The sequence below is a fragment of the Paenibacillus sp. FSL R7-0189 genome, from assembly GCF_037969925.1.
Classification (GTDB): domain Bacteria; phylum Bacillota; class Bacilli; order Paenibacillales; family Paenibacillaceae; genus Paenibacillus_AQ; species Paenibacillus_AQ odorifer.
Genome location: NZ_CP150223.1, coordinates 6,919,286 through 6,976,956, shown reverse-complemented (window position 1 = coordinate 6,976,956; position 57,671 = coordinate 6,919,286). Strand labels below are relative to the sequence as shown.

General features: G+C 44.5%; 52 protein-coding genes, 1 other RNA gene and 1 riboswitch (2 of these 54 running past the window's edge). Of the genes, 36 read left to right on the top strand and 17 right to left on the bottom strand.

From position 1 onward, the window contains the following. Positions 1–788: the 3' portion of a 6-phosphofructokinase gene (gene pfkA, locus MKY63_RS30840; protein WP_036689277.1), read on the top strand. Its footprint begins 184 nt before the window's first position; 788 of the gene's 972 nt are visible here — the last part of the coding sequence; its start codon lies off the left edge, out of view; the stop codon is at positions 786–788. Positions 789–859: 71 nt separating this feature from the next. Here pfkA and MKY63_RS30835 read toward each other — a convergent pair whose 3' ends face one another. The 4 genes from MKY63_RS30835 to MKY63_RS30820 form a co-directional block, all read right to left on the bottom strand. Further along, entirely contained in the window at positions 860–2,233 is a 1,374-nt protein-coding gene (locus MKY63_RS30835; RefSeq protein ID WP_036689279.1) for an MATE family efflux transporter, read from the bottom strand. A 135-nt stretch (positions 2,234–2,368) separates the two neighbouring features. Beyond that, a complete protein-coding gene (locus MKY63_RS30830) occupies positions 2,369–3,580 on the bottom strand; it encodes a putative glycoside hydrolase (RefSeq protein ID WP_076098402.1) in 1,212 nt (403 codons plus the stop codon). Between the two features lie 231 nt (positions 3,581–3,811). Next, positions 3,812–4,000: a hypothetical protein gene (locus MKY63_RS30825; protein ID WP_036689649.1), complete on the bottom strand. Its 189-nt coding sequence runs from the start codon at positions 3,998–4,000 to the stop codon at positions 3,812–3,814. 180 nt (positions 4,001–4,180) lie between these two features. Further along, positions 4,181–5,014 (bottom strand): YitT family protein, encoded by an 834-nt coding sequence (locus MKY63_RS30820; RefSeq protein ID WP_036689285.1) that lies wholly within the window; start codon positions 5,012–5,014, stop codon positions 4,181–4,183. A gap of 335 nt (positions 5,015–5,349) precedes the next feature. Between MKY63_RS30820 and MKY63_RS30815 the strand changes: the two genes are divergently transcribed. Continuing rightward, positions 5,350–7,002, top strand: a complete 1,653-nt coding sequence (locus MKY63_RS30815; RefSeq protein WP_339810997.1) for a DEAD/DEAH box helicase — start codon at positions 5,350–5,352, stop codon at positions 7,000–7,002. 127 nt (positions 7,003–7,129) lie between these two features. Here MKY63_RS30815 and MKY63_RS30810 read toward each other — a convergent pair whose 3' ends face one another. Further along, the gene (locus MKY63_RS30810; protein WP_036689290.1) at positions 7,130–7,228 is read right to left on the bottom strand and encodes a hypothetical protein; all 99 of its coding nucleotides are present in this window, start codon (positions 7,226–7,228) and stop codon (positions 7,130–7,132) included. Positions 7,229–7,414: 186 nt separating this feature from the next. On the opposite strand from MKY63_RS30810, the gene MKY63_RS30805 reads away from it, so the two are divergent. The 3 genes from MKY63_RS30805 to MKY63_RS30795 all read left to right on the top strand — a co-directional run bounded on the left by MKY63_RS30805 (position 7,415) and on the right by MKY63_RS30795 (position 9,095). Next, positions 7,415–8,251: a DUF624 domain-containing protein gene (locus MKY63_RS30805; protein WP_036689293.1), complete on the top strand. Its 837-nt coding sequence runs from the start codon at positions 7,415–7,417 to the stop codon at positions 8,249–8,251. Positions 8,252–8,354: 103 nt separating this feature from the next. Continuing rightward, positions 8,355–8,546, top strand: a non-coding RNA gene (gene ssrS, locus MKY63_RS30800) — 6S RNA. A 159-nt stretch (positions 8,547–8,705) separates the two neighbouring features. Beyond that, positions 8,706–9,095, top strand: a complete 390-nt coding sequence (locus tag MKY63_RS30795) for a DUF1499 domain-containing protein (RefSeq protein WP_036689295.1) — start codon at positions 8,706–8,708, stop codon at positions 9,093–9,095. Positions 9,096–9,284: 189 nt separating this feature from the next. Here MKY63_RS30795 and tpx read toward each other — a convergent pair whose 3' ends face one another. Then, positions 9,285–9,803: a thiol peroxidase gene (gene tpx, locus MKY63_RS30790; protein WP_038569826.1), complete on the bottom strand. Its 519-nt coding sequence runs from the start codon at positions 9,801–9,803 to the stop codon at positions 9,285–9,287. A gap of 117 nt (positions 9,804–9,920) precedes the next feature. Between tpx and MKY63_RS30785 the strand changes: the two genes are divergently transcribed. Continuing rightward, positions 9,921–10,556 (top strand): rhomboid family intramembrane serine protease, encoded by a 636-nt coding sequence (locus MKY63_RS30785; RefSeq protein WP_076223329.1) that lies wholly within the window; start codon positions 9,921–9,923, stop codon positions 10,554–10,556. Between the two features lie 4 nt (positions 10,557–10,560). Then, complete coding sequence (locus MKY63_RS30780; RefSeq protein WP_036689300.1) at positions 10,561–11,475, top strand: LysR family transcriptional regulator; 915 nt, start codon at positions 10,561–10,563, stop codon at positions 11,473–11,475. 36 nt (positions 11,476–11,511) lie between these two features. Here MKY63_RS30780 and MKY63_RS30775 read toward each other — a convergent pair whose 3' ends face one another. Both MKY63_RS30775 and MKY63_RS30770 read right to left on the bottom strand, forming a co-directional pair. Next, positions 11,512–12,183 (bottom strand): zinc metallopeptidase, encoded by a 672-nt coding sequence (locus MKY63_RS30775; protein ID WP_036689302.1) that lies wholly within the window; start codon positions 12,181–12,183, stop codon positions 11,512–11,514. 35 nt (positions 12,184–12,218) lie between these two features. Beyond that, positions 12,219–12,650, bottom strand: coding sequence for a MerR family transcriptional regulator (locus MKY63_RS30770; protein WP_036689305.1), 432 nt, complete (start codon positions 12,648–12,650; stop codon positions 12,219–12,221). A gap of 548 nt (positions 12,651–13,198) precedes the next feature. On the opposite strand from MKY63_RS30770, the gene MKY63_RS30765 reads away from it, so the two are divergent. Genes MKY63_RS30765 through MKY63_RS30755 form a run of 3 tightly spaced genes read left to right on the top strand, consistent with a single transcriptional unit; the run spans position 13,199 to position 16,452 of the window. After that, positions 13,199–14,593, top strand: a complete 1,395-nt coding sequence (locus tag MKY63_RS30765) for an ammonium transporter (RefSeq protein ID WP_036689307.1) — start codon at positions 13,199–13,201, stop codon at positions 14,591–14,593. Between the two features lie 39 nt (positions 14,594–14,632). Then, positions 14,633–15,706, top strand: a complete 1,074-nt coding sequence (locus MKY63_RS30760; RefSeq protein WP_076275061.1) for a DUF294 nucleotidyltransferase-like domain-containing protein — start codon at positions 14,633–14,635, stop codon at positions 15,704–15,706. Further along, positions 15,703–16,452, top strand: a complete 750-nt coding sequence (locus MKY63_RS30755; RefSeq protein ID WP_038569828.1) for an exonuclease domain-containing protein — start codon at positions 15,703–15,705, stop codon at positions 16,450–16,452. The genes MKY63_RS30760 and MKY63_RS30755 overlap by 4 nt, the downstream gene beginning before the upstream one ends. Here MKY63_RS30755 and MKY63_RS30750 read toward each other — a convergent pair. Beyond that, positions 16,434–16,910, bottom strand: coding sequence for a M67 family metallopeptidase (locus MKY63_RS30750; RefSeq protein WP_076275006.1), 477 nt, complete (start codon positions 16,908–16,910; stop codon positions 16,434–16,436). The genes MKY63_RS30755 and MKY63_RS30750 overlap by 19 nt on opposite strands. Before the next feature lie 160 nt (positions 16,911–17,070). On the opposite strand from MKY63_RS30750, the gene MKY63_RS30745 reads away from it, so the two are divergent. Then, entirely contained in the window at positions 17,071–17,634 is a 564-nt protein-coding gene (locus MKY63_RS30745) for a TlpA disulfide reductase family protein (RefSeq protein ID WP_076100887.1), read from the top strand. A 679-nt stretch (positions 17,635–18,313) separates the two neighbouring features. On the opposite strand, the gene cimA is transcribed toward MKY63_RS30745, so the two are convergent. Continuing rightward, a complete protein-coding gene (gene cimA, locus MKY63_RS30740) occupies positions 18,314–19,933 on the bottom strand; it encodes a citramalate synthase (RefSeq protein WP_339810987.1) in 1,620 nt (539 codons plus the stop codon). Between the two features lie 156 nt (positions 19,934–20,089). Here cimA and MKY63_RS30735 point away from each other — a divergent pair, with 156 nt between their 5' ends. From MKY63_RS30735 to MKY63_RS30725, 3 genes are all read left to right on the top strand, one after another. Next, complete coding sequence (locus MKY63_RS30735) at positions 20,090–21,382, top strand: DNA polymerase IV (RefSeq protein ID WP_036689656.1); 1,293 nt, start codon at positions 20,090–20,092, stop codon at positions 21,380–21,382. Positions 21,383–21,542: 160 nt separating this feature from the next. Continuing rightward, on the top strand, positions 21,543–21,785 hold the full coding sequence (locus MKY63_RS30730; protein ID WP_036689316.1) for a ferredoxin: 243 nt from the start codon (positions 21,543–21,545) through the stop codon (positions 21,783–21,785). Positions 21,786–21,919: 134 nt separating this feature from the next. After that, positions 21,920–23,353: a L,D-transpeptidase gene (locus tag MKY63_RS30725; RefSeq protein ID WP_339810984.1), complete on the top strand. Its 1,434-nt coding sequence runs from the start codon at positions 21,920–21,922 to the stop codon at positions 23,351–23,353. Here MKY63_RS30725 and MKY63_RS30720 read toward each other — a convergent pair. After that, a complete protein-coding gene (locus MKY63_RS30720; protein ID WP_167348489.1) occupies positions 23,350–23,487 on the bottom strand; it encodes a hypothetical protein in 138 nt (45 codons plus the stop codon). The genes MKY63_RS30725 and MKY63_RS30720 overlap by 4 nt on opposite strands. Before the next feature lie 209 nt (positions 23,488–23,696). On the opposite strand from MKY63_RS30720, the gene MKY63_RS30715 reads away from it, so the two are divergent. The 6 genes from MKY63_RS30715 (at position 23,697) to MKY63_RS30690 (ending at position 29,531) form a co-directional block, all read left to right on the top strand. Continuing rightward, a complete protein-coding gene (locus MKY63_RS30715; RefSeq protein ID WP_036689322.1) occupies positions 23,697–24,791 on the top strand; it encodes a quinone-dependent dihydroorotate dehydrogenase in 1,095 nt (364 codons plus the stop codon). Between the two features lie 34 nt (positions 24,792–24,825). Beyond that, a complete protein-coding gene (locus MKY63_RS30710; RefSeq protein WP_036689325.1) occupies positions 24,826–25,638 on the top strand; it encodes a GTP pyrophosphokinase family protein in 813 nt (270 codons plus the stop codon). Then, positions 25,628–26,080, top strand: a complete 453-nt coding sequence (locus MKY63_RS30705) for a DUF309 domain-containing protein (RefSeq protein WP_076143298.1) — start codon at positions 25,628–25,630, stop codon at positions 26,078–26,080. The genes MKY63_RS30710 and MKY63_RS30705 overlap by 11 nt, the downstream gene beginning before the upstream one ends. 101 nt (positions 26,081–26,181) lie before the next feature. Next, positions 26,182–27,702, top strand: a complete 1,521-nt coding sequence (locus MKY63_RS30700; protein ID WP_076143297.1) for an RsmB/NOP family class I SAM-dependent RNA methyltransferase — start codon at positions 26,182–26,184, stop codon at positions 27,700–27,702. A gap of 2 nt (positions 27,703–27,704) precedes the next feature. Continuing rightward, positions 27,705–28,466: a pseudouridine synthase gene (locus MKY63_RS30695; protein ID WP_076143295.1), complete on the top strand. Its 762-nt coding sequence runs from the start codon at positions 27,705–27,707 to the stop codon at positions 28,464–28,466. 264 nt (positions 28,467–28,730) lie between these two features. Then, complete coding sequence (locus MKY63_RS30690) at positions 28,731–29,531, top strand: Cof-type HAD-IIB family hydrolase (RefSeq protein WP_076143293.1); 801 nt, start codon at positions 28,731–28,733, stop codon at positions 29,529–29,531. 89 nt (positions 29,532–29,620) lie between these two features. On the opposite strand, the gene MKY63_RS30685 is transcribed toward MKY63_RS30690, so the two are convergent. Beyond that, entirely contained in the window at positions 29,621–31,057 is a 1,437-nt protein-coding gene (locus tag MKY63_RS30685) for a DHA2 family efflux MFS transporter permease subunit (protein WP_339813660.1), read from the bottom strand. A gap of 319 nt (positions 31,058–31,376) precedes the next feature. Between MKY63_RS30685 and MKY63_RS30680 the strand changes: the two genes are divergently transcribed. Beyond that, the gene (locus MKY63_RS30680) at positions 31,377–32,831 is read left to right on the top strand and encodes a methyl-accepting chemotaxis protein (RefSeq protein ID WP_339810976.1); all 1,455 of its coding nucleotides are present in this window, start codon (positions 31,377–31,379) and stop codon (positions 32,829–32,831) included. 347 nt (positions 32,832–33,178) lie between these two features. Here MKY63_RS30680 and MKY63_RS30675 read toward each other — a convergent pair whose 3' ends face one another. The 4 genes from MKY63_RS30675 to MKY63_RS30660 form a co-directional block, all read right to left on the bottom strand. After that, complete coding sequence (locus MKY63_RS30675) at positions 33,179–33,529, bottom strand: hypothetical protein (protein ID WP_256717608.1); 351 nt, start codon at positions 33,527–33,529, stop codon at positions 33,179–33,181. 375 nt (positions 33,530–33,904) lie between these two features. After that, positions 33,905–34,438: a hypothetical protein gene (locus MKY63_RS30670; protein WP_038569845.1), complete on the bottom strand. Its 534-nt coding sequence runs from the start codon at positions 34,436–34,438 to the stop codon at positions 33,905–33,907. A 252-nt stretch (positions 34,439–34,690) separates the two neighbouring features. After that, positions 34,691–35,758, bottom strand: coding sequence for a HAMP domain-containing sensor histidine kinase (locus tag MKY63_RS30665; protein ID WP_038569848.1), 1,068 nt, complete (start codon positions 35,756–35,758; stop codon positions 34,691–34,693). Beyond that, entirely contained in the window at positions 35,755–36,426 is a 672-nt protein-coding gene (locus tag MKY63_RS30660; RefSeq protein WP_038569850.1) for a response regulator transcription factor, read from the bottom strand. Before MKY63_RS30660 ends, MKY63_RS30665 begins: the two co-directional genes overlap by 4 nt. Before the next feature lie 313 nt (positions 36,427–36,739). Beyond that, positions 36,740–36,831: riboswitch (cyclic di-GMP riboswitch) on the top strand. 117 nt (positions 36,832–36,948) lie between these two features. Here MKY63_RS30660 and MKY63_RS30655 point away from each other — a divergent pair. Together MKY63_RS30655 and MKY63_RS30650 are read left to right on the top strand one after the other, a co-directional pair. Continuing rightward, positions 36,949–37,806, top strand: coding sequence for a DUF6612 family protein (locus MKY63_RS30655; RefSeq protein ID WP_339810973.1), 858 nt, complete (start codon positions 36,949–36,951; stop codon positions 37,804–37,806). A 109-nt stretch (positions 37,807–37,915) separates the two neighbouring features. After that, a complete protein-coding gene (locus MKY63_RS30650) occupies positions 37,916–39,079 on the top strand; it encodes an NADH-dependent flavin oxidoreductase (protein ID WP_254924647.1) in 1,164 nt (387 codons plus the stop codon). Between the two features lie 77 nt (positions 39,080–39,156). Here MKY63_RS30650 and MKY63_RS30645 read toward each other — a convergent pair whose 3' ends face one another. After that, on the bottom strand, positions 39,157–40,173 hold the full coding sequence (locus MKY63_RS30645; RefSeq protein WP_051491609.1) for a CapA family protein: 1,017 nt from the start codon (positions 40,171–40,173) through the stop codon (positions 39,157–39,159). A 262-nt stretch (positions 40,174–40,435) separates the two neighbouring features. On the opposite strand from MKY63_RS30645, the gene MKY63_RS30640 reads away from it, so the two are divergent. The 13 genes from MKY63_RS30640 to MKY63_RS30580 form a co-directional block, all read left to right on the top strand. Next, positions 40,436–41,674, top strand: a complete 1,239-nt coding sequence (locus MKY63_RS30640) for an FprA family A-type flavoprotein (protein WP_339810971.1) — start codon at positions 40,436–40,438, stop codon at positions 41,672–41,674. Between the two features lie 15 nt (positions 41,675–41,689). After that, a complete protein-coding gene (locus tag MKY63_RS30635) occupies positions 41,690–42,904 on the top strand; it encodes an FAD-dependent oxidoreductase (RefSeq protein WP_339810969.1) in 1,215 nt (404 codons plus the stop codon). 28 nt (positions 42,905–42,932) lie between these two features. Beyond that, positions 42,933–43,115 carry a rubredoxin gene (gene rd, locus MKY63_RS30630; RefSeq protein WP_076130123.1) on the top strand — a complete coding sequence of 61 codons (183 nt, stop codon included), beginning with the start codon at positions 42,933–42,935 and terminating at the stop codon, positions 43,113–43,115. 47 nt (positions 43,116–43,162) lie between these two features. Continuing rightward, positions 43,163–43,873 (top strand): Crp/Fnr family transcriptional regulator, encoded by a 711-nt coding sequence (locus MKY63_RS30625; protein WP_339810966.1) that lies wholly within the window; start codon positions 43,163–43,165, stop codon positions 43,871–43,873. Positions 43,874–44,040: 167 nt separating this feature from the next. Then, complete coding sequence (locus tag MKY63_RS30620; protein ID WP_339810963.1) at positions 44,041–45,450, top strand: extracellular solute-binding protein; 1,410 nt, start codon at positions 44,041–44,043, stop codon at positions 45,448–45,450. Positions 45,451–45,671: 221 nt separating this feature from the next. Further along, positions 45,672–46,736 carry a GDSL-type esterase/lipase family protein gene (locus MKY63_RS30615; protein WP_339810961.1) on the top strand — a complete coding sequence of 355 codons (1,065 nt, stop codon included), beginning with the start codon at positions 45,672–45,674 and terminating at the stop codon, positions 46,734–46,736. Positions 46,737–46,752: 16 nt separating this feature from the next. Then, on the top strand, positions 46,753–48,306 hold the full coding sequence (locus MKY63_RS30610) for an extracellular solute-binding protein (protein ID WP_339810959.1): 1,554 nt from the start codon (positions 46,753–46,755) through the stop codon (positions 48,304–48,306). A gap of 74 nt (positions 48,307–48,380) precedes the next feature. After that, a complete protein-coding gene (locus MKY63_RS30605) occupies positions 48,381–52,634 on the top strand; it encodes an alpha/beta hydrolase fold domain-containing protein (protein WP_339810956.1) in 4,254 nt (1,417 codons plus the stop codon). A 103-nt stretch (positions 52,635–52,737) separates the two neighbouring features. Further along, entirely contained in the window at positions 52,738–52,944 is a 207-nt protein-coding gene (locus MKY63_RS30600; RefSeq protein ID WP_076143285.1) for a tautomerase family protein, read from the top strand. Next, entirely contained in the window at positions 52,934–53,890 is a 957-nt protein-coding gene (locus tag MKY63_RS30595; protein ID WP_036689353.1) for an ABC transporter permease subunit, read from the top strand. Before MKY63_RS30600 ends, MKY63_RS30595 begins: the two co-directional genes overlap by 11 nt. Before the next feature lie 21 nt (positions 53,891–53,911). After that, positions 53,912–54,796 (top strand): carbohydrate ABC transporter permease, encoded by an 885-nt coding sequence (locus MKY63_RS30590; RefSeq protein ID WP_094902792.1) that lies wholly within the window; start codon positions 53,912–53,914, stop codon positions 54,794–54,796. 64 nt (positions 54,797–54,860) lie between these two features. Next, a complete protein-coding gene (locus MKY63_RS30585; protein ID WP_038569866.1) occupies positions 54,861–55,892 on the top strand; it encodes a response regulator in 1,032 nt (343 codons plus the stop codon). Beyond that, positions 55,892–57,671, top strand: partial view of a histidine kinase gene (locus MKY63_RS30580; protein ID WP_339810951.1) — the 5' portion only. It continues 17 nt past the right edge of the window; only the first 1,780 of its 1,797 coding nucleotides appear in the window; the start codon lies at positions 55,892–55,894; the stop codon falls past the right edge of the window. Before MKY63_RS30585 ends, MKY63_RS30580 begins: the two co-directional genes overlap by 1 nt.

Here is a 57,671-nt window from a genome sequence, read left to right as displayed (position 1 = left end):
ATATTATTCAACGTGGCGGTACTGTTCTGCAGTCTGCAAGATGTCTGGAGTTCACGAAACCGGAAGGACAACAAAAAGGCGCGGATATCCTTAATGAACTGGGTATCGATGGTCTAGTAGTTATCGGTGGAGATGGTTCCTATAAAGGAGCTAACAAATTAAGTAAACTCGGTATCAAGACTATGGCTTTGCCAGGTACGATTGATAACGATATCTCCTTCACAGACTACACTATCGGGTTTGATACAGCGGTTGGCGTTGTTGTAGACGCTATTAACAAGTTGCGTGACACTATGTCCTCCCATGAACGTTCTTCGATTGTAGAGGTTATGGGACGCCACTGTGGCGATATCGCGCTGCATGCTGGACTGGCTTCCGGAGCAGAAACAATTCTTGTGCCGGAAATGCCGTATGATTTGAATGAAGTTGCTGACCGGATGCGCGATAATTTTATCAGAGGTAAACGCCACAGTATCGTAATTGTTGCCGAAGGCGTTGGCAAAGGTGAAGATGTGGCTCAAGCTCTGAAAGACCGTCATGCTTCTCTGGATGCACGTGTTACTGTACTCGGACATATCCAACGTGGTGGAACACCAACTCCTGGAGACCGGAATTTGGCTAGCCGTCTTGGCGATTTTGCCGTACGTAAGCTAATCGAAGGTGAATCCGACAAGGCTTGTGGTATCATCAAAGGTGAATTAACCCTTACGGATATTGATCTCGTTGTAAATACGAAAAAGGGCTTTGACCTGGAGCTGTATGAGCTGGCTTCCCGTCTTTCCCAATAATTAGCGACCCTATATATAAAAAGGAACAGCTGCGAGATTCGCACTGTTCCTTTTTTGTGTAATATGGATCGTTAACTCTGTGGTTGTTCCTGTGTGTATTGTGCGGCATAACGCCGTTGAACTTTGATAAGCCGAGACAATAGCAGGGTCGCACCGATGGCAAGACCGGTGATAAGACCAATCCAGTAGCCGAATGCTCCTAGATCTGTGTAAGTTGCAAGTACATAACCTGTAGGTAAGCCAATTACCCAATAGGCAATAAAACAAATGATAAAGGCTGGGTTAACATCCTTATATCCGCGAAGCGCACCTTGAGTAGGTGTAGCAATCGCATCTGAGATTTGAAAAAAGATTGCATAGATCAGGAAATGCTGAATTAACGAGATGACATCGGGTTCATCTGAATATAGACCAGCTACATGATTTCCGGCAAATAAGAGTAATAAAGCTGTGGCCAGCGAAAGGATTGCCGCCAGTCCGATACCCATTATGGCATATTGGCGTGCATCCTTTTGTCTGCCAGACCCGGTCTCGAAGCCGACGAGGATGGTAAGGCTGATGCAAATACTGAGCGGAATCATATAGAGTGTTGTTGCAAAATTGATTGCTGCCTGATGCGCGGCAATTGTTACGGTATCAAATCGGCTCATTAACAAGGTTACAGCGGAAAAGACAGCTGTTTCGAAAAAAATTGAGAAACCGATGGGTACTCCGATTTTGAGCAAATCTTTAATGCTGTTTAACGATATAAAATAGAACTTACGGAATAATCTGAGATTTACAAAGGCCTGAGAACGATATATGAACAGTAGAGCAACGGCAAATATAACCCAATAGGTAATAGCTGAAGCGACCCCAGCACCAACGCCCCCGAGACGAGGGAATCCGAAGTTCCCGAAGATGAGCAAATAGTTCAAACCTACATTTACAGGCAAAGCTATTAGTGTAATACACATGGATACGCGTGTTTGCCCTAAAGCGTCTATACAGCTACGAAGTACCGTATATCCAAACAGGGGGATAATTCCGAACGAAATAGCACTGAGAAAGCGGAAAGCAACATCTCTTACACCAGACTCCAAGTTCATAAAATTAAGAATAGGTGACAAGGCAAAGCTGCCAATTAGCAAGACGATGATCGAAACAATCAGTGACAGCCAAATACCTTGTGTGACTTGAAAGGCAACATCCTTATCCTTTTTGCTCCCGATGAGCTGTGAAACAATAGGTGTGATCCCCATAAGAATACCGCTGAGACCGGTTTGGATTGGAATCCAAAGACTAGTTCCTATCGCAACTCCTGCCAGATCGACGGTTCCGAATTTACCGGACATATTAGTATCAAAGAAGGTGATCGCGGATAAAGCAATTTGTGTAACAAGGATTGGGAATAAAATATGAAAAAATTGTCCTGCCTTTTGTTTTAAAGAGGTGGTCTGTATCATAATTCTGTGCCTCATTCTTTAAGATTTTTCAAGGAATAGGTTAAATAGTTCAATAAGTTTCCGTTAAAAGACCCGGCAGACGCCGGGTCTTTAGCATACATATATCAGATCAGCTATAAATAATAAGGGCTGTATTCATTGTTTTTCGTAATCAACATCGGCAGTATAGCGATTGTTGGCGTTCCAGAGAAGGAACTCATCCACGTTCTCATCTTTTAAAGCGCGGATTTGATCTTCCACCTGTTTTTTACCATATTTCACATAATGACCACTTCCGAGCCAGCTTGCTGTAAAGTCTTGAATCCAAGGTCGAATAACGGGTTTATAGCTGCCCAGTGGATCAAGCTTCTTATGTGTATCAACCATGGAACCTTTGATTGTAGCGTAAGGATCTAAGTCGGGCTCTTTCACGCCAAACCATCCCGTTGAATAGTGGCTTGGATAAACCATTGGACTGATAACATCCACATTCTTGGATATTTTAACAAAGTCCTGGCCGATACCCTCAGCAGGGGCAGATGCGGCATATCCAAAAATATCTACGGACACACGGACACCAAGTGGAGCTAGCTCTGCTTTGGCATATTTAACAAAATTAGATACGATTTCTACGCGTGAGTCAGTGGTTTTAGTGTATTTAAGGGTATCAGCACGTTTTTCGAATCCTTCCGGAAAGCGAACATAGTCGAACTGAATTTCTTTGAAGCCGAGCTTAACAGCTTCCTTGGCGATATCCACATTGTATTTCCACACATCTTCATTATAAGGATTAACAAAGCTGTCGCCGCCCTTATTCTTCCATACAGTGCCGTCAGTATTAACAAAAGACATCTGCGGGTTCTTCTTGGCAAGAATAGAATCTTTAAAAACAACAATCCGGGCGATAGGATAAACATCATGTTTCTTCAAACGTTCCATTAACTTATTGATATCTCCAATAAAAGGCTGAGGGTTACCGAGCTTCTGGAGGTCGGCATTATCGGTCTTATACGTGATATAACCCGCATCGTCCTTAATGTCTATTACCATTGAGTTAAGTTCGGTTTGGTCAAGCAATGTAAGCAGCTTTTCCATTCGTTCCCCACCAGCACTGTAGGCGGTAACATAAATGCCTTTTACTTTGGGTGCGTCTGGTTGTGGATCGGTGTGTAACATACTTTCTGAGTTTGTTGCTTCAGGTGAAGCGCTTGGAGCTGGAGTTGCTACATTCGAATTGTTGTTTTGTTGTGCAATGATGGGGGGATTCATGGCGGACTTCAAAGCGATCGCCACTTCAGCGTCATGTTGGTTCTGTTGTACGCCTACGCTTCCCAAGGCCATCATCAGTAGAGCCCAGGTGATGTTCATTCGTTTTTCTCTCCCTTTATGTACTTTCCCCTAAATTATATAGGAACGGTTGCTCCCAAAAAGAACAGTGTTGTAACAATATTAGCTCAGATTGGGAATAAAAAACCGCCTTTGTTGTTTATAAACGAGATGTATGGATTCGAAACGGTATGAAAAAAGTAAATGCCGCCTTAAATCGGCAACAGGGCCGAACCCAAGGCGGCAACTATCAAGACTTCTCTTGCGGCTTGCTCATTGAAGATACGCAGAATTCTGATGTTCACAGATGCTGTAATGGATAATATCCATGGCATCTGCAGGTTCCAGAATACTTAGCCCGTCTCGCAGAACGATTACTGAATTTAATTCGTCCTGTTTGAGAAACGGCATCATATCAGGATACCACCTCATGACGATTGCTGACAGTTTTACCGTTTCCATTTCCACAAAAATCACCCTTTCCTTTTTCGATAGTTCTGAATAGATTCAGTGTTCATCGGAAAACGAAGTGCTTTGGAAAAAAGAGGGGTAAATCTCAATCTTTATGAAATTGTTAGGGTTCTGCGTGTGTATAATATATCATAATTCTGAGGTTGGTGCATTTTCCAATACTAGGAATTTTTATTTCCTCATTTTGTCTTTCCGGAAGGAACCCATAACACCAACTGTTTCAACAATATTTACAAAAGCTTGAGGATCTGTCGTGCGGATGATACGTTGTAGCTCTGCAAGTTCGTAGCGGGTTGTTACCGTCATTAGCATGTCCTTTTCAACGTGAGAATAAGCACCTTCTGTTTTAATCTTTGTGACACCTCGTTGAAGGCCTATTAGATGTTGCAGTAATTCATCTGTACGGTTTGTTACAATATATACGGTTACCTTTAAGTGGCTGATATGAATCATATCCAACACTTTACCTGTTACATATATAGATACCATTGATGAAAGTGCTAAATTCCAGTTCTGGTCAAGATAAGCGGCCGCCAGGATAACAAGTCCATTTAAACTTACTACTACATTGCCGACCGGGAAATCTCGGTATTTAGTGATAATTGAACCCAAGATGTCAAAACCTCCGGAAGAACCTCCTGCACGGAAGGAGATACCACAGCCAATCCCAACGAGAACTCCGCCAAACACAGAGGACAGCAGCATATCTGTAGCCACCAGATGCTCGGGAATCACTGTTAAGAACCAGGTTGTAAACACAACGGACAACATGCTCATAATAATAAATCTCCGGCCTAACTGGAACCAGCCTGCAGCCAGCAGAGGAATATTAAAGAGCAAGTATAGGAGGCTTATGTTTAATGGAGTGAAATAACCCACTAACATGGAAAGCCCAGATACACCACCACTTAGTAAACGGTGTGGAATTAAAAATAGATTAAATCCACTGGCGATCAGTGCTGCCCCTAAAAAAACAACCAAACAATTCAAAATCTGTCTTAACAAGTAAATCCACCCTTATATATATATTTAAAAAATTAAAACATGAAAGCAATGAAAAGAAAGGAACCCACTGGTATTCTCACATGTGTTTGTGATATAATGTATAGGATATTCTTGAGTAGAACGTTACAATGGTATTTTTGCATTGCATCGGATGTAAAGCTACAGTTGCTCAGGTACAACAAGGTACCTGATGATTAGGGAGGCTTTTCGTCCCAAAAGCGCTATATCATGCAGAAAATAGAGCATGATTGGACAGCCTATAAATGTGTTTACCGCTACTTAAGAATACAGACAAGCATGTGGAATGTCCACTGTATAGAAGGAGCATGAATAATTTGAAAACATTCGCAGAATTTGGCTTGGAGCCAAAAGTGCTACAAGCAATCACAGAGTTAGGATTTGAGGAGGCAACACCGATACAGGAACAGTCGATCCCATTAGCATTGACTGGGTCGGATCTGATCGGTCAAGCTCAGACTGGTACAGGTAAGACTGCTGCTTTTGGTATCCCCCTCATTTCGAAGATTAACCGTGAAGACGAAAAAATCTTGGCCCTTATTATGGCACCAACACGTGAGTTGGCCATCCAAGTGTCAGAAGAAATTGGCAAACTAAGCCGTTTCAAAGGTCTTCGCTCGTTGGCGATTTATGGTGGACAGGATATTGGACGTCAAATCCGTGGATTGAAAAAGAAACCACAAATCATTATTGGTACACCTGGTCGTTTGCTCGATCACATCAACCGTAAAACGATCCGTTTGGATGATGTTCAAACCGTTGTATTGGATGAAGCAGATGAAATGCTGGATATGGGCTTTATGGAAGATATTCAGACTATCCTGAAGCTCGTTCCTGCAGAACGTCAAACCATGTTGTTCTCTGCTACAATGCCACCAAACATTCAACGCCTAGCTCAACAATTTCTTAACAACCCGCAACATGTCTCCGTTATTCCGAAACAAATCAGTGCCCCACTGATTGATCAAGCTTATGTGGAAGTGCCTGAGCGTCAAAAGTTTGAAGCTCTTAGTCGTTTGATTGATATGGAATCACCTGAATTAGCTATCGTATTCGGACGTACTAAGCGCCGGGTTGATGAGCTTGCTGAAGCTTTGCAAAAACGCGGATATTCTGCTGATGGATTGCATGGTGACTTGTCACAGAACCAACGTGATGCTGTAATGCGTAAATTCCGTGATGGCAGCATTGACGTGCTGGTAGCTACTGACGTAGCGGCACGTGGTCTGGACGTATCCGGCGTAACTCACGTAATTAACTTTGACTTGCCACAAGATCCTGAAAGCTATGTACACCGTATTGGTCGTACAGGACGCGCAGGTAAAGAAGGTACGGCTTGGTCATTCGTTACTCCACGCGAAATTGATCACCTGCATTTGATCGAACGTGTTACTCGTCACCGGATTACTCGTAAACCTTTGCCAACAATGGCTGAAGCTATTGAAGGTAAACAACGCGTTACTGCTGAGCGTTTGCTTGAAGTGGTAGAAAGCGGAGAGTTGAACGAGTACAAAGGAATTTCTATTCAATTGCTTGAGCAATATGATTCCGTACAATTGTTGTCCGCAGCTATGAAGCTTCTCACTGGCGACAAGAAGGATTCCGCAATTGAATTGACTCCTGAAGATCCAATTCGTGCTAAACGTCGTGGTGGCAAAAACGATATCCGCAGTGGCCGTAAACCTAATGGTGGTTATGGCGGAAACCGTGGTACTTCCGGTGGCAGCGGTAGCGGTGGCGGATACCGTGGTAACCGTGATAATAACGGTGGCGGTAGTCGTGGTGGCTATAGCAGCGGTGGCAGCAACTACGGTAGCGGCAGTGGCGGCTATGGCGGTGGCTATAAAGGCAACCGTGATGGCGCACCAGCTCGTGACGGTGGTGCAAACCGCAGCGCAGAGCGTAAACCATACACTCGTCCAAGCAGCACGAGCACTCGTCCTGCAAAACGTGAAGATTTCGATAATTAATACTTCGTCAAGATACCAAAGAAGACGAGATGCCGCATTGCGGTTCTCGTCTTCTTTTTGCTGAAATATAAGGATGTTTGGTGAATTGTTATGTCCTTAGTAGGGCGCGAATTTGTTTTGTGTGATATTAGTATCCGAATGTACGAGTGATGATAACGAGCAAGATAAACAATACGAGGATCGTGCCTGTAGAAGTCCAACCGCCGAAGCCAACAGGTGTAGACATGAGATAACCTCCTTTAGAATGTGGGGATTTTGGTATTTCTTATGGTTACAATCCTAATATATGGACTATAAAGGCTTTACGTATAGACGATAGTCTATAATTCAGAAAGTTGGGCTATGGAAATGAGGAGGTCAAATGAGGTATAGTTAAGATATGTAGTATGTAAGAGACAGAGGAGGAAGGGAATTGGAGTTTAAAGGAGCAATGGGCGGCTTATACCGCGTGACAGAATGGATTTCACGTATCGCAGGCAGTAATATCTTATGGGCACTATGTTCCGCCCCGTTTTTGTTTTTTGGTGTTTTAAAGATGATTATGTTAGGGACAGGCGCAGGTGGAGCGAACGAGCAAATTACATTGAACTGGGCAATGGGGATTTTAGCGCCCTTTACGGTGTTTCCAGCTTCAGCCGCTTTATTTACCGTAGTGCGTAAATGGGTAATGGGGAATACGGATGTAGGAACTTTTCGTACATTTTTTCAGGGGTATAAAGAGAACTATGTAAAAAGTATGCTCGGAGGAGTTATCTATACATTGATGTTTGTTGTTATGTACGTTGATGTAACAGTTTACATGACACAAATGCCTAACTTCAGAATTGTTGGTATTTTGATGTTGGTGCTGATGATACTTTTGTCGGTATCCATGTTTAACTTCTTTTCCATTGTGGTTCATTACCAAATGGGCTTCAAGCAAGTGATGACCAATTCTATATTGCTGACTATAGCACGCCCAATTCGTGTGTTCTCTACATTGATTGCAGCCGCAGTTCTTGTTTATATCGGTCTTAGATATCCGGCTCTTTATTTCATTTGTATTCCAACGTTGATTGCAATGGCGGCCTTCTTTAACTTCTACGCTACTTATAATAAGCTACAGCTGCAAGTAGAAAAGAAGAAGCTGAAAGAGCAGGAAGAAGCAGAAGCAGCAGCATTGAACAATCGGAATGAATATGACGACGATGACGACGATGATGATGACTACGAGGATGAAATTGATGAAAAGGACACCAAACGCATTTAACAAAAAACTGGATTAGCGTTGGATATTTCCAGGTAATTAATTCCTGTGTAAAAATAAAGCGCATACAGGTTTACTTTTTCGTTAAAACGCAATATAATAATAACAAATCCTGCGATGTACGTTACGGTTACTCGTTGTTTTGAACCAATGATAATGTCTTGGGAGATCTACACGAAGCGCAGCTGAACCGCCCTGTCTATATGACTTGGGGAATTCAAAAACGTTTTCTGCGATCACCCACCTGCTCTAGCAGGTTCAGAAGACACTGTAGCCGGACGGCATAAGCGGGTTTTCTCTTGTTTAAGCCAAGGCGCCCTGTTTCCCGTGAATAATGGGAGCGGGCGCTTTTTTGTATGTCTGGAATAAAGGGAAAGTGAGTTATACCCTTTTGTTCCTGAGACAAGAGTGTTACACTTAGAATAATGAACTTGGGATTTGTAGAGGGGGAAGAATTTTGTCGTTAAAAAGAACCTTGGTTGGCTTATTCCGCAGTCATGATGGAACAAGCGACCGCGCCAAAGATCCGACATTAAAAACGCGTTATTACAATCTAACTAAAGACAAAGCATGGGAAGAAGTTTCATCGACTTTAAAGAAAGTTCCTGGATTTAAGGTGCTTCACGAAGTGGAGTCTGTAGGTGAGATTACTCTTGAGAAGAGAACGGCATTTGGCCGTACGCTGGACATTACGGTATCGGTGCTTAATACGACGCCTGTTCGTTGTGGTGTAGATATGTATTCTGCATCTAGAGGTTCACTTGGTGATCTCGGGGCGAATTACCGTGTGATTCAACGCTTGTATGCATCTTTGGACAAAAAATTAGGAAAATACAAAGCAGACTGATTTTTAGAGGCCCGTCAAACCCTTCTTGCTTAGGGATAGTATGAATGCGTTTACGTAAACGGTGAGCTGCTCAGTGTGTTATCGATAAATCTTTCTATTACAAAAAAAGCGGGAGAAGGATGGACCTTCTGCCGCTTTTTTAACAGAGATTATTAAGTATTGTTGTAATAACCGCTACTGATTGGAGAATTAGAGCAGCTTCTTCACAGCAGCAATAGCATCTTCATAGTTAGGGTGCTCGGTCATTTCACTCAAATATTCAACATATACGATCTTGTCGTTCTTATCCAGAACAAAAATGGAGCGCATATCTAAGCGGAATTCTTTAATCAGCACACCATAGGCTTGTCCGAATGAGGTTGCTTTGTGATCGGATAGAGTAATAACTCGATCGATGCCGGCAGCACCGCACCAACGAGCTTGGGCAAACGGCAGGTCCGTGCTTACAGTGAGAATTACCACATCGTCACCAAGCTCTGCGGCTTCACTGTTGAACCGGCGGGTCTGTGCGTCACATACCCCGGTATCAAGAGAAGGGACAACACTGATCAGCTTGATTTTACCGGCATAATCACTTAGAGACACGTCTTCCAGGAGATTCTTGCTCAGAACAAAATCGGGTGCAGGATCACCAGTTGTTAGCTTAGGTCCTACGAGAGTGATGGGGTTGCCTTTAAAAGTAGCTACGCCTGTTTTTTCTTGCGTCATATCCTTGTTTTCCTCCTCGAATTATAATATTGGATTCTTACTGCCACAATAAATTATAATCTTAATAGCAGGAAGATGTCCAACCGGACAAGATATATATGTAAAGGGATGGGTGTTATGATATTTATTCGGTACGAAAATTGGAAAAGTTATGTCCGGTATTATCCGGTAACCTGTCTGCTCATATTGGCCAATGTGATCATGTTTATCCTTATGGCAGTTAACGGAGGATCAACAAATATTCAAACGCTTGTTGATTTTGGTGCTATAGTTGATGTGAGTCCGTACAAAGAGGAACTGTGGCGCTATCTGGCCGCTATTTTTTTACATAATGGGTTTTCCCATCTGTTCTTTAATTGCTTCGCTCTCCTGGTGTTTGCACCGCCTCTGGAGCGATTGCTGGGCTGGTGGCGTTATGCGCTGCTCTATCTGGTGGGCGGATTTCTGGCAAATGTGCTTACAATTGCGATTAGTGCTCGCTCAGTAGTAGAGTTTGGTACGGTCTCGGTTGGTGCTTCTGGAGCAATCTACGCCATTTATGGTGCATTTTTATACATTGCAGTTATTCAACGGGCCATGATGGATGAGGGCTCGCGTAAAACTTTATATGGATTGTTAATAATCGGGATCATTATGTCGTTTGCTACACCAAATGTGAATTGGGTTGCGCATCTCGGAGGTTTGGTTTCTGGCTTTTTCGTATATGGGCTAATTATTCGTATATTCAAAAAAAGCCTAAGACAGGGGCGATGATGGAGTGGAGCTAAGACAGCTGCAATATTTTTTAAAGGTAGCTCAAAAAGAACACGTAACAAGAGCGGCAGAAGAGCTTCATGTAGCGCAGTCTGCGGTAAGCCGTCAGATTCATCAGCTGGAGCAAGAGCTTGGGGTTGATCTATTCATGCAAAAAGGGCGCAATCTGCAGCTTACGCCTGTTGGACAGCTCTTTTGCAAGAAGGTTGAGAGTATCCTTAAAGAGTTGGAGCATTCGGTAAATGAGGTGCATGAATTTCTGGATCCTGAGCGTGGAGAGATTCGGATCGGATTCCCGCATAGTCTTGGCACACATCTCATCCCGACTATCGTTGCAGATTTTCGTAAATATTATCCTCATGTCAAATTTCGTTTTAAACAAGGATCTTACCCTTCTTTGATAAAAGACGTATTGTCTGGAGAAGTGGATTTAACTTTCATTTCGCCTTTTCCGGAGAATGATGAGCATGTCTCGGGGGATATTGTAATGACTGAAGAGTTGTTTGCGATTCTTCCTCAGAATCACAGGTTGGCAGGAGAGTCTGAGATCCGGTTGGAACAGCTGCAAAAAGAGAAGTTTGTTCTATTCAGCCAAGGCTATTCGTTAAGACCTATCGTTTGGCAAGCTTGCTTGCAGGCGGGATTTCAACCGCAGATTGCATTTGAAGGCGGAGAGACCGATACCATTCGTGGTTTGGTGGCCGCAGGGATGGGTGTAAGCCTGCTTCCGGAGATGGCGTTCTATCAGACGAATCCTCTTCAACCAGCTCAGGTGAGGGTTGTGGAGCCTGCGGTGACGAGAACGGTTGGCTTGATCTACCGTACAGATAGTAAATTGCCGCTGGTGGCACGTTCCTTTCGGACTTTTTTAATCTCCTACTTTAAAGCTAGACAAAATAATACCCCGGTCGGCTCTTAGCCTTCCGGGGTTTTTGTTGTTTAGAGGTATGCGATATTAGTCGCGGTTGCCTAAAAAGACGGTGATTAAGCGAAGCAGTTCAAGCAAGGATACTAGAGCAGCGGCAACATAAGTTAATGCAGCGGCGTTGAGAACCTTTGCTACTCCGCGTTCTTCTTCGTTACGGATGAAACCTTGTTCTACCATGACCTGACGAGCCCGGTTACTGGCGTTGAATTCTACAGGCAGGGTTACGAGCTGGAATGCAACAGCAGCTGAGAAGAAAATGATACCCAAGCCTATAAGATTAAAGTAACCGAAGATGAAACCTGCCATCAGCATGAAAGGCGCGACACCTGATGCGAAATTAACTACCGGGAACATCCGGTGACGAAGTGTCAACATAGGGTAACTTACTTTATGCTGAATCGCGTGGCCTACTTCGTGACAAGCGACAGAGATTGCAGAGATGGAGCTTTCATAATACACAGGCTCTGATAAGCGTACAACCCTGTGGATGGGGTCATAATGGTCTGAAAGTGTGCCTCTTACAGGTTCAATCGGAACATCGTGTAAGCCATTGGCGTCGAGCATACGTCTAGCTGCTTCATATCCAGTCAGGCCGTTCGAATTAGCTACCTTCGACCATTTGCTGAAGGTTCCTTTAACTCTAAACTGTGCCCACAATGAGAAAAGAAAGGCAATAATTACTAACAGGTACATAAACATAGGTGCATTCCTCCACTGTATTGTAAATATGGTATTTACATTGGCGGTCCTTGCGTAAGCAATAGCCGGATCGCTTCCATGCAGGCTAATCCCTGAGGGAGCAGATTTGAAAGTACGCGACTGGCCTGTCCTGGCTTCAAACCACTTATAAGAGGTTCAAGGGCTTTTACTTCCCGTTCTAGCCGCTGCATTTGCTGCTCTAACTCGACTAATTTATCAGAGACGTCGGTTTCTGGTGTTGCCTCATTCCATTTGCCTAGCATAGATTTGATTTCTTCCAATGAATACTTGTCATGCTTTAATTGAGTAATACGTTCTAAAGCAGCCAAGGTTTCATGGCTGTATAGCCGATAATTTTTGGTGCTTCTAGATTCCGGGGAGATTAATCCCAGTTTCGTGTAATAATCAATAGTTCGTTCACTAATGTGAGCAGCCTTAGCTAATTCTCCAATTCGATACAAAATCATATCCCCATTTAATCTCGCCTCACTAATTGAATACGACTGCCGATAAGTGGCGGTCATCTTCTAAATTGATGGTTTCTTATGCTATCTGTAATGATAACAAACTGGAAACCATACAGTCAAACGTCATACTTTCATAAAGTATATGCAGCAAAGAAGGGTTAATTCATGAACGGTGATCTGTAGTTTCTATACAATACACTCAAACTCAAAGGGATATCAAATTTGAAGAATGATTGGGGATGAAAACTATAAGTTACCCCAATACATAACATTAAATGTTATGTATTTTGTGATTTTGGTAAAAGATGCGTTCAATAATTAGGTAATATAAATGAGATTGTACACGTAGTTATTTTAATGAAAATGCAGCTAGAATCAGGCCTTTTGGACCTCTAGTCCATTAGTACTGTGAAAATTTCGTGTGCTCAAATAAAATAAAATAAAAACATTCCCAAAATAGTCTTGTCAATTTACCTGACTTCTGATTATAATGACATTAAGAGTTTCACGCTTTGTTAGAAAATATAACATTGGGGAGTGGGGTAAAAATGAAAAAGAAATGGTTGATGATGTTACTGGCCATGATTACACTGATGATTTATCCGGTAAGTGCTTTTGCAGCGGACGGTCCGACGAACGTTGACTTACAAGTCGGATTGGACACAGCGTTTACCTTCCTGGCATTCATTTTAGTATTCTTTATGCAAGCAGGGTTTGCAATGCTCGAAGCGGGTTCGGTTCGGATGAAGAATGCAGGGCACGTAGCAGGTAAGACAGTACTCACCCTGGCTATCGCAAGTCTTTGCTTCTGGGCTATCGGCTTTGGACTTGGTTTCGGTAACGGCAATGGCTTCTTCGGTACTACAGGCTTCTTGTACGGAGGAGATTCAACCGCAGCTTCTTTTGAATCACTTGCATTTTCTGATGTTACTTTAAATGTTAAATTCTTATTCCAAATGGCCTTTGCAGCAGTTTCCTTGGCTATCGTATCTGGTGGTATGGCAGAACGTGCGAAGCTAAGTGTGTATATCATTTTCGGAATTTTGTTCTCCGTCGTAATTTATCCAGTTGTAGCTCACTGGGTATGGGGCGGTGGCTGGTTGGCTGAGCTGGGAATGCAAGATTATGCAGGTTCCACAGTTGTTCATCTTACAGGTGCAACGGCAGCAGTGGTAGCAACCATACTGCTTAAGCCTCGGCTTGGTAAGTTTAATAAAGAAGGAAAACCAGTGATTATTCCAGGTCATAACCAAGTATTTACTGTACTCGGTGTTATTATCCTCTGGTTTGGTTGGTTCGGATTCAATCCAGGTAGTGCTTTGTCCCCAATGGGCGGTTTCTTCGGTCACGTAGCCCTAACTACGAACATCGCAGCAGCAGCAGGTGGTTTGGCAGCTCTAATTGCATCTTGGTTGTATTTTGGTAAATCTGATATTCCAGCGATGCTGAATGGTGTTCTAGCTGCATTGGTTGCAATCACAGGAGCATGTGCTTTCGTTGATCCATGGGCAGCAATCATTATTGGCTTTGTAGCCGGTGCTTTTACATTCATGACTTCCCAATGGCTGGAACGTGCAGGGCTTGATGATCCAATCTATGCTTTCTCGGTGCATGGTATTGCGGGGATGTGGGGTGCAGTTTCAACGGGTCTGTTCGCTGTACCTGAGCTTATTACTAAAGGCGGCTTGGTAGGTGAAGCTGGGTTGTTCTACGGTGGCGGTTTCCATCAACTAGGGGTTCAAGTGCTGGGTGTGGTTGGAACATTTGTTTTCGTAGCCGTTCTTTCTTTCATCATCTTGTATGTAATGAAGGTAACTATCGGACTTCGTGTTACAGAAGAAGAAGAATTGATGGGTCTGGATATCAGTGAGCATGGTACTTACGGATACCCTGAACAAATGAAATTGATCGCAGATTCGGAATCCAAAACCCTTAAACAATAATATTTCACCTCGGACAGGGAGGCGGACCGTGTGGCATCGATGGAGTTAACAGATGAGTATAATGAAGAAAGCTTTAGGACCATCGTATTGGCCGGTTCGTCAGAGGAGCTTAGGGAGAGGCGTGTTGCCTGTCAAAAAGTACTTCTCGAACAGTTGAATGTTATTCCTATAGAGGAATGGATGTTCCGTGTGAATACTATGCATGATCTTATTGCCCAAACCGCAGTACTCATATGTGAGGCGCAGTTGAAAGAGGCGGGCTATGGCCCGCCTCCCTGTGCTTATTCCTTTATTGTGTTTGGCAGCAGTGGGAGGCAGGAGGCAACGCTTTGGAGCGATCAGGATAATGGCCTGATAGTCGAAGGAGAGCCTGATGGGGAAAAAAATCGCTATTTCGAATTTTTCGGAACTTTGTTATCCGATATGCTTGAAGAAGTAGGGTATGAGAAATGTGCGGGGAAGGTGATGTGCTCCCAAGTTATGTGGCGTAAGACATTATCTGAATGGATAGAGCAGCTTGATAGCTGGAGAAATCAGTTGGAATGGGAGCCGATCCGGTATCTTATTATTTCTTCTGATATGCGTCATGTGGCAGGAAGCGTGGAGTTATCAGCGAAGTGGCAAGAAACTTTCTATGAAGGCTTTGCGGAAAATGAGCAGCTGTCTAATGCTGTTCTTCGCAATACAGTACGCCATAAAGCGACTTTGAATTTACTGGGACAGGTGTTAACAGAACGGTTTGGTGATTATGCAGGCGGATTTGATGTTAAGTATGGGGTCTATATTCCGTTAGTGAACATTGTTAGACGGTTGTCCTTACTACATGGCATTAGAGCTGGCTCGACATTAGAGCGGATTGAAGCCCTTGATAGGCTTGGGAAATATCAACATTTAGAGGATATTCGCAGAGCTTTCTTATTAGCAATGCGGTTGCGAGTGAACACGCCATATAGTGTTCAGGATGGATTGTTAATCAGCAGTGATTATGTAGCTGAGAGTGAATTGAAGAATAAGCAGCTGCTGTCTGAGCTGCGTGAAAGCCTGCTGCTTGTCAGACGCCTTCACCGGGCGCTGCAGCGTCAGCTCCGCTCAGCGGAAAGGTGGCGGTCATGAGGGAGCCGAACAAAAGCGGAGGATTCTGGAGTAATCTAAGACAAGGTGGAATGCCCTCGGCTATCGCTTCGATGAGAGGTGGCGAAACTGCGCAACAGACTGCGCAGCAAATGGCCTTTATTCGATCTTTGATGCGAGAGAAGCGGCGTCCTGAGGTGCTACATACCCCATTGTCTGAACTAGAGACAGTGATCTTTGATTTAGAGACGACAGGCTTTTCCCATCAGCATGGGGATGAGATTATGTCTTTTGGAGCCGTCAAGGTTGTTGGAGAGCAGATTAAAGAAGAAGAATGCTTTTATACACTGGTGAACTGTCAGACGGCTATTCCGGAGGATATTACAAGGCTGACTGGGATTACGGAAGAAATGACACAATCCGCTCCCTCCTTAATGGATGGTCTTCATAATTTTATGTCCTTTGTAGGTCAGAATGTGCTGGTGGCACATGCAAGCTCACATGATAAGGCTTTTCTTAATGCTGCTTTATGGAAAACCTCTAAAGTTCAGCTTACACACCGTGTGCTGGACACGATGATGTTAGCGCGTTGGCTTGAGCCACAACGAAGTAATTATTCGCTGGATGAGCTGCTATATGTGCACGAAATTCCGATTCATGGCCGTCATCATGCCTTGGAAGACGCAAAGATGACAGCGCAGCTGTGGGTGATCTACCTTCGGGAAATTTCGGAGCGCGGCCAAGTGGATACCTTGGGAGATCTCTATGCTTATTTAAGTAGAACGTGAAGCGGGGCTTGGGATAAACCGCGGGACAAATTACCGTGGTCATCAGGCAAACGCTCAATATAAAATCCGTTCAGAATTGGATTGCCGCTGTCTTTGGTGTTGGGAGAACCTATAAGATAGAGGGCAAACTCAGGTCCTAGTGCTGTTAATCCTTTATAATCGGTAACTGAAGGGATAGGTGCTGAATGTGGGTGGGAATGAAATAGACCGATGATTGTCGGTTCGTTGTAAAGAACATTAATCCACTCTTCGGGGTGGGGAGTGAAGGTGTGCAGCGGGTCTGGCGCTACGTTGCGCAAGGGTACGTAAGTATCAATGAGCATGCCACCCGCTGCGGCAGCACCCAGCAGGACTCCGCATGCTTCATGCGGATAACAGGACAGCAGGTGCTTCCCCAGTGCTTGCTGTACGGAATATTTCAGTCTTATTGGCTGGACATTTCCCTGGAATGCTGCCATTTGTTCACCCCTCTCTCTTCTTTAGGGTTTCGTCGCAGACGAAACCCTCTTTTTTATTATAAAAGTATATATTATTGTGTAAAATATGAATGGTTTGAAATTTAACCTAATGAGGGTACAATAGTAGAAAACTATTCCAATTGTAAAGGAACAGATGACTATGAAAGCAAGTAACAAATTAAATATAACAGTGTTGCTCATAGTTGTATGTGTTGCTGTGTTTGCGGTGTGGCATAATCGGGAGCCAAAAGCAGAAGCTGTGCTTGCGCAGCAAAATGAGCTGCCGATGAAGAGTGGACCTAAGGCTGGACTGCGTGCACCTTCGTTTTCACTTCAGGGAACAGATGGGACTACCTATGTTGTTGATGGCCCCAGAGATAAAGCGGTAATCCTTAATTTCTGGGCTTCATGGTGTGATCCCTGCCAGCAGGAAGCCCCTGAACTTAATACCATGGCCACTAAGTATAAGGATGTTCTAGATATTTACGGTATTAATGTGAGCAGTCAGGATTATAAACCCAATGCTGAACGTTTTATCAAGAAATACGGTCTTGTGTTTCCGGTTATGTTTGATGTAAAAGATGAGGTGTACAGCAAATATAATGGAGCTGTTTTTCCCACCAATGTGCTCATTGATAAGAATGGAGTGATCTCCGAGATTATTTTAGGTATTCTTAGCCCTGAAGAGTTGGAAAAGAAAATAATCAAGCTTACCGAATCATGAAGCGGGCTGTCCATATAAGAGACAGATCTGCTTTTTTCTCCAAACAGCAAAAGTCTAAAGATCAGCGATTCTTCTTATTGGAGGATCGCTGATCTGCGTTTTTGGTCATACGCGATTTGCTTTAGTGGACCACAAGCATTAATTTCACTATACCGTGGAGCAGAAATGGCTGGAACCCCGAAGAAAGCCGCGTTAGAACAATTAGGGAATTTCTCCCCATAAATTTGAGATCTCGGGTCATTCAACGAATAATTAGGGAAAATATCCCTCTAATTTAGCTGTTTTGGTAAAAAATAATGAAATCACCCTAATTTTTAGGGAGGAATTCCCTGTTTCTGTTTATTTATAGCAAATATCGGCTATTTTCAGGGAGTTTTTCCCCAATTACTCTACCTCGCCACGAACCCGCACTCGCATCCCCCACATCCCGCACCCGAACTCGCACCCCATGCATCCCGTACATCCCTCAACGCCCACTGCACACCGCACACCGCACACCGCCCACCGCCCACCGCACACCGCACACCGCACACCGCCCACTGCCCACCACCCATAGTCTATGCGCTAAAGTAATAGTCCGTTATATAGCCTATTTAATAAAAAAGAAGCTGCCCTATAAGTAGAATTCTACTTTTGGGAAGCTTCTTTTTTTGTCTTACAAAAGTCTATAAGTGATCAATTAATGATTGACCAGGCCTCTAGGTTCATTGCTGGTTGTCTTCTCATTCTCCAAAGAGAGCTCATTGAGAAGCGCGTAGCGCATACTGTCAACAAGTGCCTCCCAGCTGGCTTCAATTACGTTACTGGAGACACCAACCGTACTCCAGGTGTCTGTGAAGTTCTTGGATTCAATCAATACCCTTACCTTCGCTGCAGTCTGATCCTGTTCATCTATTACACGGACTTTATAGTCGGATAGATGCATTTCCTTTAATTGTGGGAAATAGGTCTGTAATGCTTTACGAAGCGCGTTATCGAGTGCGTTGACTGGACCGTTACCTTCAGCAGCAGTATAAAGATTCTCACTGCCAACTTTCAGTTTAACGAACGCTTCAGATACTACTGGATGTTCTGCGGTTTTCTCAACTAACATCTTGAAGGATTCAAAGGTAAAGGTTTCATTCATCTCGCCGGTAGCTTCCCGAAGGAGTAGCTCCAGTGAGGCATCGGCACCTTCAAATTGATAACCTTGATGTTCCATCGTTTTAATCTTCTCGATCACCCGGCGAGCCTGCTCGCTGCTTGGATCCAGATTTAAACCCATATCCTGCGCTTTGGAGAGTACATTGCTCTGTCCAGCCAGTTCGGAGACCAGCACACGCTGCTTGTTCCCGACAAGCTCAGGAGCGATATGCTCATAGGTCCGTGAATCACGCATGATGGCGGAGACATGGATTCCACCTTTGTGGGCGAAAGATGCATTTCCGACATAAGGCTGATTTACCGGCAGATTAACATTGGCCACTTCACTAATATAGCGGGCAGTGTTGGTAAGCTGTGATAATGAATCGCCTGGAATACAGTGATAACCCATTTTGATCTGTAGTGTAGGAATAATAGAACATAGGTTGGCGTTGCCACACCGTTCACCGTAACCATTAATGGTACCTTGTACTTGCCGTGCTCCAGCTCCGATGGCGCTAAGTGCATTGGCAACCGCTAACTCACAGTCATTGTGAGTGTGAATTCCGAGATTGGCTCCGGGTAATTGTTGATTTAGAGCGGTAACAATCTCATGAATTTCATAAGGTAAGGTTCCACCGTTGGTATCGCACATTACAAGCCAATCTGCTCCGGCTTCCCGGGCTTTGGACAGAACAGCTGCTGCATATTCAGGATTATTCTTGTATCCGTCGAAGAAATGCTCGGCATCAAAAATCACTTCAAGGCCTTGGCGTTTCAAGTAGGATATGGAGTCGCCGATCATGGCGAGGTTCTCCTCAAGCGTAGTCTGTAATGCAGTGTGTACATGGAAATCCCAAGATTTTCCGACGAGTGTAGCAGCAGGAACCCCTGCGTCAATCATACGTTTTAAATTGTCATCGTTTTCGGCCAAGGAATTCTTACGCCGAGTGCTGCCGAACGCTGTAATTTTGGCGTTCAGATGAAGCTCCTTGACTCTTTTGAAAAATTCAATGTCTTTATTGTTGCTTCCCGGGATGCCACCTTCAATATAGTGCACACCCAGATCATCGAGTTTCTTGGCAATCTTCAGTTTGTCGTCAGCCGACAGACTGATGCCTTCACCTTGGGTGCCGTCGCGTAATGTAGTATCGAAGATGGAGATGGACTTAGACATGAGAGTCCTCCTTATAGGGAAATGAATTTATATATTATAGCATTTTTACGCGGGAATGTAACAAAGAACTTTACAGCCTCTTAAGTTGACCTAACCGCAGCGGAGAGTTATTCTAAATTGGACAATAGAAAACCTGAGGATAAGAAGGTAGATATTGTGCAGAATGTTGATCAGTATTATCCAACGAGCGGCAGGGTTATCCTGCATGTCGATATGAATGCTTTTTACTGCTCTGTGCATGAGGCAGAGGACCCTGACCAATATAGAGGCAAAGCTACTGCGGTTGCGGGTAGTGTTGAATTGCGGAAAGGGATCATAGTGACTTGTTCCTACGTCGCCCGCAGAATGGGGATTTCGACGGGAATGCAAGTTCAGAAGGCGCTTCGTATTTGTCCATCGCTTATCGTTATTAAACCGGACTTCCATTTATACCGCAAATATTCTAATGCTTTTATGCAGATTGCATATAGCTATACTCCGTTACTGGAAGCAGTGTCCATCGATGAATGTTACCTTGATATAACTGGCTCCAGACAATTCGGTACACCCATGGAAATAGCGGAGACGATTCAGCGCCGTATAATGGAAGAATTGGGCTTGCCATGCTCAGTGGGGATCGCTCCCAATAAGCTGCTTGCGAAGATGGCTTCCGATTTAAAAAAGCCAAACGGCATTTCGGTGCTGCGGCTGCGGGATGTGCCTAAGATTTTATGGGACAAGCCCTGTAATGAAATGTTCGGCATTGGTGGAAAAACAGCAGAAAAGCTCCGCAAACTGGGCATTTACAGTATTGGTCAATTAGCAGCGGCTGATGAAAATATGCTGGTTGAGAATTTCGGAGTTATGGGCTCATGGCTAAAGCGTGCCGGCAACGGTATTGATCATGGGATCGTTAACCCTGAGCGGGAGCAGAGTAAGTCGATTGGGCACACCACAACATTGCCGCGGGATGTCGTAGGTCTTGCTGAGGTACGACCGATTTTGCTGAATTTAAGTGATCAGGTAGCTCGGCGATTGCGTAAGCAAGGTCTTGTTGCCTCAGGGGTACAGCTGACTATTCGGACGCCCGATATGAAGACTATAACCCGCTCGCGTCAGCTAGAGGCTCCTTCGGAGAGTGGGGAGGATATCTACAAGTCCGTCTGCGATCTATATGTTCGTCATTGGAATGGGGAGAAGCCTGTGCGGTTGCTGGGTGTGACCCTGCAGGGCTTGATTGCTAAAGAGGATTCCGCCATTCAGCTTGATTTGTTCGATTACGAACGTCAGCCTAAGAAAGAGTCTCTTAACAAGACTATGGATATGCTGCGTAATAAATTCGGTGAAAATGCAGTGTTAACTGCCGGGATGTTAAGCGATTCTCACTCTGCAAGGCTCCGCAATCATAAAGAACGGGGCACTTCACTGCAAAAGGATAATCTTCTATCTGTCGAGTCTGATAAAGAGTGACAAGAACATTCTATGACATGTCAAAATAGGTGTCGTAGAATGCGTCAGAAATGCAAACGTATTGAAAATCGATTGAAATTGTATTCTTTTTATATTAATATGAGAAAAATAAGACGCTGGTACAACAGCGCTGTATTGCTCAACGGGAGGCAGAGATAAAATGGCTAAGTACACTTGGGTCGAAAAAGACACTTGTATCGCTTGCGGTGCATGTGGCGCAACGGCTCCTGATATTTTTGATTACGATGATGAAGGTTTGGCAGAAGTTATTTATGAAAATGACGGAAACCACGGCATCACAGCGATTCCGGATGATTTGTTTGATGATCTCCAGGATTCTTGTGATGGATGCCCAACCGATTCTATTAAAATTGCGGATGAGCCTTTTAACAAAGAGGGATAATTAACCGGGGTTTTGTAACTTCCAGCACAACATAAAGACATCTCCTGCGAACTTTTGTTCAGCTAGGGATGTCTTTTTTGCGATGTCTGACCGATATTAATGTAGGAAGGAATTATAAAATTTCGGAGGTTCCGATGAAAAATTCTCAGCACCTCAAAGCATATGTACAGATGCATCCAGACAATAAGATGGCATGGTACTTGCTGGGTAAGGAATACTATAAGAACGGTCAACAGGGGAAAGCTAACTATTGCTTCAATCAGGCTGGAGAAGTATATGAAGCTTTCGAGCATAGTAAGGTGCCTGCGGAAACGCTGCGGGAATATGAGGAAGGGCTGCTTCAGGCAAGCCGCCAGCGGGACCGAAGGCAGCAAAGATTCCGCTACATTATGCTTGGGCTGATGCTTCTATTACTGGTTATGGTGCCATCGGCTGTGGCTCCGGGTCTAGATATTGCGGGAGATCAGGATACGGTCCAAGACACGGTTACTTCTGAAGTTAAAGATCCGCTTGATCAAAAAGATATTGAGAAGGAACCCGTTCTTGAGGCACGAAAAATGATGTATACAGCGCAAGAGAGTGGAGCTTCGGCTTCGTCAGGGAAGCTGATGGCAACTATGCTAATGCGCAAGGAACCGTTTCAAGCTGCTATTTTGGGCATGGAGCGGGAAGGGAAGTGGCTGCTGTGGAAAGAGAAGCTTCCGCTGAATTCCACATTGCAGAAGAATGGGAATGGACGGTTGGTATACCAATCCTATGATTCAGCGGCATGTGCATGCGAACCGCCAGAGCAAGGGGAAGTTGCGGAGGATGCAGCTGAGTGGCAGGGGGATCAAGAGGAGCTAGCTACATTATGGAGTGCAATGAGGGCTTATCAGAATCATAAAGGCAAGCTTCCGGTTTCCTTGGCGGAATTGACTAGACCTTTTCCGGAGAATTGGATTGGCGGGACGACACCAGTCATGAAGCGTGATTTCAATTCTCTAAAGGAAGTAGCAACTGCTAAGGCACTTGGGATACCAGAAGTTGCGGAGGAGCCTCCAAGCTCAATTGTTGAGGCGGGAATGGGCATACCGACGGCGTTAAGCGAGAGTGGAAGTAATGGAAAGGGCGTTCCCTTTTTTGACCAGCCGCTTAGAGTGATTGTGGATAAACAAAAACACCGCTTGGCAGTAGTCAGCGGCTCTGTTATTCTGCGGAATTATGAGGTAGGTCTTGGGGGAGACAAGACTCCAGAAGGCAACTTCATCATTACAGATAAAGTGGTCAATCCAAACGGTCATGATAATGGGGAGTTCGGAAGCCGCGGACTACAACTTTCAGATAGTAATTACGCTATTCATGGCACCAATGAGCCAGAAAGTGTCGGCAAGGATGAATCCCTTGGCTGTATTCGGATGAGTCGAGAAGATGTGGAAGAACTATTCGCTATGATTCCAAAAGGAACAAAAGTGGTGATCAGTAAAGGGGTTCTGCCTGAAAAGCAGCTGCTGCCGGCGAAACGCTTCAACCCTGCTGCTCCGTATGATCAGACCAACCCCCACAAAGTATATCACTGGCTGAATTAGTTCCCGGCAACTATAAACAGAACGATGATGAGAAGAATTAGTAAAGTTAAACTTACGCCGATCCACATTAGCGCTTTACGATTAACTTCTTCTTTCTTTTGCTGCAAAGTTGGTGGTTTACGTTTAGTTGACATCCAGCATACCTTCTTTCTCTCTTAATCGCTGATTACCCCTATATTGTAATGCGTTTACAAGAAAATTACTATACTTTGGGTTAAGCTCTCTGCACACTTACAGGGTAAAATGCTTTTCTTTTGTTCAAGAAAAGGCTAAAATTAAGAAGAAACCTACAGAATCGGGTAGACACGTGGATTAGTGAAGTACCCCTTAAGGAGCGAGAACGGTGTTGTATCGTAATTTTGGTAAACCAATTTTCTTTAAGCTGGACCCTGAGAAGGCTCACCATCTCGTCATAGGTGGATTGGATAAATCATCATCAGTTCCAGGGGGAAGCGCGGCATTGCGTTTAATGTATGGCGTTCCTGAAACGGCAGATTTAGCAGTTGATCTGTTTGGCATACATTTTCCGACTCCAGTTGGACTGGCAGCAGGCTTGGATAAGAATGCCGAGGCCGTATCCGGATTCTCTTCGATCGGATTCGGATTTATGGAAGTGGGGACGGTTACCCCTAAGGGTCAACCGGGAAATGATAGCCCGCGTTTGTTCCGTCTTCCCTCTGATGAAGCTCTGATCAATCGTATGGGCTTCAATAACGAAGGGGCTGACGCTATGGCAGAGCGTCTAAAAAAATTAAAAAATCGCAGAGTTCCAATAGCAGTAAATATTGGACGGAATAAAATAACTAGTAATGAAGCGGCTCATGAAGATTATCGTCAGTGTATCCGTACGCTTTATCCGTACGGTGATTTTTTTGTGGTCAATATCAGCTCACCAAATACGCCGGGGCTGCGCAGTCTCCAGCATGGCAGCGAATTAGCGTTCCTGCTAGCACAAGTAAAGGAAGAAATGGAGATTCAGCGTAAAGCCACCGGCATGAATAAGAGCTTGTTGGTTAAGATTGCTCCAGATGTAAGTGATTCTGAATTGGAGTATATGGTTCAATCACTGACAGAAGCTGGTATGGATGGTATTATTGCTACGAATACTACATTGAACCGGGATGGACTTAGTCATGAAAAGGCTAATGAGACAGGTGGATTAAGCGGTAAGCCACTTCGTGACCGGTCAACGGAAATTATTCGTAGGATTTATCGCCAGACTGAAGGGAAGATGCCGATCATAGGTTCAGGGGGCATATTCACCAGTCAGGATGCGTATGACAAGATAAGAGCAGGCGCAAGTCTGGTCGAAATTTATACAGCACTCATCTACGAAGGACCGGAAGTTAACCGCAGGCTGCATGCCGGATTACGGCAGCTCTTACGGCGGGACGGATTCAGTCATATCTCTGAAGCAGTGGGTGCTGATCATCACTGATTGAAGGAGTCGAAAGGACAGGAGGACGAAGGCGATGGACGGCAGGGACTGGGGAACTTTTTTGCTTCCATATGAACAGACTGTGGAAGAATTGAAAGTTAAATTCAAAACAATGCGTTCGGAGTTGAAGAAAAGAGAGGAATACACGCCGATTGAATTCGTAACTGGTCGTGTAAAGCGGCTGTCAAGCATTTTGGAGAAGGCTAAGCGCCTGAATGTGAAGATGGAGGATCTGGAGACAGGCATTGAAGATATAGCCGGGATCCGGATTATGTGCCAGTTCGTGGAGGATATCCGCAGAGTGGCCGAATATATCCGGGCTCGTAAGGATCTTGAAGTCCTGTATGAGAAGGATTACATCACCAATTATAAAGAGAGCGGCTATCGCAGCTTTCATATGATTATTAAATATCCTGTGCAGACAGCTCTGGGACAAAAAATAGTGCTCGCAGAGATCCAGATTCGTACACTAGCTATGAATTTCTGGGCAACCATAGAGCACTCTCTGAATTATAAATATCGGGAAAGCTTGCCGGATGAAATGCGAGTGCGCTTGAAAACTGCAGCTGAAGCAGCCTCCATCTTGGACAGCGAAATGTCCAGTATTCGTGATGAAATTCTGGAAGCGCAAAAGACCTTCGAGGAAAACTCGAATATGACGACTCAAATTCTCAAATCTATTCATCAATTGTATTTTTATCATTTGGTGAATGAGGCTATAGATACTCAGGCTCGATTTAACGAAATATGGCAGGCTCAGGACATGGAAGCGATGAAGGAGCTTCTGGATCATGTACGGGGACTTCTCTCCGCAGCTAAAAAGGATAGTTTGCCGGATGGCTTATGATCCGTTGTACTTGGCTTATCTAGTGTACTTTAATCGTGACCGGGATTATTTCGAATGTCACGAGGTGCTCGAAGAGCTATGGCTTGCCAAGCAACGCGACCCATTGTACAAAGCACTTCTCCAAGTAGCTGTTGGGTTGTACCATTGCCGCAATAATAATATGCGTGGTGCAACGATTATGCTAAGTGGGGCTGCTGCCAAGCTGGAAGAATATTCAGCAGTGACACTTGGCATTAATTTGGCTAAGCTAGTGGTGGAAGTGAAGGATTATGTTCGCCGCTTGGAGTCGTGTGAGCAGCAGCCATTTTCTTATTATGATCTGACTATAGAAATCATTGATCAAGGTCTGGCGGACGAAGTGAACTCTGCGGCTATGGTGATCACACCGAATAATCCTCAACGACGAGGTCCTCAAAGACCGACCTCTTCTCATCGTAAATAATGATCCTCTATAAATGAGTATTGCCAAAGGGACACCCGTAAGGGTGTTCCTTGAATCTTTAAACACCTAAATTTTAGCAGTACTATCAGGAGGACGGCATCATGGCGGCACAACTGCCCAGTTCTTTCAGCGAGCGTATGATGGACTTGCTGGGAACGGATTATAATCAATTTGCGGATTCGTACAAGGAGACCCCTAACGGAGGCGTTCGTGTTAATACATTGAAAATTTCAGTGGAGAAATTGAAAGCTCTTTCCACTTTAGAGCTGGAACCCATTCCGTGGTGTCCAACCGGATTCTATACAGAGGATGGGGCCAGACCAGGTAAACATCCACATTATCACGCGGGATTGTATTACATTCAAGAGCCAAGCGCTATGGCACCTGTGGAACTGCTTGATGTACAGCCAGGAGATCGTGTCCTTGATTTATGCGCTGCACCTGGGGGCAAATCCACACAGATTTCTGCCAAGCTCTCAGGAGAAGGCTTGTTGGTTACCAATGATCTTCATCCAGAACGCACGAAAGCCTTAGCCAAAAATCTAGAGCTGTATGGGGTGCGCAACGGTATCGTATTAAACGAAAGTCCAGATCATATTGCAGCGGCATTCCCGCTTTATTTTGACAAAATCTTGATTGATGCTCCATGCTCAGGTGAAGGGATGTTCCGTAAAGACGAAGACATGGTGAAGCAGTGGGATTCAGGTACACCTGCCAAATATGCTGCCATGCAGCGGGATATTTTACGTTCTGCTGCAACAGCGTTGGCACCGGGAGGTACACTTGTCTATTCCACCTGTACATTTGCTACAGAAGAAAATGAGGAAATTATAGCGGAGTTTATTTCTGAACATCCACAGTTTTCGGTGATTACAGTTGGAGGTACTGGCTCGTTTGCTCCAGGTTTTGGAGAATTATCAGGGACGGCAAGACTATGGCCGCATAAAGTAAAAGGTGAAGGACATTTCATGGCTGTGCTGCAGCATGTAGGGCCAAAGGTATCTGCGGAGGAACGTGATCAAGCCGAAGTTAAGTTGAGCGCAGTTACACGGAATACGAATAAAAAAGGCACTGCTCATATTAAATCCGCAAACAAACCAGAAGCCAGACGAGGGAAAGAAGGTAAGTTCTCTAATAAATCTGCTGCTGGCGCTGAACGTGGCCGTCAAGGTTCAGGAGAAGAGCAAGCATTGGCTGCATATGGAGATTTTATAAAAGATCAGCTTGGCTGGGAGCCAAAAGGGTATCCGATTTTCTTCGGTGATCATCTGTACATCTCCCCACTACCTAAGGAAAGATTAAATGGATTAAAGGTGATTCGTCCAGGATGGTATGTAGGACATGTCCGTAACGGCAGATTTATCCCAGGACATCCAATGGCTACCGCGTTACACCCTGAAGAGAGCTGCCGAAGTGTCTCACTTTCCAGTACGAGTAATGAAGCTATTTCCTATCTTAAAGGAGAGACATTGTTGATTAGTCAAGAACGTCTCTCTATTAAAATAGGAACTACCCAAAAAGGATACGTACTGGTCTGCATAGATGGTTATAGTGCAGGCTGGGGGAAGTGGCAGGACGGTGTGCTCAAGAATGAATATCCCGCAGGCTGGAGGTGGATGTAAGAATGAGCCTATCAGGGAAAACTGCAAAAAAGCAGCGTTTAGATAAAGTATTGTCCCATATGGGGGTAGGATCCCGCAGCGATATTCGTAAACAAGCCAAGCAAGGTTTAATTACCGTGAATGGTGCAGTCGTCAAGGATAGTGGATTTCATGTAGACCCTTATCACGATAAAATTGTGGTTGGCGGCGAGCTTGTTACCTATCGCGAATTTATTTATCTTATGATGAATAAGCCACCGGGAGTCCTCTCGGCAACAGAGGACAAGCGGGATCGGACCGTTCTGGATCTTTTAAAACAGGAATATGTACAGTTTGAACCTTTTCCTGTAGGAAGGTTAGATAAGGACACAGTAGGGCTGCTTCTGCTCACCAATGATGGAAAGCTTGCTCACGAGCTACTATCGCCACGCAAGCATGTCCCTAAGACGTATGAAGCTACAGTTGAGGGAGACGTAGATGCAGACGATGTAGCGGCTTTTGCGGCAGGTGTCGAGCTGGAAGATGGATATGTTACTTTACCTGCACAGCTAACTATATTGGGAAGAGAACGCGGCAGTAAAGTAATCTCACATATTTCGCTGATCATCACAGAAGGAAAGTTTCACCAGGTGAAGCGAATGTTCCAAGCTGTCGGCAAAAAAGTCACTTTTCTGAAACGAGTATCTATGGGAGAATTGAAGCTGGATGAAAGCCTGCCACTGGGAGCTAGTCGTGAACTTACGCTAGAGGAACTGGCACTCTTAAGTACAGAAGCACCAGAATAATAATATATAGAAAAAATGGTATATAAATTGAATTTGGAAACTTGGGATAAGGGAATGGAGTGACGGAGGGGAAATTTGGAACTGTAAGAGCGATAGCGACCGCCTTTGTTTCCGGATTTCAACCACTATTAAACGGTATAAATCAAGAAATCTGGAAACAACAGCGGCTGGAAGTCCAAATATTCACCGCAGTTGCGACTGAAACTTAACTCAAATAGCCAGGTTCAATATATATAGAAAAAGAAAGACAAGGATGGTGGGAGTATGAGATACAAACTGATTGCACTAGATGTAGATGGTACACTGTTGAATGATGATCACCACTTGAGCGCTGAGAATAAAGAAGCCATTGCTGAGGTTACGCGTCTTGGCGGGCAAATCGTGTTATGTACCGGCCGCAGTCCGCAGAACTCGATTCCTTTCATGGAGGAAATGGGATTATCTGGTTATGTGCTAGGTCATAACGGAGCTGCAACGGTTCGTGTGAAAGATCGGGAAGTGCTGCATCAATACGGTATGGATGCTCGTGGCCTTGACCCTTATATTGATTATTGTAGAAAGCATGATATTCATTATGATGTGAATACGGCTTTTGATATGTATGTAGATAATGTAGAAAACCTGACCAAAGAAGCCAATTATATGTATGAACACTTCCGTATCGTGCCGGCTACACTGCCAGCATGGGAAGATTTCCGTGAACCGGTTGTTAAGTTTACTGTATTTACACAACCAGAAATCCTTGACGAAGCTGAACGTGAATGGCGTACTTGGACCCATGAGTACAATATTTTGCGCAGTGGTGAATTTTTCGTTGATTTGATGCATCCGGAAGCCTCCAAGGGCAACGCCTTAAAGAATCTGGCTGTGAAGCTGGGAATTCCGCAAGAGGAAGTTCTTTCGATCGGTAATTATTTTAATGATATTTCTATGCTTACATACGCGGGTATGGGCGTTGCGATGGATAATTCTCCGGTTGAGGTCAAAGCGGCAGCGAATGCTGTCACGGGGTCTAACAACGAGCATGGTGTGCGAGATGCGCTGGTTAAATATTGTTTATCTTAAGTTTTTAGGATTTGTAAAATAAATGTAAAAGGAAAGCATAAAGCGGACTTGAATCCGTTTTATGCTTTTTTTACGTAATATACTTTAACTCAGGCTTTTTTGGCGATAATTTTTTTTAACTTTATTTCGGACTTCTTCCCGGTTGAAGGTCCAACTTGTTTGATGAAGAAGGAAAGTAGTAAACCAAGGATGCCAATTCCTACAATAACGAGGTAGGCATCATTGATGCCCTGGATGGTAGCTTCCATCATCATGTGATCCTGTGTTGCACTCTTTGCGACATTTGTCGCCATCAGCTGCTGCATATGAGTCGCGGTACGGCTCATCATGATAGTTACAAGCAAAGAAGTACCTATAGCGCCGGCGACTTGTTTTACGGTATTGGAAATGGCGGTTCCGTGTGCATTAAGCTTAGCCGGCAATTGATTTAATCCTGCAGTTTGTATAGGCATAAGGAACATTGCCATTCCGATCTGCCGGCCTGTTGACATGAAAACCAGATAGATGTAGCTAGTTGAGTCCGTTAAGTTAATAAAGCTTAGAGTCGTGGAGATTGTTATTAGCAGACAGATGATGGCAAGCCATTTTGCCCCGAACCGGTCGAACAGCTTTCCGGTGACTGGCATGAGTAGTCCCATCACAAGCGAGCCGGGAAGCAGAAGCAAGCCCGACTCCATAGCCGAATAGCCGCGGGCACTCTGAAGGTACAGAGGAAGCAAAATCATATCTGCATACATCACGATTGTAACTGCGATGCTTATAACGGTGGTTAAGGAGAACATATTGTATTTGAAGGCCCGGAGATCAAGAAGCGGGTTGTGAGAAGCCAGCTGCCGCCAAATAAATAAACCAAGGGATAGGGTGCCCGCACCAAGAGCCAAGAGCACCTCCGCACTCGTCCACCCCGCGCTGCCAGCCCGGCTGAACCCATAAAGCAAAGATCCAAATCCGATAGTGGATAGGGCGACACTAATCATATCAAGCTTGGGATAGGAGCGTTTCGATACATTTTTCAAATATATAAATCCGCAGACAATAACAACGACAGTGGGTGGAATTATTCCATAGAACATGGTTTCCCAACTGTAATGTTCCAAAACATATCCGGCCAGAGTAGGTCCGATCGCAGGGGCAAAAATGATGGCCAATCCGACCGTGCCCATGGCAGCACCTCTTTTTTCAGGAGGGAATAGCGTTAAAATGACATTGATGAGCAGTGGCATGATAATCCCTGCGCCGGTTGCCTGAATCAAACGTCCTGTCAACAGAACCGGGAAGCTTGCCGCGATGGCCGCAACGATCGTTCCAGTCAGGAAAATGAACATGGAAGTCTGGAAAAGCTGGCGGGTAGTGAAACGCTGCATTAAATAAGCTGTAATCGGGATCAACACACCGTTCACCAGCATGTAACCAGTTGTTAGCCACTGAGCGGTTGCAGCAGAAATATTGAAATCATTCATTAATTCTGGCATGGCAACACCCATTACCGTCTGATTCAACGTCGCAAGAAAGGCGCCGAAAATCATTACGAACAAAATGGGTCCTTTTCTTAAGGTACTGATGTTTACTTCTCTCTCTCTACTCACTCCACTACATCCTTTCAAATCTTTATTTACAATCAGTTGCTGGTCCTCTTATAGGCATAACGCCACCAATTCTGTGTCGCAACTTCTCAAGCAACATCCTCAGTGTGTACTTAAAATGTTGCTGAGTTGTTAGGCACTTGTTAATGAGATATTAATTCTAATAACCACGACTTGTTTAACATTTATTTAACATCTGTAAAAGATAATAGAGCAGCATCAGATAAACAGACTACAGCACAGAATGCTTGGAGGAATGTTAATGAATGATAGTTTTTTGAAGGCCTACGCAGCAAAAGTCAACAAAATTATTGCAAGTATTTTATGGTTTGCTTTGATCGGATTTTGTTTTTTTCTTGGTGGCGATCAGGTAAGAGTGGAGGTGGTTTTCTCACTTTTGCTGGAACTGCTGTTTGTCACATTTTTTATTTTCAAAAAGAAATATCAGCTTCAGACCACAGTCATTTTAGTAGTTGCCATTTTGACATGTACCATTCCATACATAGAATCGCCCGGTGCGGGAATGTTGATCGTGGTTGTACTCTGCGTGGTTTCCTTGTATTTAAACAAAGCTTTGCTTTATGGTTTTGGCGGGATGTATAATCTTTCGTATTTCGTAATCTATTATTCAGAACATCATCAATTCGATACAACCTTCTTTATGACCATAGGTTTTATTGAATTGACTATTGTGGCTTTATACTTTGTTTGTAAACGAAGTTCCGATTTGATCCAGTTATCTCTTCGCAAAGAGGCCGAAGCCCAAGAGCTTTTGGCGGCGATGGATAAAATGGTCAGTGTTATTCATGAAAACACATCCGGGTTAAATGTCGATATCGCGCATTGCAATAACGATATCGGAGTTTTAAAGGATATCAGCGATACGATAACTGCGAATATCCAGGAAGTAGCGGAAGGAATTATAGACCAGTCGGAAAGCATCACTCATATCAGCGGAATGATGCATGAGGCAGATAGGAAGATGTCCGAAATCAACCAGTTGTCCCAAAGTCTGGCCGGCACCTCGGAAGCTACTGGTCAAGTAGTCCGCCAAAGCTCAGACAGGATTCATCAAATGGGCGAACAAATGAACATTATCAACACAGCGGTAACGGACTCATTGACCACAGTCGAGGAATTAAACCAAAGCATGGATGATGTAAATACTTTCCTGGGTGCGATCAACCAGATTTCTGATCAAACTAATCTGCTAGCTTTAAACGCTAATATTGAAGCCGCAAGGGCTGGAGATGCCGGTGCGGGGTTTGCTGTCGTAGCCAAAGAAATCCAAAAACTAGCTCAGCAATGCTTAAATACAGTTAAGCAAATCGACGGAATTATTAACAATATCAAAAGTAAGACTCAGCTTGTAGTTGAGAAGGCGAATAATGGTATTATCGCTGTTAAAGAAGGAGAGACGATCAGCGGGCAAGTACTCGAAAGCTTCGACAGCATTAAGACTGCATTTGAGCGTATTGATCGATTCATAGCAAACGAACTGGATATGACCGATCATGTGAGTGTAATCTTTTCACAAGTGAGCGTACAAGTTGAGAATATCTCTGATATCTCCCAAAAGCATGCTGCGGCAACGGAAGAGATGCTGGCAACGACTCAGGAACAGGAGAAAAATATCGATATCATTTACGAATTTATCGGCAGTATCAAAAGCTCAAGTATTCGGTTGCAGCAACTGATTGAGAATAGGTCGAAGTAGAACTATTTAAGGTAGCTATAAACTGTGGCCGTTTCTCGGTATTTTACCAAGGAACGGTTTTTTCTCGATTTCCCAGCAGAAATTGCAGGCCTCCTCACTTAGTGAAGGCTTCCGTTTCACTGTAAACAAATAAACAACTCATTAATAAACGAGTTGTTTTTCTTACACAGATATTAATTATTAGCAATCACAAAGGTTGCAAACACTAGGCATGATTAAAGTACTCTCTGAGGATGAGATAGCCAACAAACAGGACAATAAACTCTCTAACCATTCCTTATTCACTCCTCATGTGAGGCTCAGTCTCACTAATCATTGTCTCACTGATCATTTTTGGGGTTTCAATTTCACGTTACTTCACTTTGTTGTACACCCTCTGGAAGTGGAATCTTTTTCTTTTTTAGCAGCATGTAAATCCCTAGAAGAAAAAATAAAACACTGCATCCCATCCCGAACAATGCGCTGGAGCTGATTGCATTAGCGGATTTTTCCATCAAAAGCAGAGTGTATTGAGTCACCACAATGGAAACCATTGCATCTATAAAGCTAATTATTTTCAGCGTAGAGACAATAGGACCTTTCAGATGCCGGTTAGCCATAGTTCCGTAAATGGCAAACCCAAGCTTGGAGAAAGCAATAGTTGCTACCAGATAAACAATGTAACCTCTGAATATTATCACATCACCGACAAAGTACATCCTCATACAGACTAACAGATAAGTGATTCCTAGAAGACAAAGGAAAGCACCACTTCGCTGATAGACATGAAATTCTATATTATATCTTTGTTCGGGGTCCTCGGTATTCTTGGCCACTGTATATTTATACAGTGCCTGACCTCTTGCGGCACAAAGGATTAAGTAATACAACGCGTTTATGATGAACCATCCGGAAAGGAGATAGAGACCGAGGATCAACTTGCCGATGCCCATCAAAGCATTAATAATAAGTGAAGCAACGTTTGTTACGGCAGCTCGGTCTTGATAATCTAACAGGTTGCGGTCAAGTAAATCCTTAATATTTATCTCCTCCCTTCATGTTGTAATGGGTCTTCAGAATCTCGTATCAGTGTCTTACTTTCCTAGTAGAGCATTAGCTTTTTCACACACCTCGTAAATCTTGTCAAACTTCTGATCGATCAGAGGCGCTACCTTGTTCGTTTTTTTCTTGCTGATACTGCTGAAGAGAAAATATGGGATGATCCAGCCTACGAAACCGGGGACTGCTAGAATTATAGAAAGCGGCAGCATGTCAGCTTGATTAGCAAATACAGAACCAGCCATAAACGATGTTCCAATAACACCAATAACATAGGCAACCACAGAAGCACCGATGACTTTGGAACTCTCCAGTGTCTCAATTTCGGCAACAGCGGCGTCAAACTGGCGTTGCAGGCGGGTCAGTTCAACTTTATTACGGATCTTGCGGTCCCGCTTGAACTTTATGGTTACGGAACCAACATTCTGAACTGAGGTTGAAGTACCTTCCAGCGCCCAGCCAAAATTGTTATATCCGTCTGTATATACCGACTCCATTTTGCGTTTTACTGTAATATCTTTGTACTCATAGCCGATAAAATTAGATTCATTTCTTGTGATCTCACTCATGATAATTTCTCCTTTATTTTAAAAAGTTAATTTGTCGAACAATTGCTGCCTCACCTGATGTGATCATTTTACCGTCGATATATTTATGAATTGCTTGCAAATTGTTTATAAAATATTAATTGAAGAATCGTAATGAACTGGAATTGAGGTGTATTTCTGTTTAATGAAAAAAACAGTCTGAATTCGTTTTGCGAATTCAGACTGCTTTTTTTGATCTTATCAAGATAATGAATTATGGTTTAAGGGAATTACTTATTTCTCAGCTTTTAATTGGACTGTGAATGTCGTGCCCTTGCGTAGCTCACTCTTAACAGATATGGTTCCACCGACTAGTTCAATAACACGCAGTGAAAGAGCAAGACCAAGGCCGTTACCCTCCCCGGAGTGAGAAGTATCGCCTTGATAGAATTTATCGAAAATATGTTTCATCGTCTCCTCGTCCATTCCGCAGCCAGTATCTGATACCATAACCGTAATTGTATCTTCATCTGAAGTCTGCGATAAGGTGATGCTACCGCCAGGGGGTGTGAATTTCAAAGCATTGGAGAGGAGATTAAGCCATACGATCTCTAGCATGCTTTCGTCGGCATGAATGATAGCACGGTCCTCTATATCCGCCACAAATTCGATGTTCTTTTCTTCCCAATAATTTTCAAAAGTAAGGGCGCAGTCGCATAGCTGCCTGCACAGATCATAGGGCTCTGCAACGTGATTAATCTCCTGATTGTCCAATTTGTTTAGCTTCAGAATATTGATCACCAGTGTCGTTAATTTTTGGGAGGCCGAAATGATAGTTTCAGTATATTCCGTTCGAAGTTTTGGCGACAAATCAACAGTTTGCAATGCCATTGCGTAACTATGAATGACGGATAATGGTGTTTTAATCTCATGGGATACATTCGATATAAAATCATTTTTGAGGGTTTCAATACTGCCCAGTTCTTCAACCATCTTATTAAAATCCTCGAACATCACGTCTACATAATCCTTTTTATCCGCTCTGTGAAGCGGCTCAAGATAGACTGAAAAATCTCCCTCTGCTACCTGGTTTGCCGCCTCGCTGAGTTTACGCATGGGTTTATCAAAGGCGATGTACTTTTGCCGTGCGGTGACAAGGCAAAAAATGAAGGCAACAATGATCCAATATCCAGTGATTCCAAAGATGTATTGAGTTGGAACGCGTTCTACTGAAATGTAGGCGTCGTATATAAGTGCTTGACCTGCTGTTAGCGTGGACAGCACAATAAAGGTCCACAAAAACTCTTTCCATGAAAAACGCTTGGACTTGAACCGGGCATGCTGCTCCTGCCTCTTACTCATTGCAGCACTGCCTTGTAGCCGAGCCCATGCACTGTCATGATCTTGAAGTCCACACAACAAGAGAACTTGTCGCGAAGTTTGACGATGTATACATCTACGGCACGCAGGCTGGTTTCGCTGCCAATGCCCCAGAACTCGTCCATTAGCTGGGCACGGGAAAAGGTATGTTTGGGGTAGGAAAGCATTTTGTAGAGTATGTTGAATTCCCGTACCGTCACAGGGATTTCCTCATCGTTTACCGTTGCTGTCATATCATCCGCGTCCATCATAAGACTTCCTACCCTCAGTTTTTTTTCGTGGGCAATATTTGCACGTCGAAGTAAAGCGCCCACACGCATTACCAGTTCGTCCATATTGACCGGTTTGACCATGTAATCATCAATTCCAGCGCGAAACCCTTTTTGTTTTGAGGAAATATCATCACGAGCGGTAACAAAAAGAAGGGGGATCGTTTTGTTAATAGCCCTAACCGTTTCCGCAAATTCAAAGCCGTCAATCTCTGGCATCATAACGTCTGAGATGATAAGGTCATACAGGCTGTTATACATCAAATCATATGCTTCTCGTGGGTTTAAACACCCTTTAGCGTCGTATCCATTATTGCAAAGATAGGTGCAGATAATTTGATTAAGCTTTATATCATCCTCGACAACAAGGATATTAACCATGAAAATCATCCTTTCTAAGAAAACTAAAATAATTATAAGAGTTATATGTTAAGAAAATGTTTGGATGGATAGAGAAACTAAAAACATACTTATCATAGCATAGTGATATACCGAAACGGATTGATAGTATAACTCAGCTGAACCTCAGATATCTGGAAAACTTGGAAGAATTGGAAAAATGCAAAACTTTAGTATTTCTTCTGAGTATCATAGCGAATTCGAATGGAAGATAAGTCGTTTACAGGTAATTATAACCATGATAAAATTAGCGGTGGGACATGCGTCCGTAAGCTAATTAAAACTAATTGAATGTCCGCGTTAAAGGTAAAATCATCGAAAGATGATGACACAAAGCCATGGGTCTAAAGCCTTTCGACAGAAGGAAATGATCGCCAGGCCGCCATAGGGATGTCTTATGAAGCATAAAGGATAGCTCTAAGAATATGTAGTCTATTTTGAGCTCTTTTATTATTTCGACCTATACGGCGTTACATTATCGCAAGGGGCCGAAAGGGGAAGTACATGAACAGTTTTTTCAAAACAATAGGTACTAGTTTGGCAGTAGGTGCTTTATTGCTGTCCGGAACGATCGGATGGATGTCTAATCCTGGAGTAGTGTCTGCAGCTACCTCAACAGCAGTAACCGCGGATCAGATGATCAGCAAAGTAACGGCAGCCTCCAAAGCAATAAAGAATTTCCATCTGGATGTGACCAAAAAACAGGATATTCAAAGCGGCGGGGTGCGTATCAGCAACACCAACACTCTGAAGCTGGATATCAGCCGTCTGCCGAATTTTGCCGCAGCAGGTACTGTCGCTAGCAGTCTTTTAGAAACATCTTACAGCTTGTATGCCAACGATAAGGAGTTTTACTATCTTGTAGACGGAAGTGAGCTTATCGATGAATCTGAAGACGATTCTTCAGGTTACGACGATGACGGGGAGCCGATCGATCCTGATGCACAGTATTGGCTTGGACTGGAGAAAACGGAATGGGATGCCTTTTACTCTAAAGGCCAATACGATCCTGTTTCCATGCTTGATTCGGTAAAAAGTTATAAAAAATCCATGAAAGTCAGCACTGCTGGCGCACAAACGGTCTTACAATTCACTGTAACCGATCCGACAGCAGCTAAGGGGATAATCAAACTCTATGACCAGGAGAACCTCTGGGATGGTGAGACAGTTCAACCCAAAAGCGTAACGTGGAAATTATTCGTCAATACTAAGACCTGGCAAACGGAAAAGCTGACAGTCGATCTGAGTTATGTGCTGGTAAGTGATGGAGCAAAAGATACATACACCACGAAAATTGAAGCTAAATACTCCAAGAATAATAAAGGTACAGCCATTGTAAAACCGGCCGAACTAGAAAAATAAGGACGATTCATATCGAGCAAAAAGCGCTGTTCCGCTGAACAGTGCTTTTTGCTGTATTCAACAGCAGTTGTTTATTAGTTGACAAGAATAAATCATTGCTGTAATTTATATGTATGCGCATGTATATAATATTTTGTTTAAATATAATTTAATGAAAGTTGGGAAAAAGATGATAGCACTAGACACAACATTAACTTTTCGCAGAGGACTGACATTAAAAAATCGAGTGGTTATGGCTCCAATGACCACGCGAATGAGCTTTTATGACGGTGTAGTAACACAAGATGAATTGAAATACTATTCACTAAGAACGGGCGAAGTAGGTGCGGTCATCACTGCGGCAGCAAATGTACAAGAGGGTGGAAAAGGATGGGAAGGTGAACTTAGTGTTTCCTCCGATCAATTTATTCCTAGCCTTAGCCGATTAGCATCTACTATTAAACGAAATGGAACAAAAGCTATTTTACAACTATTCCATGCAGGAAGAATGACAGATTCAAAAATACTACGTGGCGTACAACCAGTTTCCTCCAGCGCCATTGCTGCCGAACGTCCGAATGCAGAAATTCCAAGAGCATTAACAGAAGATGAAATTTTCGGTGTAATTGAGGATTTTAAAAAAGCGACTCAACGAGCTATTCAAGCTGGATTTGACGGGGTAGAAATTCATGGAGCAAACACATATTTAGTCCAACAGTTCTTCTCTCCACACTCCAACCGTCGTGATGATCAATGGGGCGGAAGCTTAGAGAAAAGATTTAATTTCATTAACCAATTAGTGGATGCGGTTATTGCTGTCGTTGACAATTCAAAGGTTAAGGATTTTATTGTCGGTTATCGTTTTTCTCCAGAAGAATATGAAGAGCCTGGAATTAAAATCACCGATACCTTTTATCTCATTGATAAATTAGCTGATAAAAAGCTAGATTATCTGCATATTTCATTAGGGGATTTTAAGAAAGTATCTGCATCAGAAGATTTTAAAGAAAAATCAATCCTGCAATATGTACATGAGAAAATCAATGGCCGTGTACCTTTAATTGGGGTCGGAGATATCCGTACCAAACAGGACGCAGAGGACACGTTGACAAATGCTGAATTAGTAGCAGTAGGACGTTCTCTTATCATTGATCCTCATTGGACAAGTAAAGTGCTGGAGGGTAATGAAGATATCATCAGAAGAGTACTTGCTGATCAAGATAGAGAAGAACTCGTAGTAGAGAATGGTATTCTAGAATTCCTTAAATTAATGATGCCTGATCGTTTACGCTAAACCCAAACACAGTTTTGAGCGCTAAATCTATAACGTTCCGCGGTAATTCCGCGGAACGTTATTTTTCTGTAACGACTCTATTCCCTCTTTAAGATTGTTGTCGTATGTTTCAACATTCGATTCATGAGATTTCGCCGTTCTGTTTTTATGTCGGTGTCGCTTTTCTTTAATGCGTCGCGGATGGGGATGATCTCTGTAATTTTCCTGCCACTTTTTATTCTTCGATCTACACAAGTCGGGATGTAACCTACGTTAGTTATACTCGTGTGTCCTTTTTCATCCTTCTTTATTTTAAGCGTAAGAATGATACCGCTTTGTGTATAAGGAATATTCATTAGTTTAGTCGAAACAAAATTCCCCAATGAGTAAATAACGAATTGTTTTTTTCCACGAAGCGCTAACGGTTGTAGAACATGTGGGTGAGACCCCAGTATGATGTCGGCGCCATTTTTAAAGAAGAGATTGACCAGCTCTTTTTGCCTCTTGTTTGGAGTGTAACGGTATTCGCTTCCGAAATGCAGATAAAGCAAGACTAGATCGACTTTCTTTTTTAAATCTCGAATCTCCCGAATGATTTTGGGCGTAGATATCCGGTTAACCAGCCATGGCTTACTCACTGGTACAGGAATTCGGTTGGTTCCTGCTGTGTAGGAGAGGATGCCGATCGTAATTCCTTTGACGTTTTTAATAAGAGTTCTCTTGGATTCTTCTAATGATTTAGCTGTTCCCGTGTGGTCGATTCCATTACGGTCTAGAACTCGTAACGTCCGAACCAGACCCGGGGCACCATAATCCATGCAATGATTGTTGGCCGTTACTAATACGTCGAATCCGGCTTGCTTAAGTGCAGGGGCCAGTTCGTCTGGACATTTGAATATCGGACCGCCTGAACGTGGGCTTTTCCGGCATTCGGGGCCACTTCCAGCAAAGGTGGTTTCGAGATTGCCAATTGTCAAATCAGCCTGTTTTAGATAAGGAGCTACTTTTGCAAACAGGGGGCTGAACGAATAGGTTCCGTCAGGCTGTTTAGCATCCGAAATAATATAACGTTTGACCATTAGATCTCCCACAGCAGCTATTTGTATTTCAGTCATGGATATCCACCTTTTTATTATTTTCATTAGGATATGGCATAAAGTTGTTATGGGTTATTCTTTCTTTAAGGCAAACATTTTTGTGGCTTTTTATTTAAAATGTGACCCAACGCATAATCACTTTATTTAGATCGTCTAAATTTAAGGTATTCATTTTTTTCAAACTTTTATAATTTGATTCAAATCCTCTTTTTTGTTTGGCAACCATAATAAAATAAGGTTGTTGATAAACATTATCAATCAAACATTGGAGGCTAAAGAAATGAGTACACAATTCAAAAAAATCGCCGAGGATACTTACTGGATAGGCAAAATCGATAACCGCCAGGTTCCATTTCACCGCCTGATTCTGGCAAAAGGAACTACCTATAATTCTTATTTATTAAAAACAGGTAAGCCAACTGTCATTGATACCGTAGATATGGAATTCGGACGTGAATATGCCGAGTGCCTGGGTGAAATGATTGATCTTCTAGATATTCATTACATTGTAATTAATCATACAGAGCCTGATCACTCTGGTGGACTGGCAGCTCTCGCTGCCAAGGCTGCAAATGCCACGATCGTATGCACCGAGATTGCTGTTCCAGAATTGCAGGAAATGTACAAGCTTCATAGCCGGAACTTCCTGGTGGTTAAAGATGGAGACAAGCTGGATATTGGCGGGAAAACGCTGCTGTTTAAAGAAACACCGTATCTCCATACCGCCGAAACGATGATAACCTATTGTATCGAAGATCAAATCTTATTTCCTTGTGATATTTTCAGCACGCATGTTGCGGTGGAGAATCTATTCAGCGATGAAGCCGGGTTTGATATTACGGAAGATTTCCAGGGCTATTACGCAGCTATTATACATCCTCATAGAAGATATGTAAGAACACTGTTAGAGGCTGTTAAGGATCTTGAGATCCGGATGATCGCTCCTTCCCATGGGTTTGTGATCCGGGAGGACATACGTAAATATATCGAGATGTACGCCACATTGAGCCGCGAAACGACGCAAGGAAAAAAGGCAACCATCGTTTATACCACCATCAAAAACAGTACCAAGAAGATGGCCAAAATTATACAGGATTGCTTGCAGGAAAATAATATTGAGACAGAGGTCTGGGATGCAGATAAAAGCAGTGCCACCGATATTCTGAACAGCATAACGTCAGCTGACGCGGTCTTTATTGGCAGCTCCACTAAATACGCGGACATGATTGGGAATCTGGAGAACATTCTGAAAGAATTGCACAATATGAATCTGGAAGGCAAACTTGCTGCAGCCTTTGGCTCCTACGGTTGGAGTGGTGAAGCCATTGAAGTCATTCAGGATTATCTGAATGGAACAAACATGACGGTGCAAAGCACATCTGAGGTTATTAAATCCACGGGGATGACACATGTAGAGTTCCCTGTACGAATCAGGTTTTCCCCGAAAGAGCCTGAGAAAGTTCAAAAAATTAAAAATGCGGCTGAATTTGTATCGGATTTGCTGCTGAGTTCATTTTAGGGAGGGGAGCATAGGATGACAAAACATTACGTTATTGTTGGCGGAGGAGTTGCCGCCGTCCATGCCGCCAAAGCCATCCGTGATCAAGATGCAGAATCGGAAATTTCGATCCTCGGGGAGGAAAGTCAACTGCCCTATAACCGGATTAAGCTGACCAAAGGGCTGTTTACCGACCTGCACAGTCAGAAGGTGCTGATTAAAAAGGAAAAATGGTACCGCGATAACCGAATATCCGTAAAAACCTCGACCCGAATCCGTTCTGTCCACCCGGACCGGCAAATTGTTGTGACAGAAGATGGGCAGAGTGTTTCTTATCATAAGCTTTTATTGTGTATGGGAGCGAAGAATCGTGCACTCTCCCTTGAGGGCTTCGGCCTGAACAATGTTCATACCCTCCGGGATATGAACGACGCGGACAGATTGAAAGAAAACCTGCAGGATGGCAGCCATGTAGCCGTAATCGGTGGGGGAGTACAGGGAATCGAAACCGCTTGGGCGCTGCATGAAGCTGGATATCAGGTAACGGTGATCGAAGCTTTTCACCGGTTGATGGGCAGACAGCTTGATGAGAAATCCTCACAGCTCCTTAAAGAGAACCTTGAACAAGCAGGTGTGAAGGTTATTCTTCAAGCAGATGTGGCGTCTATTACAGGAACAGAGTTTGTTACCGGAATTACGCTGGATGACCAATCTCATTTTTCCTGTGACCATGTAGTCTACTCTATTGGTATTGTACCGAATACGGAACTGGTAAGTGGCTCGAATATTCAAGTCCGGCAGGGCATTATCGTAAATGAACAAATGCAAACAAATGATCCGCAAGTGTATGCAGCCGGAGATGTGGCTGAAATTAACGGGCATGTGGAAGGACTGTGGGGCGGAGCGATTGAGCAGGGCCGGATTGCCGGCAGTAATATGGTTGCCAATCTGACGGCGTATCGTAGAGCTGTTCCGGTTACCTTGTTTACTGCCTTTGGTATCTCTTTATTTTCGATAGGCAACGTGGATGAACAGTATTGCGATAAGGCGATAAGCGGAGATGACAATGGGGCGTATACGCGTATCTATGTGAAAGATAACACAATGATCGGTGCGATATCCTGGCAAGGTGCAGCTGCTTCTCTGGGGTATAAAACCGCTGTAGAGCACGGCATCTCCCTTGAGGGGATCGATGTTAACGGGGGTAGCATCGAGGAGATTATGGCTGAAGTACAAACCAGGTTGAACTAAACTATTAACTTTTTAGGAGATGATAAAGATGAAAAAATACATTTGTCTACCCTGTGGTTATATCTATGATCCGGCATTAGGCGATCCCGATGAGGATGTTGTTGCAGGCACTGCATTTGAAGACTTGCCTGAAGATTGGGTCTGTCCGGTATGCGGTGAAGATACCAGTCATTTTGCGCCGGTTGAAGACAAAAAAACTTCTGTATCCTAAAGGAAAGTAGGAGTTGTACAAAAAAATGAACCACAGGGGGGACAGTTATGAAGGAGCATTCTTGCCAATACGCTGCTGAACCTTGTACCCGCAAGGTGCCTATTTTTGCTGCGTTAAGCGATGACGATCTCTCCCGGATCAGCGCTATGATCAAGCATCGTAAATTTACTAAAGGTCAACCTTTAATTCTGGAAGGGGCGCCGTCAGATACGCTGTACATTATTCAGCGAGGGCATGTTAAATTATCCAAAACAACTCCTGAGGGCAAGGAACAAATTTTGCACATCTTGACGAATGGAGACTTTTTCGGGGAACTGAGCATTTTTAACAGCGATGAGCTGAGTAATTTCAGTGCTTATGCTCTGAAAGACACTAACATTTGTATGCTGACCCGAACGGATATGGAGCAGCTGATGAGGGATAATCCGGATATTTCGCTCAGACTACTGAAGAGTGTGACCAAAAGACTAGCCCATACGGAAAATCTGGCGCAAAGCCTGGCGACCAAAGATCCCGAAATACGAATTGCTTATATGATCATGGAACTCAGCGACAAATATGGTAAGCAGCGTGGCACTCATATTCATATTGACCTTCCGTTGTCTCGTGAAGAGCTGGCCAGTTATGTTGGGGTCACCCGCGAAACTATTAGCAGAAAATTCTCAAGGTTTGAAGATTCAGGTCTTATTGAGCTAATCGGAAACAAGCAAATGCTCATTATAGATCCAGCCGGTTTGGAGAGTTATATGGGGTATTAAGAGGATTACGGTGTATTGACCGATCTGTATGACACCGTGGGTGCAGAACATACGCTATATGGGGCCACACTCCGATACTTGTCGTTCCCAAAGGATTTCAGTATGATGAATACTATATAAACTTGTCCCTATGGGCTCGATTAATCGGAAGATGGCGAGGAAACCCAATGCAGAAAAGGAATAGCAGAAAATTTTTCCGTATCAGGCTAGAGGAAATGATTCAAACCTTGCGACATGAAATTCATTCGGGAAGTATAGCGATCGGCAGTTATCTTCCTTCAGAAAGTGACTTAGAGGTGCGTTTCGGACTTAGTAACGCTTCTGTGCGTAACGGGCTTAAGGTGCTGGTGGATGAAGGCTTAATTGAGAAAATTCCGCGTGTTGGCAATCGGGTAATTCCTCCGGTAGAGGAAGGCAGAATGACGATTAAGTTCGGATATGTGAACACCATCCCCAAGCTTGTAGAGATGCAAGAGCTACTGAATGAGTTCGGCAAACGCTATCCGCATATCGACGTTCAGCCGCTCGAGTTGTCTTCAGGAAACTACTCGACATCTTTGAAGGAATACTTGCAGTCGGAAATCATGGATGTCGTACTGATGAATAATAACAATTATCAGGATTTTTTGGAGCAAGGCTGCACGGAGCTGCTGGAGCCGATGGAGGAACAGCCGGACACGTATCGTTTTCTTTCCGACCCGTTCCGGTACGGTGACGGTAATCGCGTTCGCGCCTTCATTTATTCTCCAGTCGTGCTTTGTTATAATAAACAGCATTTTAAGGAAGCCGGCGTATCACCACCCGACAGTAGCTGGACTTGGGACGATTTGTTCGCTAATGGTCGAAAGGTAGCAGAAGGTCATGACTGGTACGGTTTTTATTTTTATTTGCCTTCTCGTAACCGGTGGCCGTTGTTCCTGCTTCAAAGCGGCACAACGTTTGCGGCAGAACAGGATGACGAAGGGAAATACCGGTTCAGCGGCTCAAAGCTACTCGACAGTTTAGGAACCATCCGAAAGCTGATAGGCATGAAGGATGTATTTCCAGCCGTATTGTCCGAGAGCGATGCGGATGCGGAAGCCTTGTTCTTGCAAGGCAAAGTGTCCATGATTATGACGACCTATTACTTCTTGAATCAATTGCGTCAATCCGATTTGGCATTCGATATTGCTCCATTGCCGCGGCTGCAAAATGCCGATACGCTGCTGATTATAAACGGACTGGCGGTTAACAGTAAATCACAGAACAAGGATGCATCCATGCTACTCGTCGATTTTCTCACCTCACACGAGGCGCAACTGATCATTAGGCGCAAGACGCTGAATATTGCAGCCAACCGTTTGGTGATGGATTGGGAAGGCGAGGAAGTGGGGTATCGTCCGGCCCGTTTTCAGCTTTACCGTGAGATCTTCCCTACCTATCGTCTGGTTACAGAGCTGGGTTTAAGCAACCTCCAGTTGAAAAAGATTCAACGCGATATCATGATGTTTGTATCAGGTCTACTGGACAACGACGAGTTATGCCGCAGGCTTGAGGAAATATTGAATGCGGTAAATCAGGAGACTCCGCACTCTTGAGGACTGAAAGTTTATGTGAAAATCCTGCACAGGTTCAATTCTGAATCTGTGCTTTTTGTTATGTTGAAGTATTTGTTTGTTGTACAAGAATTGACTCATATATGACTCATAATAAACATAAAAACATGTTGACTATGCTTTTATTGTTATTATATGATGCAATAGAAGTCAGATATGAGTTAATGCGAACTTGATTTTATTAAGGTGGTGTAGCTGCAAAGATGGAAAAGGAAGGCGTTTATTTTCACAATGTTTCGGAGCTGGTTCATAAACCCTATCAATCTGGATTGCATCTCCAGCGTTTTCCGCAGCATGTGCGCAATGGCTTGTCAGAGAAAGGAAGAACCAAAGCTATACAATCGAACGGCTGCGAATTGCGGTTTGTCACCGAATCCAAGCATGTTAGGGTTACTGTCGGATCGAATGATAGTAACGGCCGCGTTGTGGTATGCAGAGGGGATTTTTTTCATTCTCAGCATTTTCTGCAGGCGGGTACGGTAACTACTCTGCACTTGGAGGAGCCGGAACGTTTTACAGAGGTATCAAGTAAGCGGCTGAATCAGTCTGGATTTTCCTCTAACGTATGGCGTTTGCATTTTGATCGTTTCGGAGCTGTTTTCTACGATGTGGATGCTTTTGATTGTGAAGTACGTGCGCCTAGACCGGATGAGGTACCGAAGCTTTCAATGCTCGCCTATGGATCTTCCATCAGCCAGAGCGCGGGATCCACGCATCATTTCAATGGTTACTTACAGCAGACAGCGCGCAGACTTGGTGTGGATGTGCTAAATCTTGCGCTTAGCGGATCTTGTTATTGCGAGGACGTAGTTGCCGATCATCTGGCTGAGCGTGAGGATTGGGATTTTCTATTTCTTGAACTTGGTGTCAATATGCGTGCTGTAGTGTCTCCCGAGGAATTCAAGCGTAGAGTGTCTTACATGCTGGACCGGGTTATCGAACGTCATCCTGACAAACCTGTCTTCGTTACTACGATTTATCCGAATCGTGCAACGTATTTTCTTGATGCAGGCCATCTTCTTCATGTCCAAGAGGGGATTTTTAACGAAGTGCTGCTTCGTTACTGTGAGAGCAATAAACATCCACAACTACATCTGCTGGATGGCGCATCAGTCATGCGCGATCTTACCTCGCTGACCTCCGATCTGATTCATCCTTCCGATTATGGACACACGTTAATGAGCGAGCATTTAGCAAAACTGTTGCGGCCCATGATCGAGCCCCTCCGAACTTCTAGTCATTCTACTGAAGTGTCCCCAATTTTATAATAGGGAGTTGATGGAAATGAAGCGTTGGATGCTTACCATGGTGGGAGTTTCATTATTAGCCGTCTCTATGAATGGATGTTCCTCTTCTAATAAGGGGGGAGAAGAGCAAGCAGAGGAGAGTCCAGAAAAAAACACTGCTTTCTCCATATCGTTCCGGAGCGGAAACATTTCGTATGCAGACAATCATCCGAATATTAATGATGACAAATGGGTCAAAAAGCTGGAGGACCTTACAAATACAGTTCTTAACATCCGTTTGATGCAGCAGAAAAATTTTGATTCGCAAATGATTCAAATGTTCGCGATCAACGACATTCCGGATGTCGTGCAAGCAAGCTCTGGGCTGACGAACCCTCAGTTGGCAGGTTCCGTGGAAGCCGGAGTATTCATGCCCCTAAATGAATTGCTTGAGCAGTATGGGCAGGATCTTCTCAAGAAAGTTCCGAAGGAGGCATGGGAGAAGGAGACCGATGCGAAAGGTAATATCTATGCGATTCCGGAATGGCTGTCCAATCCGTCACGCCGGGCAACTTGGATTCGTGCGGATCTTTTGGAACAAACAGGGCTGCCAGAGCCTAAAACAGTAGATGACTTCCTGAATGTCATGCGTGCTTTTAAGAAGCTGGGTGTGGAGAATCCTTATATGGGCCGGGAGGACTTTGTATATTCGGATATGTTCTTCGGATCTTACGATACCTTTGCTAATTTCTTTATGAAACAAGGGGATCAAATTGTCCCGAAATTTATGAATATCGAAAATATGCAAAAGACGATCCAAACGTACAAGACAATGTTCGACGAAGGACTGATCAACAAGGAATTCGTCACAATTAATCCCACGAAATTTAAGAACGATATTCTTGCAGGCAAGGCGGGCATCTGGAACATGAATGCGAACCTGTTGATCCAATGGGATCAGCAGCTAAGAGAACAGGTGCCTACTGGTAAAATGAAGCTGATCGCCTCGCCCACAGGGCCAGACGGTAAGGGGGGACTTCGTCTTGTCGGTACGGTGCCGCGAGCGTATTTAATTAACAAGAATGCGAAAGACCCTGCCGGGATCGTCAAGTTTTTCAACTGGATGGTTAGTGACGAAGCGGAGAAGTTTTTTACCTTCGGAATTGAAGGGGAAAACTACACTGTAGAGAACGGAAATATTAACTATAACAGACCGAAAACAGCTGATGAAGTTGATGAAGAAACGTTCCGTCAAATCCTGCTGTGGTTCGTACAGGATACTACCTACAATAAAGGTGCGCTTAGTCTCACACCCGAAGGAAAAGATTTGATGAAGCTCTACGACACAGTACTTGCGAATGAGGGACGCGACGGGATTCAATTTGAACCGCAAGTAAAAGGCTATCAGAAAAACCCGGACATCACTCCAGGTGGAGATAAATTGCCGCCTGTTATATTGACGCATGTGATCAATATGGTATACGGCAAAAAGCCGATCTCCGACTATCCGAAGGTGGTGGAGGAATGGCTGCAGAAAGGGGGAAGTGATGTCGTCAAGGAAGCAACAGAACGTTATAACAATAACGACGGTGTGATTTTGTCCCGACATTAATAAGCTGCACCTCAAAAGAGGTTTGAACTCCATAATGCTTGTGATTACCTATACCATGACAGGGAGGAATTCATTTGAGAAACGGACTATATAGGAAAGCTTTTCGAGTGGGCATTAGAGTACTGTTGGCTTTGGCTTTGTTATATTCGCCTTTGGAAATGCAAGCGCTTACTGAAGTTTATGCAGACAAAATAACCGATGACTATGTTACGCTCTACGAGGAAAACTTCGATGACCCTGACAATTTTGGATCTACCGGTGGTATTGCCATTCCGGGGCCTTGGCTGCAGGAAGGCGAAGGAAACAGTATGGCGAAAACTTCGGTTTCGTCCACGGCCCCGTCCTTACCGAATCTGGTGAAAATCGATGGCAAGGATGCATTGGCGCTGCCAGTGAATTCGACGGGGTACCGCAATCTTCAATTGAGTTATTATACACGGGCATCCTCCTACATCGGAGGAAGCGTCATCGTAGAATGGTCAAGTGACGGAGGGATAAATTGGACAACGTTGGAGGAATTTAAGCTGCCCCCAGGAACGCTGGAACAAAAGAACAGTGAGCCGAACCAACTCAAAGTCCAAAACTTGGGCAGCGGAGCTGACAACAACCCGAACGTCAAAATCCGGGTTCGTGTGGGGGAGCTTATGAGCGCGAATATGTACATTGATAGTGTCGCCCTCAAAGCTCAAGCGATTCCCGGAATACCACCCGCAGAGACACCGGTGCCAATCCTTACACCGGCTGAACCTAAGCCGTTTGTGGTTCCTGAAGGCGTTAAGCTGTATGAAGATGTGCGGATTGGGAATGCTGGAACGCGGCCGATTTATACTTCGATTGCCGTACCCAAGATCCTGCCTCAAGCACCCGTGCCAGTGATGGTATACATTCATGGCGGAGGTTGGAATCACGGAGACCGGAAGCAAGCCCTTGCCAGTATCTGCAACTATGTAACCAAGCGAGGATATATCGGAGTATCGCTGGATTACCGCTTAACCCCGGAAGCGCCATTCCCGGCGCAAATTCAGGATGTGAAGCTTGCTATTCGTTACTTGCGCGCGCATGCGGCAGAATACCATCTGGACCCGAGTCGGATCGGTGTATGGGGTTCGTCATCAGGGGGGCATCTGGCCTCACTACTCGGTACGACTGGGAACATTAAGTCAGGCGAGACAATCACATTGGATACAGGACATACCGTAAATGTTCCGGATTTGGCAGGGAATGGCGGTTGGCAGCAATATTCTGATCAAGTGCAAGCCGTTGTCGATCTCTACGGTCCAGCGGATTTTACAACAAACTTCGCTAATAGCTATAAATCTGTAAAAGCGCTTTTAGGCGGGAACGACGCGTTCTCTGTGCCAGACCAGGCAAGGTTGGCCATGCCTGGCACTTATGCGTCACCGGACGATCCGCCTTTTTTCATCCGCCATGGGGATGTGGATGCAACGATCCCATACACGGACAGCATTACGTTCTCCAATCAATTGAAGGATGCAGGCGTGAAAGTGGTCGATGTAAAAATTGTACCTAAACAAGGTCACGGTTTTATAGGCGAAGCGGCTGAGCAAGCAAGCGCCGAGGCTTGGGCTTTTATGGATCAATATGTAAAGAATCGAATGGCAACAACACCTGATGATGAGGTTGTATACCGCGATCTAGCCAGTCTGGCACCGAGCGACGATGCAGTCATCGACAGCAGCAAGCCCACTGTAAACTTCAATAGCGCGACGGGCAGCAGCAATGGATTGTTCAGTATTTCTTCTGGCGCCGAGAACAAGAAATATGTGTATTTTAAATTTGATGTCTCTTCATATAGCAATCCTGCAAACAGGTACATTTTTAATGTTGCTGCCAAAAAGGGTTCATCCAATGCGGACCTCGAACTTTCGTTATTCGGCCTAAAGGATACAAATTGGACTGAATCGGAGCTGACTTGGAGCAATGCGCCTGTCACGGATCTGACCATTGCTTCGTTAAGTGGGAAATTTACCGTAACGGCAGACAAATCAGGAGCTCCACAGGTTTACAGCATCGATGTGTCCGAGTTTGTCAGAGAAAGATTGTCCGCATCGGGCGGTAATATCGCTTTTCTGCTTGGTGATGCGGCAAGCACTGGAATTTCCCTCAATGTCTATTCGAAAGAAGCTAATGGCAACAGCAACCCCCGTCCACAGCTTGTTGTTCAAGAAGCGGTTGCACCTTCAAGCGACCATGAGAAACCTTCCTGGCCGGATGGAAGTTCTCTGAAAGCAGTCAATATAGGTACAGAGTTCATTCAACTTTCATGGCCGGCCGCCAGCGATAATCAAGGTATCGGCTCCTATCGCGTATACCGGGATAACACCCTGTTATCCAATGTTACCGGTGCAACGTACACAGCCGTTGGGCTTAGCCCTAGCACGGCGTACAGCTTTAAGGTTGAAGCGGTGGATCAGTCGGGCAATACATCCGTACCGCTTTCTTTTACGCGGTCAACGCTTACAGAACCCATCATTCCTTACGCGATTGCAAACGTGACAGCCAGCGACAGCGATGGCAATATCGCAACGAATACCATCGATAATAACTTGTTCACCCGTTGGTCCGCCGCAGGTAACAGCCCGTGGGTCCAATACGATTTAGGCGAACGGAAGCAGATCAGTTATTTAGGTATTGCCGTTTATAAAGGTGACACGCGTACGGCTCAATTGAGTATCGAAACTTCAAATGACGGTTTGGCTTGGACTACCATATGGACTGGTGCAAGCATGTACAGAACCATAGAGATGCAACCTTTTGATCTTCCTGACACAGAAGCCAGATATGTGCGGATCGTGGGTCTTGGAAATTCTGATGGCAGCGCGTTTACAAGTTTATCGGAGGTAAACATCTATGCGCCGTTCGCAAATGGCGATACACCTGTAGCCAGCATCCCGAACTACACACCTAATCCCCCCCGGGAACCGATCCCATTCACAGCTCCCGGATTAACCGAACCTGAGGGTACGGTGCATCCGGTTCATTCCTCACCTACTACCACTGGGCGCATCTTGAACGTGCTGGACTATAATGCTGATCTCGCCGATAACGACACAGATGACGGTATTGCTATTCAAGCTGCCATAAACAGTGCTGAGCCCGGCGATGAGGTCTATTTGCCGTCTGGGGTTTATAATTTGAACTCAACATTGGATACTCTTGTCAATTTGAAGCTCAAGTCAGGAGTAAACCTTCGCGGTGAGGATCAATCAACAACCATCCTCAAGACATCTCTCAATAAGGTAAAAAACAGCGCCCTGATGAAAGTATCCGGACAGCATGATCTGTCCATATCTAATCTCACATTGACTTCTACCTGGAACGGTGTCTACACGACGGATCATAAAGTGAACAACCCGGACGCAGGTGGTCCCGACAGCATGATTACCATCGCAAATTTTGGTGAGGTTCCGTCATACAACATCACGGTTGATGGGGTTACTGTAGAGAAGTATTCACGTATGGGTGTGCGTATCGACAACAGCCGTGATATTGTAGTACGCCGCAGCACGTTCCGAAATGCGACAGATGTAGGTCCGGGCGGTGCTGGCTATGGTGTGTCGATTCAGGGCATGGCCAAACAGGACCGCAACGGGTATGAGAACGACACGGTTTGGAATGTTGTGGAGGACTCCCATTTCGAAGGCCCTTATTTGCGGCATGGGGCGCTGATCCAATTTGTTGCCCATAACAATGTTCTGCGAAACAATCAGTTTATGAATACAAAGCTGGATGCCATCGATCTGCATGGAGAACTCGAATATTTGAACGAGATATACGGCAATGTGATTAGTGACATTCCCTACGGCGCGGCGATCGGGCTGGGAAACACCGGGGGTACAGCACCCAGCAATCACAGTAAGTCAGGACCGCGCAACTATATCCATGACAATACGATTCGTAATACAAGAGAAGGAATCAATGTAACTATGGGCACTCCGGATACAGTCATCGAGCGAAATGTGATTGAAAATACAACTCATATAGAGGACGCCAAAGGCATTCAGATTTTGAACGGGCCAGGTACAATCATTAAGGAGAATATCATTCGCAACAATACTGCGTCGAATTATTGGGCTGTATCCCTTGAGCATGATCCCGGCGACAGCAAAGCAAATGATATCGGAGCGGGCGACCCGCAGGACGTTCAATTGATCGGAAATTCGCTGATTGGCAATACGAACGGCATTCGACTTCTTGCTGGAAAAGGGATCATCCTGCAAGGGAATCTTATTGACAGTATAAGTCGCAATTATTTCAAAAATGATCATGTGGTAGTAGAGGGTTGGCCGTTACCGAATATACCCTAAAGAAAACACAAGCTCACTCATAGAAACTCCATATTGCAAGCGCTTTATTGTAGGTAGAATGAGGTTAGATTCATTCACTATTCAAGGAAATGGAGGAAGGCCGATGCCACATATTGAGATTAGGATGTACGAAGGCCGAACGAGTGAGCAGAAGGAGGAGATAGTCACCGTATTCACGCGGGAGTTATCCCGAATTATTGAACGGGATGAACGATTTATTACCGTCGAATTTCAAGAAATTCCCCTGGATGAGAATGCTCCGGCGAACCTGCTGAAAACAGGATCTGTAGGAAACGGTTATGAAAGCTAAGTTAACTGGGGTTGACCTTATTAACTACAAAGCCGACACGAAAAGATCCTTGCTTTTAAACATGTGGAAATTCAGAGCACTCTATGTGATTGCGATTCCCGGGATCTTGTATTTCATCATTTTCAAGTACTTGCCGTTGGCTGGTTCAGTTATTGCATTTCAAAACTACAACATTTTTAAAGGCTTTACAGGCAGTGAATGGGTGGGACTTGAGCACTTTAGGACGATGTTTCAATACCAGGATTTCGGAAGAATCTTGAGCAATACAATTCTTCTAGGCTTGTATGATCTTATATTCGCCTTTCCGGCTCCAATATTGCTTGCACTTCTGCTGAATGAAATTCGGCTTGTGTTTTACAAACGGTTTTTGCAAACGGTGGTTTATATGCCCCATTTCCTGTCTTGGGTAATTGTCAGCGGTATCGCCTTGGGTATCCTCTCCCCAGGAACAGGGATTGTGAATCAGGTTTTACAAGCCTTCGGCTTTGAACCAATTTATTTTCTTGGTGAAAATTCATACATTCGCACGATTTTGATCAGTTCCGGTATCTGGAGGGATTCCGGGTACGGTACGATCATTTATCTGGCCGCGTTGGCAGGAATAAACCCAGATCTTTATGAGGCTGCTGAAGTAGACGGAGCCGGGCGCTGGAAACAAACCTTAGCCATTACACTGCCGTCTCTGATACCGACGATTATGATTTTGTTCCTTCTCCATATCGGGAGATTTCTTGATCTTGGCTTCGAGCGGGTATGGGTATTCCTGAACGCGCTTAATACCGGGAACGGGGAGATTCTGGACACTTATATCTATAAGGCGGGGCTGCTGTCTCAGCAATACAGCTATACAACAGCAGTGGGGCTATTCAAGTCGGTAGTTGGACTCATTCTGGTGCTCATCGGCAACATTTTGAGCAAAAAAACAACCGGTGAATCGCTGTATTAATCGCTCTTTATGGAGGTAGGGATGATGAGAGTACGCTATACTCGCGGCCAGAATCTATTTAATGTGTTCAATCTTTTGTTTCTGACCGCTCTCGCTTTGGCTATGTTTCTGCCGTTTCTGAATGTGATTGCCCAGTCCTTTAGCAGCTCTGAAGCAATTATTAATGGCAGGGTAGGTTTGCTGCCAAAGGAATTTACCGCGATCAATTATCAGTACGTTTTCAGCGATCATTCCATTTGGCGGGCGTTCGGTGTCTCCGTCTATATTACGGTACTGGGCACCGCAATTAATCTGATTGCGACAGCGTCTCTCGCTTATCCGGTGTCGCGGCCGGAATTCCTAGGACGTAAATACATCGTCATGATGGTATTGTTCACTATGGTATTCAGCGCCCCTCTTATTCCAAATTTTATCCTGATAAAAAATTTGGGGCTTATGAACTCCTTATGGGCACTTATGATTCCGGGCGCCATCAGCGCTTTTAACTTTTTCGTGATGAGAAGCTTCTTCATGCAGCTGCCTCAGGAGCTGATAGATTCCTCTAGAATCGATGGGTGTGGCGAGCTGCGGATCATTGTCAACATGGTACTGCCGTTGTCCAAACCGGTAATGGCCTCATTGGGGATTTTCTACGCCGTCGGGCACTGGAATACGTACATGAGCGCTCTGTATTATATCAACAAGCCGTCTTTATGGCCTCTGCAGGTGATGTTGAAGAAGCTCTTCGAGACGGACGATATCAGCATTGATCCGGCTTCCTCAGTGTATAGCTCTTTGGCCCACACCTCACCTGAGGGCATTAAAATGGCTGTTATCATTGTCGCTACTATTCCGATTATCATGATTTACCCGTTTCTTCAACGCCATTTCGTTAAAGGAATGATGGTCGGATCCGTCAAATCCTGATCTATCATAGTGTGGTAGAATAGGAACGCGTTAAGCGAGACGAATCGGAAGGTGGTATCCATGGATGAGATGTGTATTAATCGTAGACGACGAGCCCATGATTCGAAAGGGACTTTCTATCATGATCCAGCAATGCGGCGAGCATCCGTATAACATTAAGCTGGCCCAGAATGGCGAAGAGGCAATTCAGCTCATTATGGAGGAGCAGCCGGATTTTCTTTTTACAGATATCCGTATGCCCAAGGTAGACGGACTGGAGCTGTGCCGGCGGCTGTCGGAGATGGAGACGGATATTCAGACTGTTGTCATCTCGGGTTATGGGGATTTTGAATACGCCCGCCAATGCGTGTCCTATGGAGTGAAAGAATATCTCCTGAAACCCGTGAGCAAAGGGAACCTTCAAAATGTGATCGCCAAACTGGAAGCGCATAGAGAGAAGTTAGAGAGTTTTGTCTCTGTCGCTAAGCTCGATGAATGGATCGTGCGTATGGATGATGCCATCTGGACCTTGGATAAAGAGAGGCTGTACCTTGTACTGAAGGAATGGGAAACTGACTTCCTCCAGCGCAAGATGAGCCGAAGTCAGCAAAAAGAGCTTCTGGAAGAGGGCTACGCTTTGCTCGTGAAGAAGCTGCTTGTCAATTCAGTTACACCCGGTAAAAGCGTATTAGACTTGTCCGCAGCAGCTGGATCTGAGCAGTTATTCCACTGTTTCGCAGAAGCGTCAGCAGCTATATTGGAAGAGCTTCGTAGAAAGCGCAAGGGTAAAGCGAAGGATCCGATAGAGGAAGCTAAAGCATTTATAGAAAAGCATCTCGCTCAGGAAGTATCGCTGGAAGAAGTGGCGGAAGTGCTTGGACTAAATGCCTCTTATTTCAGCCAGATGTTTAAGCACTCAACGGGAGAGACCTTTGTACATTACCGCATAAAACGCAGGATGGAGAAGGCCAAAAGATTGCTTGCCGATGCAAGCTATCGGATCACCGATATTTCCTATGAGGTCGGGTATGCAGACCATCCTCATTTTACGAAAACGTTCAAAAAGTTCACCGGGCTGGCTCCTTCCGAGTATCGCAACCAGCTGGGGATCGATTGATGAGAAAGAGTCTGTCGAACAAGCTGTTCGCCTCCTTTCTCACCGTCATTCTTCTATCCTTGTCCATGGTTGGATTTATCTCCTATTTTCAGGCTTCGGCTGAGCTGGATAAGTCTTCAGAGAAGTCCATTGCCCAAGTTATCAGAAGTGCGTCTTATCAAATGGATCTGTATTTGCAAAATTATGAAAAGGCTAGCGATTCCATCCTGTCCTACAATCAAGTCAAGGAGTTCCTGGATATGGACCCAGAGGATAGCTTCTCCTACTATCAATATACGAATGACATTCAGAAGTATTTGTTTCGTTCTTTGTTTATTCTGTATCCTCAGATTAATCTGATGTACATCATCGGTGAACACGGCAAGGCCATTAGCGATGATAACTCCTATCAGGCGCATAGCCTGCAGTTTCATCCTCAGGAACGCTACCGTTTCTTAAGCGAACATACGCCGGAGAGCGGCCGCATCACCATTCTCAACACGAATGTGATGAATGAAGGGGATAAGAACATTATTACGATGGTCCGACGAATCAGAGGGGTCTCTTCCTATCGTCCTAAAGGTATAGTGGCCATTGAATTTAAGGCAGAGGATCTGGCCCGCATATGGGAACCTCTTGATCTGGGACAGGGCGGGTCCTACTTTATCATGGACGAATTCGGCAAACTCCTCTATCGGGCGGAAGGGAATAATAACCACCCTGGGTTATCTGCTGAGCACATTCAGAACGTATTTCAACACCCAAATGACTCTGTGGTGGAAAAAGTAGACGGGAAAGAGTATTTGTTCGTGTCGAGAAAATCCGAATATTCCAAATGGCAGCTTGTAGTATCCATACCCGTTGGTGAGCTGCGCAAGCCTATTTCTACCATTCGTACGACCACGCTGGTGGTGGGAGTTCTCACGCTTGTAGGCACACTGCTCCTTGCAACCTGGTTCGGACGATCCATCACGAAGCCCATCCTGATTCTTAAGGAGGGCATGAGGGAAACGGAAAAAGGCAAGTGGCGCAGGCTTGAGATGAACGGCCGTCAGGATGAGCTGGGGGGATTGATGCGCAGCTACAACCTCATGGTGACCCGGCTGTCCGAAATGATTGAGCGGGTATACGAAGCGGAGCTTACCACCCAGAAGGAGGCTCTGGAGCGTCATCAAGCTGAATTCCAGGCACTCCAGCTGCAGATTAATCCGCACTATCTATATAACACATTAGAGACTATCAAATGTTACGCGGTCGTTCAGGATTCGGATGAAATCACAGAAATAGTGGAGGCCATGGCATTCATGCTTCGCTACTCCATCCAAACTAATCTGGAGGAAATTACGATTGCCAATGAGCTTAATCATGTACTGAGCTACATGACGATTCTCAAGCACCGGATCGGCAGAGAGTTCGAAATTGACGTAGTGATTCCGCCGACGCTGCTACTGGCTAAGATGGTCAGGCTGACACTTCAGCCCTTGATCGAAAATATTTTTCAGCATGCGTTTCCCGAGGGAATTGAAGACAAGCACTATATTCGAATCGACGCCAGAATAGAGGGAGACCGTTTTCTAGTTCTTGTAGAGGATAACGGCGCAGGGATGTCCCGCGAACGGCTTGATAAGCTTCGTGAGAAGCTGAATCTGAATCAGCTGGCGGATACGGAAGGAGATTCCCTCTATCATAGAGGTGGAATCGGGCTCATGAACGTGCACCGGAGAATTCAAATGGTGTTCGGTGAACAATACGGGTTAAGTGTCGAAAGCGTGGAGAATGAGGGAACCCGGCTGATCTTAT

What these genes read in the sequence shown, in the direction of transcription:
- MKY63_RS30835 (WP_036689279.1), bottom strand. Translation starts at nt 2,233, where the DNA reads ATGATACAGACCACCTCTTTAAAACAAAAGGCAGGACAATTTTTTCAT.
- MKY63_RS30830 (WP_076098402.1), bottom strand. Translation starts at nt 3,580, where the DNA reads ATGAACATCACCTGGGCTCTACTGATGATGGCCTTGGGAAGCGTAGGC.
- MKY63_RS30825 (WP_036689649.1), bottom strand. Translation starts at nt 4,000, where the DNA reads ATGGAAACGGTAAAACTGTCAGCAATCGTCATGAGGTGGTATCCTGAT.
- MKY63_RS30810 (WP_036689290.1), bottom strand. Translation starts at nt 7,228, where the DNA reads ATGTCTACACCTGTTGGCTTCGGCGGTTGGACTTCTACAGGCACGATC.
- tpx (WP_038569826.1), bottom strand. Translation starts at nt 9,803, where the DNA reads ATGACGCAAGAAAAAACAGGCGTAGCTACTTTTAAAGGCAACCCCATC.
- MKY63_RS30785 (WP_076223329.1), top strand. Translation starts at nt 9,921, where the DNA reads ATGATATTTATTCGGTACGAAAATTGGAAAAGTTATGTCCGGTATTAT.
- MKY63_RS30775 (WP_036689302.1), bottom strand. Translation starts at nt 12,183, where the DNA reads ATGTTTATGTACCTGTTAGTAATTATTGCCTTTCTTTTCTCATTGTGG.
- MKY63_RS30770 (WP_036689305.1), bottom strand. Translation starts at nt 12,650, where the DNA reads ATGATTTTGTATCGAATTGGAGAATTAGCTAAGGCTGCTCACATTAGT.
- MKY63_RS30765 (WP_036689307.1), top strand. Translation starts at nt 13,199, where the DNA reads ATGAAAAAGAAATGGTTGATGATGTTACTGGCCATGATTACACTGATG.
- MKY63_RS30760 (WP_076275061.1), top strand. Translation starts at nt 14,633, where the DNA reads ATGGAGTTAACAGATGAGTATAATGAAGAAAGCTTTAGGACCATCGTA.
- MKY63_RS30755 (WP_038569828.1), top strand. Translation starts at nt 15,703, where the DNA reads ATGAGGGAGCCGAACAAAAGCGGAGGATTCTGGAGTAATCTAAGACAA.
- MKY63_RS30750 (WP_076275006.1), bottom strand. Translation starts at nt 16,910, where the DNA reads ATGGCAGCATTCCAGGGAAATGTCCAGCCAATAAGACTGAAATATTCC.
- MKY63_RS30745 (WP_076100887.1), top strand. Translation starts at nt 17,071, where the DNA reads ATGAAAGCAAGTAACAAATTAAATATAACAGTGTTGCTCATAGTTGTA.
- cimA (WP_339810987.1), bottom strand. Translation starts at nt 19,933, where the DNA reads ATGTCTAAGTCCATCTCCATCTTCGATACTACATTACGCGACGGCACC.
- MKY63_RS30730 (WP_036689316.1), top strand. Translation starts at nt 21,543, where the DNA reads ATGGCTAAGTACACTTGGGTCGAAAAAGACACTTGTATCGCTTGCGGT.
- MKY63_RS30725 (WP_339810984.1), top strand. Translation starts at nt 21,920, where the DNA reads ATGAAAAATTCTCAGCACCTCAAAGCATATGTACAGATGCATCCAGAC.
- MKY63_RS30720 (WP_167348489.1), bottom strand. Translation starts at nt 23,487, where the DNA reads ATGTCAACTAAACGTAAACCACCAACTTTGCAGCAAAAGAAAGAAGAA.
- MKY63_RS30710 (WP_036689325.1), top strand. Translation starts at nt 24,826, where the DNA reads ATGGACGGCAGGGACTGGGGAACTTTTTTGCTTCCATATGAACAGACT.
- MKY63_RS30705 (WP_076143298.1), top strand. Translation starts at nt 25,628, where the DNA reads ATGGCTTATGATCCGTTGTACTTGGCTTATCTAGTGTACTTTAATCGT.
- MKY63_RS30700 (WP_076143297.1), top strand. Translation starts at nt 26,182, where the DNA reads ATGGCGGCACAACTGCCCAGTTCTTTCAGCGAGCGTATGATGGACTTG.
- MKY63_RS30695 (WP_076143295.1), top strand. Translation starts at nt 27,705, where the DNA reads ATGAGCCTATCAGGGAAAACTGCAAAAAAGCAGCGTTTAGATAAAGTA.
- MKY63_RS30690 (WP_076143293.1), top strand. Translation starts at nt 28,731, where the DNA reads ATGAGATACAAACTGATTGCACTAGATGTAGATGGTACACTGTTGAAT.
- MKY63_RS30685 (WP_339813660.1), bottom strand. Translation starts at nt 31,057, where the DNA reads ATGATTTTCGGCGCCTTTCTTGCGACGTTGAATCAGACGGTAATGGGT.
- MKY63_RS30680 (WP_339810976.1), top strand. Translation starts at nt 31,377, where the DNA reads ATGAATGATAGTTTTTTGAAGGCCTACGCAGCAAAAGTCAACAAAATT.
- MKY63_RS30675 (WP_256717608.1), bottom strand. Translation starts at nt 33,529, where the DNA reads ATGTACTTTGTCGGTGATGTGATAATATTCAGAGGTTACATTGTTTAT.
- MKY63_RS30670 (WP_038569845.1), bottom strand. Translation starts at nt 34,438, where the DNA reads ATGAGTGAGATCACAAGAAATGAATCTAATTTTATCGGCTATGAGTAC.
- MKY63_RS30665 (WP_038569848.1), bottom strand. Translation starts at nt 35,758, where the DNA reads ATGAGTAAGAGGCAGGAGCAGCATGCCCGGTTCAAGTCCAAGCGTTTT.
- MKY63_RS30660 (WP_038569850.1), bottom strand. Translation starts at nt 36,426, where the DNA reads ATGGTTAATATCCTTGTTGTCGAGGATGATATAAAGCTTAATCAAATT.
- MKY63_RS30655 (WP_339810973.1), top strand. Translation starts at nt 36,949, where the DNA reads ATGAACAGTTTTTTCAAAACAATAGGTACTAGTTTGGCAGTAGGTGCT.
- MKY63_RS30650 (WP_254924647.1), top strand. Translation starts at nt 37,916, where the DNA reads ATGTATGCGCATGTATATAATATTTTGTTTAAATATAATTTAATGAAA.
- MKY63_RS30645 (WP_051491609.1), bottom strand. Translation starts at nt 40,173, where the DNA reads ATGACTGAAATACAAATAGCTGCTGTGGGAGATCTAATGGTCAAACGT.
- MKY63_RS30640 (WP_339810971.1), top strand. Translation starts at nt 40,436, where the DNA reads ATGAGTACACAATTCAAAAAAATCGCCGAGGATACTTACTGGATAGGC.
- MKY63_RS30635 (WP_339810969.1), top strand. Translation starts at nt 41,690, where the DNA reads ATGACAAAACATTACGTTATTGTTGGCGGAGGAGTTGCCGCCGTCCAT.
- rd (WP_076130123.1), top strand. Translation starts at nt 42,933, where the DNA reads ATGAAAAAATACATTTGTCTACCCTGTGGTTATATCTATGATCCGGCA.
- MKY63_RS30625 (WP_339810966.1), top strand. Translation starts at nt 43,163, where the DNA reads ATGAAGGAGCATTCTTGCCAATACGCTGCTGAACCTTGTACCCGCAAG.
- MKY63_RS30620 (WP_339810963.1), top strand. Translation starts at nt 44,041, where the DNA reads ATGCAGAAAAGGAATAGCAGAAAATTTTTCCGTATCAGGCTAGAGGAA.
- MKY63_RS30615 (WP_339810961.1), top strand. Translation starts at nt 45,672, where the DNA reads ATGGAAAAGGAAGGCGTTTATTTTCACAATGTTTCGGAGCTGGTTCAT.
- MKY63_RS30610 (WP_339810959.1), top strand. Translation starts at nt 46,753, where the DNA reads ATGAAGCGTTGGATGCTTACCATGGTGGGAGTTTCATTATTAGCCGTC.
- MKY63_RS30600 (WP_076143285.1), top strand. Translation starts at nt 52,738, where the DNA reads ATGCCACATATTGAGATTAGGATGTACGAAGGCCGAACGAGTGAGCAG.
- MKY63_RS30595 (WP_036689353.1), top strand. Translation starts at nt 52,934, where the DNA reads ATGAAAGCTAAGTTAACTGGGGTTGACCTTATTAACTACAAAGCCGAC.
- MKY63_RS30590 (WP_094902792.1), top strand. Translation starts at nt 53,912, where the DNA reads ATGATGAGAGTACGCTATACTCGCGGCCAGAATCTATTTAATGTGTTC.
- MKY63_RS30585 (WP_038569866.1), top strand. Translation starts at nt 54,861, where the DNA reads ATGAGATGTGTATTAATCGTAGACGACGAGCCCATGATTCGAAAGGGA.